Genomic DNA, 57671 nt, shown 5'->3' with positions numbered 1-57671 from the left:
CGATTGTTTATTTGAATGAACATCGTGATGCGGAAGAAACGAAGGACTATATTGAAAAGATGGGAGGCCGCGTCATTTTAATATCAGGTGACCTAGGGGATGAAGCTTTTTCAAACGAGGTCGTCAAACAAACAAAAGATGCTTTCGGTTCGATTGATATTTTGGTCAACAACGCAGGTGAACAGCATCCGCAAAAAAGCATTGAACAGATTACCTCTCACCAGCTTCTTCGGACATTTCAAACGAATATATTTGCCATGTTCTATTTAACAAAAGCGGTGCTCCCTCATTTAACGAAAGGAAGCAGTATTATTAATACAGCATCGGTCACTGCTTATAAAGGTCATGAAACCTTAATTGATTATTCATCGACAAAAGGGGCGGTTGTAACGTTTACAAGGTCATTATCTCTATCTCTTATCAAACAAGGGATTCGGGTAAATGGGGTAGCGCCTGGACCGATTTGGACACCGCTGATTCCATCCACATTTACGGAAAAGGAAGTGTCTGAATTTGGTGGAGATGTCCCAATGGAGCGGCCTGGTGAGCCAGTAGAGTTAGCGCCAAGTTATTTATTTTTAGCGAGCGAAGACTCTTCTTATATGAATGGACAAATGATTCATGTGAATGGCGGAACCATATTAAATGGATAAAAACAAAAAACTTGCGGTAAAGAGACAAGTTTCTGTCTCTCTGCCGCAAGTAAAATCATCATGATTGATGTAAGCAATGTTCTGCATATTGAGCTGACAGGTCATTAAAACGCTTTTCATCACGCTGATCTAGCGCCTTGTCAATCTCTTCTCTAAGGAAGGTTAAGCGCTGTTTATAAAGCGCCTCATCTAAAACCATTTGAATATAAATGTCTAAAATAGTAACGCCATTCTCTTCGGTTTTTTGGGTGTTGCGGGACTTCATGAGCTCAGCATACGTTTTTTTCTCTTTCATAAAGAATCCCCCCGATGCCTTTTTTATAGTATATGGATTGGCGGAGAAAAAATCAACAAGAATTTATAATTTTTAGACAATTTATTTTTGAGCCATATCGACACCCCTTGTCCAGTCGACAAGATGCGATATATCTTTAAAAATGGCTTTTAGATAGATCGAATGTACTAAAAAACATGATAAAAAGATAATTTTAAATAAATATTGAAAAAATCCTGTCGTTTCTTATACGTTGGTGATAGATTAATAGTATCTAAAATAACCAAAAATTAACACAGGAGGAAATGAAGTGTCAGGAATTAGTGAAACACCATTAGATTCATACGTCATTAATCAAACAACAATGGCGGTCCTTCCGGTTGAAGAAGGAAAACGAGTATATTCAAAAGTGATCGAAAGAGAGACAAGCTTTTACGTTGAATTAAAGCCGCTGCAAATTATAGAACGCAGTTGCAGGTTCTTTGGCTCAAGCTATGCAGGCAGAAAAGCGGGAACATATGAAGTAACAGGTATTTCCCACAAGCCTCCCATCGTGATTGACTCATCCAATCATCTGTATTTCTTCCCAACCTATTCATCCAACCGCCCTCAATGCGGATGGATCTCCCACAAATACATTCATAACTTTCAGGAATCATCCCTCGGAGACACGGTTGTTACTTTTACAAATGAGCAATCGGTCAAACTAGATGTCTCATATAAGTCATTTGAGAGTCAGGTACACCGAACAGCGTATCTCCGAACGAAATTTCAAGATCGACTTGATGGAGGTCTTCCTAAGAAACAAGAATTTATGCTGTATCCAAAGGAACAGCAGCTCAACCTTGTGTATGATTTTATCTTAAGAGAACTTCGTAATCGTTATTAGTGAGAGACCAGCGGCAGACAGCCGCTGGACTGCTTACTCATCGCCATCACTTTTTTGCAGAAAAAACCATTGATTATCGTATAAAAAAATATATAATTTATCTATATCGTATAATTTTTTATATAACGAAAGGGGTCATGGGGATGATGTATGAAGAACTGGATACGCCGGCACTACTCATTGATAAACGGGTGATGATGGAGAATGTAGCGGCGATGCAGCAATACGCAGACCGTCAGCATGTCAAATTGCGCCCTCATACGAAAACTCATAAAACGCCTGCACTTGCCAAGCTGCAGGAAGAGAAAGGTGCATCTGGCATTACGGTAGCGAAAGTAGGAGAGGCTGAAGTAATGGCAGCCCATGGGCTCAAGGATATTTTTATCGCCAATCAAATTGTAGGTGAGATTAAACTCAAGCGGATTCGTAAACTGGCAGAGTCGATACAGATTTCATTCGGTATAGATTGTGTTGAGCATGTGAAGCAGATTGAGCAAGTCTTTTGTGAATCAGAGAAAAAAGCGGAGGTTTTAATTGAGATAGAGGTTGGAGAGGGAAGGTCTGGTGTCATTGAAGAACATGATTTCTGCCACATATTAGAGGCGATTCAAACAAGTGATGCCGTTCATTTAAAGGGGATTTTTTCTCATGATGGTCATACGTATCAAGCGGAAAGTAAAGCACATTGCCGGACATTATACAAGGAGGCTGTAAATCGAACGCTCCGTTTTGCGCAGATTGCAGAAGAAGCTGGTATGCCGCTAGAGGTCGTCAGTATTGGATCAACACCGCCATTTTTATTTCAATTTGATATTCCAAAAGGAGTCACAGAAATACGGCCAGGCACATACATCTTGATGGATGCTTCCCAGTCCAATGTAATCGGCACATATTCACATTGTGCAGCATCTGTGCTGACGACGGTCATTAGTAAACCGACAGAGTGCCGGGTGATTACAGATGTAGGGGCCAAGGGGCTGACGGCACAAACACGTACAAAAGGGCTGACCAAAACAGAGGGCTTAGGCAAAGTGAAAGAATATGATGATGTATTTGTTTCAAGCGTATTTGACGAGCATGCCATTATCTATCATGAAGGCTTTCGTCAAAGTGTACAGATCGGTGAGAAGGTGCAAATGATTCCGAATCACATCTGTCCTGCTGTGAATCTTCATGAAAAAGCATATCTCATTCAAGATGGCAAGGTGGTAGAAGAGCTGGAGATTGCTTGTAAAGGAAAGCTGCAATAAATGGGTAGGATCATAGAGGGTGTTGCCGCTATGCAGAGCAGAATATAAGGCAGCTTCCATTCTAAGAAAGATCATCATTTGAAATCCATACATCTAAGGAAAAGGCGCCGAAAGGGGTCTTTTTTATTTGAGAAAAAATGACGAAGATGAAATAGATTGAAACCAAATGTGCCTTTCTCGTCGTCTATTGACTGTATCATCATGAAATGGCAGGGAAATGTGAACCATTAGAAGGATTTTCATTCATTTCCGCATAAATCACAGAAGTGATACATGCGGTCTGTTACAATAAAAATAAGTCATTTCTTACAAGGTGTTCGTATGAGGTAAAAGTTGATCATATTTGACCGATATGAACAAATGGGAAAGAGAAATGGGGGCCCTGTATGAAAAAACGATGGCATTTGATGCTGCTATTTACCGTGACAGTGACACTACTCACGGCCTGCAATCAAGCAGGTCAGCCGCCTTCAAAACAAAACACAAAAGAAGCTGCGTATGAACAATGGGTTCAGCGTTATATGGATGAGTTAAATGAAGCATATGAAAACATGACCGATCAATTTATTTCGGATGGACATGGAAAAATTCAAGTAAATGAAAAATTGACAAAAGCGACGAAAGCATTCGACCGTGTCATTCAAAAAGGGCTTACTCATCAAGAAGTGCCAGCTGTGTATCAAAAGGCAGACAAACAATTAAAGAAAGGTCTTGCTTCATTTGAAAAAGGAATTAGCAAGGTAGAGCAGCTGTTAAAGCGTCCTGATCAAGAAAAGCTGTTTATGTCAGCTACTCAACATTTTCAAGATGGATTGCAAGAGACAGCCTCTTTCATTGAAGAAGTGGGAAACGTTCAGCAATCACAATGAAAAGCCTGGAAGAGAGACTTCCAGGCTTTTTTAGATGTGCAGTGTTTGCTTTAATCGGCGTACACCTTCTTGAATCATGGCTTCATCCGTACACGCAAAACCAAGCAGCAACCCTTTCCTTTTGCTTTCATAACAATAGGGGCTTAATGGATAAATGCCGACACCTGCCGCTTTTGCGGCCTCAATCGTGCCTTGTTCATCAAAGTCTGATGTTCCTTCCAAAAAGACGTGAAGGCCTGTATCGGTTCCATATAAACGGAAGTGTTTGTCAAAGTGATGTGTCAAAAGAGCATCCATCATCGCTGCCTGCCGTTTTTTATACACCTGTCTCATCCGCCTGACATATCGCGTAAACTCTCCTTCTCTGAAAAAAGAGGCAAGAGTGATTTGCTCCATGATCGGCAGCTGTCTTTGAATAAGTGATTGCAGTGCAGCGATTTCTTTAATGACTGCTTTGGAGCCGATGATGGCAGCAAGGCGGATGCCTGGAGCAAGTACCTTGGAAAAACTGACAATATAGATCACATGATTGGGTGCTTCTGAAAATAAAGAAGGAAGCGGTCCGCCATGATAACGATAATCCCCATCAAAATCATCTTCTAATATGTAAGATTGAGCCTTCGCAGCAAACTGCAACAGCTCCCGTCTTCTATTGACGCTCATACAGACACCGGTTGGCCGCTGATGAGAGGGCGTTACAGCGATCAGCTTTGTACGTTCTGGCAATGTATTCACCATCATTCCTTCTTCATCGACTGGTGCGGGGTAAATAGTCATTTCGCGATGTAAAAAGGACAACCTTGCTCCAGGAAAACCAGGATCTTCAACAGCGACTGTATCTCCTTTTTTGAGCATGACTTGTGAAATCAAGTCAATGGCTTGCTGTGTGCCTCCTGTTAACACCATTTGGTCTTCTTCTATATCAATGCCGCGTTCAACCGATAAGTATTGGCGAATTTCTGAACGTACTTCCCATAATCCATGCGGAGAAGAATAGCCCCAATCTTTCATATTTAAGCGCTGTAATGCTTTTAGAAGCGAGCGTTTCCATATGTTTTGAAAATGGTCGTCGATGGCTGGTTCTTGATGGCGGAAATCAATCTCAAGTGTGTCATGAAATTGATTGGCCGAGAGCCAGTGATCCATTTGTTTTTCAGCCTCGTCAAAGTGAGGTCTTGTCGGAAGTGCAAAAGGCGGTTCGTTTTGATGTGGGGGAGAAGCAGCATTGTGATCACTTGAAATGACCTTTGTTCCGCCTCTTCTAGAGGTGCTGACATAGCCTCTTGCCAGCAGTTCATCATAGGCAAGCTGTACGGTGGATCGAGATACGTTGAGCTCTTGTGCTAATACTCTTGACGGAGTCAACTGATCATCAGGATTCAGTGTGTTTGTATGAATTTTTTGAATGATGCCATTGACGATTTGCTGCCAGAGCGGGGTAGGGCTGGAACGGTCTAAATGAATGTACACAGTGCACCTTCTTTCCTTTATCATGTCATCATGATGATGACATGGAATTATGGACTGGTCAATAGCTTCATTTTTGGATGTGGGAAGAAATCCAAATGATGTGTACACTGGTTCATATCATTTACACAGAGGAGAGAGTCCCATGATTCCTGCATCAAAAGAAGAAACAGCACAGTTATCTATGATTCCGTTTGTGTTCGTTTTATTTAGCCTTTTTATGATTACAACAGCAGTGAACCTGCAAGTCCCTCTTTATACGGAATATGCAGAGCAGGCAGGATACGGAAAGGCGTCAACAGCCCTTGTGTTTGCTGCGTATGTTTTCGGACTGATTCCAGTATTATTGTTACTTGGCGGCATGTCTGACCGGGCAGGACGAAAACCGATTTTATTGATCGCACTTTGCTTTTCATTATGTGCCACCCTGCTCATGATCGTGCATCCGACCATACAAATGCTCTTTGTCGCCCGGCTGCTGCAAGGAGTGGGACTTGGGTTAAGTGTTGGCACATGTACTGCCTACTTGATTGCTTTATATCCAGAGAAATCGGGCTGGATCCCAACGTTTATCGCATTATGCAGTTCAATTGGATTTGGGGGAGGTGCTTTTTTTACAGCGATTCTTTCTTTTGAGCAAGTGTCACTGACGCCTCTTAGCTATTGGATTGTGTTGGTCTTGATTATGTTGACGATTGTTGCTGTATTCTTTTTGGTGCCGCCTGTACAAGGGGAGGCAAGTAAACCGCTAATGAACATGCCGAGGTTTCCAAAAGGGACAATGCCTGCGAACATAGCCATTGCTATCGCATGGTCTGTGTGCGGTCTTGTCATTTCGATTTTGCCAGCACAGCTTAAATTAAATGGCTATGAATTGTGGGTAGGCCCAGCGCTGTTTTTTATTAATATGGCAGGTGTTCTGATGCAGCCTTTTGTCCGAAAGATGAATAGCAGTGCAGCGCTTCGTATCGGTTTTATTTGTCTTCCGTGTGGATATGGCCTGCTGTTATTCGGTGCTAATAGCGGGTCCATATTCCTTGTCCTTGCTGGAACTCTTTTAGCGGGCACAGCTTGCTATGGATTTACATACTTAGGAGGTCTCCAGCTGATTGTTGATAAAGGGAAGAAGGAAGCGGCTAGAGCCGTTGCTGGATATTACTTGTTTGCGTATCTAGGTCTTGGCATACCAAGTGTGTTCGTTGGTCTCTTTGCTGATATGTACGGTACTCAGACAGTGTTAACGCTCTTTTTCATGCTCGTGTTGTCTGCCTGTCTGATCTTGTTTAGTTTAAGTTTCAGAGAGAGGCAAAAGTGAAATGGATTCTTTCTCTTTCCTCTCCAATTCGTTTAAAATAAAGACAGAAGAGGGGGAGGGAAATGAAAAAAGTACAGCTAAATGGTGCGATGTGCAGATCACAAGAGGAGCTTCATGATCAACTAAAAACAGTGTTACAACTTCCTGATCATTACGGCAAAAATCTTGATGCCCTTTGGGACTGTTTAACAGGAGAAGTGAGCTTGCCTGTAGAGCTCACGTGGATTCATTATCAAGCAAGCAAAGACGAGCTTGGTGATTATGCAGAGAATTTGCGGCAGTTATTACAAGAAGCTGAAGAGGAACTGCAGGGGCAGTTTCAATTGAATATTGAAGCGTAAAAAGCAGCTGATTCCAAAAGCTGTTTTTTTTATGCGGTTTTCACCCTCATTCTACTATTGAATATTTCACTAAATATGATAATATATGAACTGTCGCTTAATTGATAATGATAATCATTTGTGGCAGAGAGCTTGATAGAAAGTGTGAACCCTGTATGAAGTTGTACCAATTAAGTTTGTTGTTTGTGTGTTTGGCATGTGCGTCGCTGTTTGTCGGAGTACAGGACCTGTCTCTTTTACAGTTGTTTCATCTATCAGATGAACAAATGAACACCTTATTTTCAAGTCGCATCCCGCGGCTGATGAGTATTGTGCTTGCTGGCATGAGCCTGAGCTTATGCGGTTTTATTATGCAAAGCATGACGAGAAATAAATTTGTCTCTCCAACGACTGCAGGAACAATGGATTGGGCCAAGCTGGGTATTTTAACCGCCATGCTTGTTTTTACACAGGCAAGCCCGCTGATGAAAATGGCGATTGCGTTTTTATTTACGTTAGCTGGCAATCTATTATTTTTAAAAATTTTACGCCATATTAAGGTGAACGATACGATCTACGTACCGTTAGTCGGCTTAATGTTTGGCGGAATTGTCAGTTCAATTTCCACGTTTATAGCTTATAAATATGATTTGATCCAAAACGTATCCGCATGGCTGCAAGGAGATTTTTCTCTTATTGTTCAGGGGCGTTATGAACTGCTCTATGTGAGTGTTCCTCTATTGATCATCGCGTATTTATATGCTGACCGCTTTACAGTTGCTGGTATGGGTGAGAGCTTTGCCGTCAATTTAGGTTTAACGTATAAACGTGACATGGCAGTTGGTTTGGTGATTGTTTCGATGATTACGTCTGTAACGATTTTGACTGTTGGCATGCTGCCATTCCTCGGCTTAATCATTCCGAATATTGTATCGATCTACCGAGGTGATCACTTGAAAAAAAGCCTGCCGCATACGGCTTTATTAGGGGCCATTTTTGTGCTCATATGTGACATGCTCGGAAGGGTGATCATTTATCCATATGAAATATCTGTTGGGCTTATGGTCGGCATCATTGGAAGTGCGATCTTCCTGTACATGTTATTAAGGAGGAAGCGCTATGCATAAGAAACGAACATTATTTCTCATTGCAGCCATTGCAGCCGTATTCGTTGTCATCTTCGTCACCTTTCAAATGGGGTACTGGGAGTACACAGTGCCGAGCCGTTTAAAAAAGGTGCTTGCCATGACTTTGACAGGAGGCGCAATTGCCTTTTCTTCTGTTGTGTTTCAAACATTGACCAATAACCGAATCTTAACGCCAAGCATTTTAGGGTTAGACGCGCTTTACTTGTTTTTGCAAACGGCGATTATTTATCTTTTTGGATCGACCAATATGATGATCGCGAATAAGAATCTGAATTTCTTTCTCTGCGTTGGATTAATGATTCTTTTTTCTGTGCTGCTCTATACGGTCATGTTCAAGCGCAAAAACAAGCATATTTTCTTACTCCTGCTTGTCGGGATTGTGTTTGGAACATTGTTCAAAAGTCTTTCTTCCTTTATGGAAATGCTCATTGACCCGAATGAATACCAAGTCGTACAGGACAAGTCCTTTGCCAGCTTTAATCACATGAACACAGATATTTTACTCTTCGCTTCTCTTTTATTTGCGGCACTTTGTCTTTATATATGGACCTTCCGCGCGAAATTAGATGTCATGTCGTTAGGAAAGGAACAGGCTGTGAATCTCGGGATTGACTATGACGGGATCACAAAAAAGATGCTGATCGTCATTGCCGTCCTTGTTTCTATTGCGACGGCCCTCGTCGGCCCGATTACGTTTCTTGGCTTACTCGTCGTAAATGTGGCAAGAGAGCTGTTTCGTACATATCGGCACACGTACTTGCTATTAGGCTCGTTTTTCATTAGTGTCATTGCGCTTGTAGGCGGGGAATTTCTTGTGGAAAAGGTATTTACGTTTCAAACACCGCTTAGTGTGCTGATTGATTTAGTCGGCGGACTGTATTTTATTTATCTACTTTTAAAGGAGAGTCGTTCATGGTCGTGATGAAGGGAGTCAGTAAGACATATAATGGAAAAACAGTGCTTCACGAAACAACTGTCAGTGTAAAAAAAGGACAGCTGACCTCTCTCATTGGTCCAAATGGCGCAGGCAAAAGTACGCTTTTGTCCATCATGAGCCGCCTGATTCAACCTGATACTGGGGAAGCTTATTTAGAGGACAAACCTTATCGTGCGTACTCTCCTCAGGAGCTTGCGAAAAAAATGAGCATCTTGAAGCAGTCGAACCACATGAGTGTGCGTCTGACCGTTCGTGAGCTTGTCAGCTTTGGCCGCTTTCCTTACTCTCAAGGCCGCTTGACAAAAGAAGATGAGAACATGATTGATGTGTCTCTTCAATACATGAGACTTGTCGAAATCCAGCATCAATATTTAGATGAACTAAGCGGCGGACAAAGGCAGAGAGCCTTTATTGCCATGGTGCTGGCTCAGGATACGGATTATATTTTCTTAGATGAGCCTTTAAATAATTTAGATATGAACCATTCAGTTGAAATGATGAAGCTGTTTCAGCAGCTCGTGAAAGATCTTGGAAAAACGATTGTTGTTGTTCTCCATGATATTAACTTTGCATCTGTCTATTCAGATCACATCGTTGCCTTAAAAGAGGGTCAGGTGATCAAAGAAGGAAGCGTTGATGAAGTGATTCAAACAGAAGCACTAGCACACATTTATGACATGCGCATACCGATCGAAATCATTCGTGGTGAGCGTATTTGCTTATATTTTTCTTGAAAAAATGAAGAGGTGATCAATCATGAAAAAATGGATTTGGATGATAACAGTACTAACAGCGATTGCTGTCCTTGCTGCCTGTGGTAACCAAGGGAAAACAGCGGGAACGAATGAGGAAACCGTAACAGTAAAGGATATGTTGAATAAAGACGGTGTGAAGATCAAGAAAAACCCGAAAAAAGTCGTCGTTTTTGATATGGGAAGTCTCGATACACTTGATAAGCTTGGTGTCAACGTGACAGCCTTACCAAAACAAGTGATTCCTCACTATTTATCTAAATATGAAAGTGACAAATATGAGAATGTCGGCGGGTTAAAAGAGCCAAACTTTGAGAAAATTGCAGAGATGAAGCCTGACTTGATCATTATTCAGCACCGTCAAGCAGATGCATTTGATGAATTTTCTAAAATTGCTCCGACGATTTATATGGATGTAGATAATGCAAACTATATGGATTCATTTAAAAAGAATGCTGAAACATTAGGGAAGATTTTCGATAAAGAAGACCAAGTGAAAAAAGAACTTTCTGCCATTGACCAAAAAGTGGCTGCATTAAAGAAACAAGCAAAAGAGTTAAAGAAAAATGGTCTCGTCATCATGGCGAACGACAGCAAAATGACGGCATTTGGTCCTAAGTCAAGATATGGTCTGATCCATGATGTATTTGGCATCACACCAGCAGATCAAAAGCTAGAGCCATCTGATAAACATGGACAAAGCATTTCGTATGAGTATATGGTCAAAACGAACCCAGATTACTTATTTGTCGTGGATCGAGGCGCGGCAATTGGAGAAGAAACGTCTGCGAAACAGCTTGTTGAAAATGATTATGTGAAATCAGTCAAAGCGGTTAAAAACAATCATGTGGTGTATTTAAACTCTGACATGTGGTATTTAGCAGGCGGCGGCCTTGAATCATTGAATGCGATGATTGATGAAGTGAAAAAAGGAATTGAACAAAAGTAATGGATGAAAAGCTGCTTATTTTGAGCAGCTTTTTTATTGTGGATACATAAAAATATGTTGCGTGCAGGAAACTTTCATCAAAATATGTTATAGTGGAACCTACATTGTGAGACTAAGATAGAGTGAGGGTTCGGAAAGGATGAAGGAGAAAACAAGATCAAAAAGAAGGCTAAGACCTTGGGTGAAAGTCGTGCTGTTTATCATGGCATTTGTCATGATCATGGCAGTATCTGTCACAGGATACGCATACTATAAAATTTCAAAAGCGTCGAATAAAGCGCAAGTATCTTTAGAAAGAGGAGAGACCTCGCAAAAGCGTGTGAAAGCTTTTGATCCAGGAAAGGATAGCTTTTCGGTGCTGCTCTTAGGGATTGACAGCCGTCCAGGTGAAACGGTAGACGAAGCAAGAAGTGATGCGGTCTTACTGGCGACGGTGAATCGAACAGACAAAACGATCAAGCTCCTAAGTATTCCTCGTGATTCTTATGTTGATATACCGGGGAGAGGATATGATAAAATTGCTCACGCCCATGCGTTTGGGAGTGCAGATTTATCAGTCAAAACGGTAGAGAATTTGTTAAACATCCCGGTAGACTATGTGATTGCAGGAAACTTTAAGGCGTTTCAAGACATTGTCGATGAGCTAAATGGAATTGACGTAACGATTGAAGATGAAGGCATTGCAAAACAAATGGAAAAGGATTCGAAAGGAAAAGTTCATGTGGAAACAGGCACGCATACGCTCAGTGGTGAAGAAGCATTAGCGTTTGTGAGAACGAGAAAGGCAGATAGTGATCTCATGCGCGGAAAGCGCCAAATGGAAGCACTTCAAGCCATCTTTGAAAAATCCAAATCCATTTCTTCCATACCGTCTTATGACAACATCATTGATACACTTGGGGATAACGTCTCCACCAATTTATCCATGAAGCAGTTGATCGGTCTATTCCCTTTACTGAGTTCATTAAAATCAGTGGATACCATTCAGTTAAAAGGGCACGATTACCAGCCTGGGAATGTGTATTACTTTGAGTTAGATGGACCAGGATTAGAAGAAGTGAGACAAGAGCTGAGAAAACAGCTCGAATTATCATAATTGAGAAAGAGCCTGCCGCTGTGGCAGGCTTCAGCGTGTAGACAAACCCTCGCATTCTTTGTCAGTCCTGCGTGCTGGTGCTCACGAATGTGAAATTCGCTCCGCGCCAGTACTCGTCCTTTCTAGACTGCAAAGGTTTTCTATCACGGTGAAAAGAAGACAAAGGGCTAAAATAAAGTTCATTTTAGCCTTTTGTCAACAATCTGGAGCCTGCCACTGTGGCAGGCTTTTTTTAATAATAGAGGGTTGCAGGCATCGTTGGGTACCACACACCATTTAAAGCAAGCGCCCAGCCATACACCTTTTGACCTGATTCAATCTTGTCCTTTACCGAAGTGAGCGCTTCGTATGAAAAGACTTGATAAGCCTGTCCGGTTTTTTTTGCGACAATGACCGATAGAATATTGTCATTGAATACACTTGGCTCTTCGTCCGTACTCGTCCAAGCAATTCGATTATAGTAATTCATGTTGAAAGGATTTTCGAGTGCTTTCACTTCAAACTTCACTCGTTTTCCAACGATAGAAACCGTTGTATAGGCTACACTTGTTATTTGTGCAGATGCTGCTGGGGCTTGTTTTCCTGTCTGCAGTGGTTCTAATGCTGACACTGTGCTTGGCACAAGTAATCCTGCTGCTAAGGTGAGTGCTGTTATTTTTTTGAACATGAGTCGGAACCTCCTAATTTTTGGTATAACAATCAATTCGCCAAAAACTGAAGAGTCCCTTCTATAAATGTAAAATATAACCATATTATTTTCCTGAATGGAGGAAATAATGGGTGAGCATTTCCTCTACACGATGACGTATACGGGGATTAAAATATTTATGCTTTTCTTCATAGCCATTTATCAGAAATAAATATGTCGTAAATCCTTCATCGTGTTCAATTTGCTGTACGTTCATTTTTTCTTTACGTAACTGTTGTTTCAGTTGATAAAGGGCTTTTTGTGCTTCTTTTAATGAAGAGGTGACTAGCTGAATATATGGTTCATTTAGTTTGAATGTTTGATGTTTTTTAAGGTACGTCAAATCACGATTGAGGATGGAGATGACCATTGGAAGAAAGATGGCCTGTTCCATCATCTGAAGCTGTACGCTTGATAATCTCGTCATGTCCATGCCTGCTTTCTTTATTTATAGAACATTTGTTCTTATTTATTATATCGGATGAGTTAAAAAATCTCAAGGGGGGCTGAGAGGGATTCATTTGTATATTTTTATGTTTTCCATGTAAAATGAAAGATAGACAAACCTTGAAGGAGTCAAACAAGTTGCCATTATTTCTTTCTATATTTACTCATGAAAATATCACATCATTTTTTGAAAGCTACAAGGCTTTTGGACCCATTGTGGCTATATTACTCCCTTTAATAGAAGCATTTCTACCGTTTTTACCTCTCGTGGCATTTGCGGTGGCCAATGCAAATGCTTTTGGGCTATGGGAAGGCTTTTTATTGACCTGGATTGGTGCAAGTGCAGGGTCTATCCTTGTCTTTTTACTGATCAGAAAATTTGGACAGATGAGGATGTTGAACTTTATTAGCAGACACCCTTCTATTCAAAAGCTAATGCTTTGGGTTGAAAAGCGGGGATTTGGTCCGTTGTTTATTTTACTCTGCTTTCCTTTTACACCTTCTGCTGCCGTCAATGTCGTAGCAGGTCTATCAAGAATCAGCGTCTGGCAGTTCTCATTAGCCGCTTTATCAGGGAAGTGTGTCATGCTCTTTATTATTAGTTTTATCGGCTATGACATTTCAGCTTTAGTAAAGAATCCGTTAAGAAGTGTTTTTGCGGTTCTAGTCATTGCTTTATTATGGTATGTTGGAAAGAGAGTAGAAAATAGGTTGAATATTCGGATGAGTCAGCGTGAGGACAAAGGAGGCTCTTAATGAAAAAGAAGCCATTGCTATGGTTCATGATTATTACATGCATCGTCTTGTTGTTCCAAGTAAAGAATTTCATGTTTGTCACGTACAAAGTAGAAGGGGTTAGTATGGACCCGACATTTACAGATGGAACAGAATTATTAATTAACAAGTTCTCGCCAAAACTCACGAAAATTAGCCGGTTTGACTATGTGTTATTTCATGGCCCTAAAAATCAAATCTTGATCAAACGGGTCATTGGGCTTCCAGGAGAAACAATCAAATATGAAGATGATCAACTGTTTGTTGATGGTGTAAAATGGAAAGAGCCGTATTTAAAAGAGCAGAAAAAACATAAAATGGGCAACGTCCTAACAGGTGATTTTCAGCTGAAAGCCATCACCGGTCGTCAGAACATACAAAACAATCATTACTTCGTGATCGGAGATAATCGAATACATAGCTTTGACAGCCGGCATTTTGGAACGATCTCAAAGGATCAAGTAGTCGGTGTAAAAAGGAATCATGATGAATAAAAAAGAGCCGCTCTGCTTATGCAAAGCGGCTCAGCGTGTAGACAAACCCTCGCATTCGTTGTCATGTCTGCGCTCCAGTGCTCACGAATGTCAAATTCGCTCCGCTCTGGTGCTCGACCTTCCTAGACTGCAAAGGTTTTCTATCACGCTGAAAAGAAGACAACGGGCTAAAATCAACATCATTTTAGCCCGTTGTCAGACAATCTGAAAGCCGCTCTGCCTATGCAAAGCGGCTCTTTTTATTTAGCGGCTTTATAATCAGTCTGTCTTTTTGCCCAGACATGATGTAAGAAACGAAAAAACGGTGGCAGCATGGCGATGACCAAAATAATTCTAACGACTTGTACAGCCACAACAAATGTGGAATCCTCATGAAGTGTAACAGCTGTTGTGGCCATTTCTGCAATACCGCCAGGCGAAAAAGCAAGAATGGCCGTAATGACAGAAATACCTGTTATTTCTGCGATGGCAATTGAACTGAGAACGGTCGCAGCAATCAATCCGGCTGAGCTGACGACGGCCACAATCAAGGTATTTTTTAGCCCGACAAACATTTGTTTATTCATTTTTGACCCGATGGTTGCCCCTAGAAATACCTGTGACGCAATGTTCGCTTGGGCTGGCCAGTAAGGAATCAAATCATGACCTGTCAAGGCGCCTGCCCCTACTTGGAGAGCTGCCACACCTAACATACTGCCGATCAGCCAAGGGGCGGGAAAGTGAAGACGCACGGCTAGGCGTGACATCAGCCATGCCCCTAAAATGAGTGCAGCAGTCCAAGAAATGTTTGATATTGTGAAAACGCCTGATGAGAAGGCGCTGCCTTGGGCGACTACCACATCTGATTGGCTTTTTGTATTTAAATAAAATACCGTAAATGGAATGGTCAGTACGACCATTAACACGCGTATCGTTTGTACAAGACTCACTACAGCTGTATTTGCTCCAACCTCTTGGGCGATGCCCGGCATAGCGGAAAGACCGCCGGGGGCAGTGCCTACAAAGCTGGTCAGCATATCTGTTTTACTCAGCTTCCATAAGACAAACCCGGAGAGCATGGCTAATAAAATAGAAAAGACGAGCATGAAACTCACGGGAAGCCAATTTTCAGCGAAAATGTGAAGGACTTTCATGTTCATTTTTTGCCCTAGTTCGATTCCGAGAATGAATTGACCAAGGAGTAGCCATCTGCTGTGAATACGTAAGGTATTCTTTCCTTTACGCTGAAACAGGGAGGGACGGCGCAGGGCAATAAATGCAGCTGTCATTAATGTGCCAATCATCCAGCCGATAGACATCCCTGTTAGAGATAAAAGGAATCCACCTAAACCGCTTACCGCAATCAAAATGAGATCGGTTCGAAGGCTGTTTCCTTGCTTCATCACGTATAAACCTTCTTCCTGTATATTTGTTCAGTAAGTGAAATGTTGTTATCTTCACTATAATACAAAAGTCTCTATAAATAAAATACGAATTTTTTTAGTAATTTCATAAGATTATCTTATGGTTAACTCTGTTAGAAAAAAGATTGTTTTTGATATAAATGACATATAATTTTTTCAAAAACAAATACAATACACAACGATTTTCCCCTATTTTTGTTATCTGTTGACTATCATTTTCAATTACACTACAATGCTTAGTGTGAGGTGATGACATGAAAATTCCTTCTTTTAAATATAACGAAAAGGGATTGAACCGCTTTTTCGGTCCTTTAGAAGGAAGGATTATGGAGATCCTTTATCAAGGTGAGGATATGCCGATTAAAGAGGTACAGCAGAAGCTGTCAGATGAGAAGCCAATTAATTTCAACACGGTCATGACGGTACTCAATCGATTAACCGAAAAAGGAATTGTGGAAAAGAAAACAAAAGGGCGTTCATCTATCTATAACCCTGTTTTAACAAAAGAAGAATTTCTAAATGAGCAAACGAAATGGATTACTCAAGGACTGATGGATGATTTCGGCCCCCTTGCAGTCAATCATATGGTGGACGCAATTGAAAGTGCTGATCCTGAATTACTGAAGGTACTCGAAGCAAGGCTTGCATCCAAAAAAGAGGAGAAACGACATGATTAAAATGAAGTCGAGTCTGCTGTTTTTAGGCGGTATATTGATTGGCTTAGTGATCTTTTACCAGATGGGCTATTATGTACTCTCAAGCTTTTTTGGCTGGAATCAAGCATATAACCTGATCCATGTATGTCAATCTGTTCTCGAATTTTATGGATTCACTCCTTTAAAGTATTTTCTGGATGCGTTCGTCTTGTATACGCTTGGTTTTGCCGTTTTCTATATGACAAAGCAGGTCAGAAAGTATCTTCATTTCAAAAGAAATATGATGATGGCAGTCGATCAACATGCAACGCAAAGTCTATCAGACAATTATAGAAATGAGATCATTGTGTTTCATTGCCATGAACCGCTTGCTTTCGCAATGGGGATGCTTCGGCCAAAAGTGTATCTCTCAACAGCGCTTATAGACATGCTGGATGAAGGGGAAATCGATGCTGTTGTCTATCACGAATTACATCACAAATACAGCTACGACCCTTTAAAGACTTTCACTTTCTCTATGCTCACAAAAGTGATTTGGTACATTCCTGTGTTAAAGCATATGAGACAAAGTTACTCCGTTTTTCGTGAAGTCATTGCAGATGACTATGCCATTCAGCAGACAGGGACTGAGCTTGGAGTAGGGCAAGCCCTTTTGAAACTCATTAAAAATAGAACCCAGTTTCAAAAACAAACGAAATTTGCCGTGTCCTTTGGAGATCGAGCATTGAATTTAAGAATCCAAAAAATCTTAAACCCAACATACAACATACCGTTCAATGTACCACTTATCCCAATTGTGACATCAACCATCCTCATGTTGGTCTTAATGATTATGCTCAACTTAAATTACTAATTTTTTTTACGAATGAACATTACATGATGTAGTGTAAAAATGGGAGGAAATCACTATATGAAAACAAATCAAGAAATAGGAACACTTTTTGTACGCGTCATCTTAGGCATTATTTTCTTTTTACATGGGCTTCAGGCATATCAAGGTGGACTAGGAGGCACTGCTGCATTTTTTGGTCAAATTGGTGTCCCAGAATTTATGGCCTATATTGTCAAAACAATTGAACTGGTTGGTGGAATTGCCCTGATTCTAGGTTTAGGCACACGTCTTTTCGCAGCTTTATTTGTGCCAATTATGGCTGTAGCCATTATCACAGTTGGTTTTGCAAGAGGATTTGTGGGCGGTTATGAATTTGAACTTTCTTTAATGGTCATGGCGCTTTACTTGACACTTAGTGGCAGCAAGATGCTATCGATTGATGGATTGTTAAAACAACAGCAGCAAAGTAATGAAGCAAAATTTCATTAAATAACAAAAAACTCCTTCTGCGATTTGTAGCAGAGGAGTTTTTTTATGGTCAAAAGGTCGTTTTATCATTAAAAAAGGAAAAGCGAAGAGGCGTTTTGATGATGACAGCCCTTTATTTCACATATTGAATGAGCAAAAAAGCAATTTCATTTTTTGACGGAACATACGATCTCCTATTAAAATAGGGGTAACTAAGAAACATGGTGCGTTAAAAGATATAGAAACCAGACGGCATGCTGCTGTTCATCTTGAGCAATACGCTTCATTAATTCCTTTGTTCCTTGATCACGGACATAGTCTGATACCGTTAAGTAAAAATCGACTGTTTTTTGTTCGTCTTTAAAGGCAAATAAGAGACCTTCCCTAAATTGGTCTGGACAAGGCTCTGTTATGCTTGGTTTGTGGTTTTTACCAGTCAAAGAATAGTATAGCTTTGTAAATAGCTGATAATGTCTGACTTCATCCTGACGTATTTCTTGAATGATTTTTTTCGCTTCAGGATTTTTTGCTTTTTGTGCAAGTTTTTCATAGCATTGGATCGCAGAATATTCGCCATTGATGGCCTTTTCAAGGTCTGCAATGATCCTTGTGTTTTGGCGCATGTCATATGGCGAGTAGTCATAATAACCGTAATACATGATATTGCCAGCCTCCTTTTAGATCATGATGGTTTATGATATGAAAAGAGTCGGGAAAGGTGCCTATTTTCTTTTCAATCGGAGGAGAAAGGGAAGGTGATAGGAAAATAGCTATTTACCTTTATTTTCGCTAGAATATGAGTACATAAGAAAGGTGTTGTGGAACGTGGAGATTCAGTTTTTAGCAGGCAGATCGGGGAGTGGAAAAACGACTGCAATTCTAGAAGAAATCAAAGAACAACTGCGGCTTGATCCGCTGGGTCCGCCAATCATTTTTTTAGTCCCGGATCAAATGACATTTTTAATGGAATATGAGCTTGCAAAAACGTCTGAAGCTGGTGGAATGATCAGGGCCAAAGTCTTTAGTTTTACTCGGCTTGCCTGGTCTATATTACAGCAGACTGGCGGTGCGAACCGTCAATTTGTCACAAGCACAGGGATTCAAATGCTCTTAAGAAAAGTAATAGAAGAACAGAAAGACAAGTTTAAGGTATTCAAAAAGGCGAGTGATAAACCGGGATTTGTTGAGCAAATAGAAAAGACGATGGCTGAATTCAAAAGGTACTGTATGATGCCGGAGGATATTGAAAAAATTTCGGCATCCAGCATGCATTCAGAGTATACAGAAGAAAGACGTGCGGCGGAAAAATTGCATGACCTTCATGTTCTTTATCAGCAGATGGAGCAGCATCTGCAAGATGAGTATGTGCACTCAGAGGATTACTTGACACTTCTGGCTCAGCAAATTCCTTTATCAGAAGAATTGAGAGGGGCACACATTTATATAGATGGTTTTTATCAGTTTACCCCCCAGCAGCTTCTTGTCATTGAACAGCTTTTGCTACATGCCGAAAAAATAACAGCTGCATTCACAGTGGATCGTTCCTATCATGACACGCAGCCAAATGAACTTGATTTATTTCGCATGACAGGTAAGACATATTCCCAGCTTTATCAGCTGGCCAAAGAGTGCGGAGCGGCTATTTCTGAGAACATTTTGGAGAGAAATAAGCGGCATCTTCATACCCCAGATCTAGCTTATTTAGAAAATCAATATGAACAGAGACCTTTGCAGCCGTATCAAGAAGAAACGCCTCACCTTACCGTATCGAAAAGTGCAAATAAACGAGCTGAAATTGAGGGAGTAGCGAGAGATATTCTTGATTTAGTAAGAGGGGAAGGTCTTAGGTTACGAGACATCTCAATTGTTGCAAGACATGTAGACGACTATAAAGATACGTTAAAAGAGGTGTTTCGAGATTACGATATTCCTTTCTTTATTGATGGAAATGAATCGATGCAGTATCATCCGCTCATTGAGTTCATTCGTTCGAGCCTCGATGTCATAAAAGGGAACTGGCGGTATGAGGCGGTGTTTCGCTGTGTGAAAACGGAGTTCTTATTTCCGCTTGAACTCGCTAAAAACAAGGCAAGAGAACAGGCCGATCAGCTTGAAAACTATTGTATTGCTTACGGTGTAAAAGGTGAACGCTGGACGAATGGTTCACGATTTCATTATCGCCGCTTCCAATCACTAGATGAAGATTTTGGACAAACCGATCAAGAAATAGAAATGGAGCAAATGCTGAATGATGTAAAAGAATGGATTGTTCCGCCTCTCTTTCAATTGCAAAAAAGATTGAAAAAAGCGCAAAAGCTAAGAGACATGGTAGAGGCAGTGTATGTCTTTCTAGAAGAAGCCCAAGTGCCAGAAAAGCTTGAAAAGGCAAGGCTTGAGGCAGAAGAAGCAGGCAGGTTAGCTGAAGCGATGCAGCATGGGCAAGTGTGGGATGCTGTCATTCAATTGATGGATGAATTTGTTGAAATGCTGGGCGAGGAGGAGCTCTCATTTCCATTATTTCAACAGATGATGGATACAGGACTGTCCTCTCTCAAGTTTGCTTTGATTCCCCCTTCACTTGATCAAGTGTTTATCGGAAGTATGGATTTATCCAGAATGTATCAAGTAAAGTGTACGTTTGTCATTGGAGTAAATGATGGAGTTATACCTGCACGGCCCTCTGATGAAAGTGTATTGTCTGAAGACGACCGGGAATGGTTAAAACGGGCAGGAGCAGAGCTGGCAGAGACAGGGAAGGAACGGCTGCTGGATGAACAATTTTTGATATATCAAGCGCTGTCCAGTCCATCGCACTACCTGTATTTATCCTATTCAGCTTCAGATACGGAAGGGCGGTCTCTTTTGCCTTCGACCCTCATCAAGTATTGTGAGGAACTGATGCCAAACCATCAGCAAGCCCTCTATGTGTTAGATCCAGAGCAGTTGGATGATCAGGAGCAATTAAAATTTGTAACAAACGAGCATGTCTCGTTATCCTATACCGTTTCGCAGCTGCAACAATGGCTCAATCAATATCCGATCAGCGGCGTATGGTGGAGTGTATATAATCATTTGATGACCTCGTCCAACCGCGACGTATCAAAAAAAATCATGTCCAGCTTGTTCTTTACAAATAGAGCGACACGTTTAAATCCGAATGTCACAAAAGAACTTTACGGTGACCATATTCAGGGCAGTGTTTCAAGAATGGAGAAATTCAATGCATGTGCATTTTCTCATTTTGCTTCCCACGGGCTAAAACTAAAAGAGCGACAATTTTACAAATTAGAAGCACCTGATATCGGCCAGCTCTTTCACTCGGCTTTAAAACTGATTTCAGATACGCTTATTGAACAAAAAAAGGATTGGAAAAACTTAACGAAGGAAGATTGTGTGACCTACTCAAGGCATGCAATTGAACAGCTGGCTCCACGTCTGCAAAAAGAAATTTTATTAAGCTCTAATCGGCATGCTTATATAAAAGAAAAGCTTCAAAAAATCCTCATCAGGGTGTCTTCTATATTAAGCGAACATGCAAAAGTGAGCGGATTCTCTCCGGTTGGACTTGAGTTAGGTTTTGGAGGTCAAGGACCTCTGCCGCCGTTTACTTTTCAATTAAAAAATGGCTGCACGATGGAGCTTGTTGGAAGGATTGACCGAGTGGATAAAGCAGAAGGGTCAAAAGGACTTCTATTAAGAATTGTCGACTATAAGTCCAGTGAGAAGGGGCTTGATCTAGCAGAAGTTTACTACGGTTTAGCCTTGCAAATGCTCACTTATTTAGACCTAACCATTACGTATTCTAAAGAATGGCTTGGCATGGAAGCGACACCGGCAGGAATTTTATACTTCCATATTCATGACCCGCTGATTCAAGCGCCTATTCCGCTTGGAGAAGATGCAATTGAGCAGGAAATATTGAAGAAATTTAAAATGAAGGGTCTATTGCTCGAAGATGTGGAAGCAGTGAAGTTGATGGATCAAACACTCGAATCAGGAAGATCACAAGTCATCCAAGCTGGTTTGAAAAAGGATGGTTCTTTCCGATCTGACTCTGCGGTATTAAGTGAAGATCATTTTCACATTCTCACAAAACACGTTCGGCGAACCTTTGAAGAGGCAGGAGAAAGAATTACAAGCGGTGAGGTAGAGATAAACCCATATAAATTAAAGGATCAAACCCCTTGCCGCTTTTGCTCCTTTAAGTCTATTTGCCAATTTGATGAATCAATAGAAGATAATGAATTTAGGGTGCTCACCTCTGAGAAGGATGATGTCATGTTAGACCGGATCAAAAAAGAAGGGGATCAGTATGCAAATACCAAAACCGAATAACAGTACTTGGACAGATGACCAATGGAACGCCATCGTTTCAGAAGGACAAGATATTCTTGTTGCTGCGGCGGCAGGGTCAGGGAAAACAGCGGTCTTGGTTGAACGGCTCATTCGAAAAATGACTCGGCCGGAGCAGCCAGTTGATGTGGACAGGCTGCTCGTAGTGACTTTTACCAATGCTTCAGCAGCAGAAATGAAGCACCGGATCACTGAAGCACTTGAAAAAGAACTATCTAAAAACCCTGGTTCCCTTCATATGCGGAGACAGCTGTCACTTATGAATCGTGCCAATATTTCTACCTTGCACTCCTTTTGTTTGCAAGTTCTCCGTACCTTTTATTATGAGATTGACCTTGATCCAGGTTTTCGTTTGGCTGATCAAACAGAAGGAGAATTATTAGGAGATGAAGTGTTAGATGAACTGTTTGAGGATGAGTATAAGGCTGGAAAGCCGTCATTCTTTGAACTCGTTGATCGTTACACATCTGATCGGCATGATTTAGATCTTCAATGGCTTGTTAAAAGAATTTATGAGTTTTCTAGATCACATCCAGCGCCCGAACAATGGATGCGGGCATTCCTTTCTCTTTATGATGTGGATACACAGACAAAGGTAGAAGAATTACCCTTTTATCCATATATCAAAGAGGACCTTTCTCTCGTTTTAAGAAGCTGTCAGGAACTGCTGGAACAAGCGCTCACTTTATCAAAGGAGCCGGGCGGTCCAGCACCGAGAGCAGAGAATTTTATAGATGATTTAGAGCAAGTAAATGAATTAATAAGGCATCAAGATGATTTTGGTACACTTTATAAGCTTTTGCCAAATATCAATTTTAAAAGGTTAAAGACTTGCAAAGGGGATGACTATGACCCAGCTCTGTTAGAAAAAGCAACAGATGCACGCAATCAAGCCAAAAAACAATTAGAAAAGCTAAAAGATGAATACTTTATGCGCAGTCCCGATCAGCATTTAAAAAGCTTGGCTGAAATGAAGCCAGTTGTAGAAACACTTGTAGAGCTTGTGATTCAATATGGAGAGCGTTTCGAAAGAGCAAAACAAGAAAAATCAATCGTGGACTTTTCGGATCTAGAACATTATTGTTTGCGCATTTTAGCGAAGCAGGACGCAGAAGGAAATCTCATTGAAACAGAAGCGGCTAAATACTATCAAAAGCAATTTGAAGAAGTACTCGTGGATGAATATCAGGATACAAATCTTGTCCAAGAAACGATTTTAAAGCTCGTGTCTAAAGGGAAACATCCTGCAGAAGGCAACCGCTTTATGGTTGGTGATGTGAAGCAGTCCATTTATCGCTTTAGACTTGCAGAGCCGATGCTCTTTTTAAATAAATATAAACAATTTAAAGCAGATAGCAAAGAAACAGGTAAAAGAATTGATCTAAATAAAAATTTCCGCAGCCGGGCTGATGTATTAGACAGTACCAACTTTCTGTTCAAACAGCTGATGGGAGAAACAGTTGGAGAAATTGAATATGACGAACAAGCTGAATTAAAGCTTGGAGCGAGTTATCCGCAAAGCGAAGACACGACGACAGAAATGCTTCTTGTTCATTTAGATCAGCACGACACAGAAAGCGATGAAGAACGAGAAGAGCTAGAGACGGTACAATTTGAGGCGAGAGTGATTGCAAAGAAAATAAAAGAATTGGTAGAACAGCCTTTTCAAGTGTACGATGCAAAACAGCAGCTGACCCGCAACTTGCAGTATCGAGACATTGTGATCTTGCTTCGCTCAATGCCGTGGGCTCCGCAAATGATGGAAGAGTTGAAGAAGCAGGGAATCCCTGTTTATGCGAATCTTTCCTCAGGCTATTTCGAAGCGACAGAGGTATCTGTCATTCTTTCTTTGTTAAAAGTGATTGATAATCCATATCAAGATATTCCGCTCGCTGCTGTTTTAAGGTCACCTCTTGTTCATTTAGACGAAAATGAGATGGCACTGATTAGAACCAGTGATAAAAAAGGCACTTATTATGACGCTGTGAAGGCATTTATGAGTGTGACACACTCTGATCATCCGACATGCAGAAAGCTGGAGCGATTCTTCCTTCAATTACGCAAATGGCGTGATTTTTCGATTCAGCATTCGGTAGCAGAACTGATTTGGGAAGTGTACCGAGATACACAATATCTAGATTATGTCGGCGGGATGCCAGGAGGTAAGCAAAGACAGGCAAACCTTCGGGCTTTATATGATCGAGCGAAACAGTATGAAAAGGCTGCATTTAGAGGGCTGTTTCGATTTCTTCGATTTATTGAAAGAATGCAAGAGCGTGGAGATGATCTTGGAGCGGCAAAAACGTTCAGTGAAACAGAGGATGTTGTCCGCATGATGACCATTCATAGCAGTAAAGGACTCGAATTCCCTGTTGTATTTACTGCAGGACTTGGCAAGAACTTTAACATGATGGATTTAAACCAGTCCTACTTGCTCGATAAAGAATTAGGTTTTGGCAGCAAATATATTCATCCTGAGCTGAGAATTAGTTATGCAACATTACCGCTGATCGCGATGAAAAAAAAGATGAGAAAAGAGTTATTATCTGAAGAACTGAGGGTTCTATATGTGGCGCTCACAAGGGCGAAGGAAAAATTATTTTTAGTCGGCTCTGTCAAAAATCAAGTGAAAGCTTTAAGCAAGTGGCAAAATGCCGCAAACGGAGACGACTGGCTCCTCCCTGATTTTGAACGATATCAAGCGAGAACATACTTAGATTTTATTGGCCCTGCTCTTATCCGTCATCAAGCGATGTCTTCTCTTTTAGAAGAATCGAGAGAAGTCGTTCTCTCTCATCCATCATCATTTTCTATCACCTTTCATCAAGCGTCCGATCTTCTACAAGAAGACATGTCACTTGAAAAACAAAAACAAGACGAAGTGGTACAAGCATTAATGGAAGGTGTACCTGTTCAAGGATATGGCGATTACGAGGAGGAAGTAAAAGAAAGACTTACATGGCGTTATCCATATTTAGCGGCCTCCCAAGTAGGGACAAAGCAGTCAGTTTCCGAGATCAAAAGAATGAAAGAAATACAGGATGAATACAGTGTGCCTGCTTCCATTCGAAAAGCTCATGCGACACTGTACGAACGACCGGCTTTTATGAAGAAAAAAACACTCACAGCCGCAGAACAAGGGACGGCCATGCATACAGTCATGCAGCATATCCCTCTTCCTTCAAATGAACCATATGATGAATCTCGTGTAGAAGAGCTGCTCCATTCTTTAAAAGAGAAAGACTTACTAACAGATGAACAAATCCAGTCCATCAATCGAGAAGGAATTGTGGCCTTCTTTTCTACTGCTATTGGTCAAAAACTGCAGAAAGCGGACTGGGTGAAACGAGAAGTATCGTTTAGTATGGTTTTACCGGTTAAAGAGGTATACAGTCATATTGATGCAGAAGGTGAACCTGTGCTCATTCAAGGAATGATTGATTGTTTATTTGAAGCAGGTGGCAAGCTCTATTTACTTGATTATAAAACAGATCGAGTGACTGGCAGATTCTCAGGTGGATTAGAGGAAGCTGAAGCGATGTTAAAAAAACGCTATGAAACGCAAATATCTTTATATACAGCAGCGGTAGAACGTTTAACAAACAGAACATTAGAGGAGAAAATCCTTTATTTCTTTGATGGAAATCTAGAAATTTCTTTATAGGTGGAATGAATGAGAGGTGAATCACATGAGGATTCTGCATACAGCGGATTGGCATCTAGGGAAAACCCTTGAAGGCCGAAGCCGGCTTGAGGAGCAAGCTGAGTTTTTAGATGAATTAAATCAAATCGTCAAGGATGAACACATTGATGTCGTTGTGATGGCAGGCGATGCCTTTGATACAGTAAACCCTCCTGCTCGCGCAGAACAGCTTTTTTATGAAAGTTTGTCTGCATTATCTGATAAAGGAAAGCGTCAGGTGGTTGTGATCTCTGGCAACCATGATAACCCAGACCGTTTATCAGCCGCATCTCCTTTAACGAATGAGCAGGGGATTCATTTAATTGGATATCCGACAAATGATTTAATTCATGTCGATGTTTCTTCTGCAAGTGAACGTCTATCTATTGCCGCACTCGCTTACCCGTCTGAAGCAAGACTAAACGAGGTGCTGGCTGAAACATTTGAAGAGAAACTGCTTCGTGATCAGTACAATTTAAAAATACAACAAATGTTTCAACATTTAAGCAACCAATTTCAGGCGGATACGGTCAATATCGCAACAAGTCATATTTATGTGGCAGGTGGCAGTCAAACGGATTCGGAAAGGCCGATTGAAGTGGGAGGCGCATATACCGTTGCGGCCGAAAGTCTGCCTGAGGCGGCTTGTTATGTCGCATTGGGGCACTTGCATCGCCCCCAAACCATTAAACGTGCCAAAACGATTGCCCGCTATTCTGGATCTCCACTTGCATACAGCTTTTCTGAAGCAGGCTACGCCAAATCAGTCACCATTGTGGATGCAAAACCGAACGAAACAGCAAGCTGGAAAGAAGTGTTTTTATCAAGCGGTAAACCACTTATGAAGTGGAAGGCGACTGAAGGGCTGAGCCAAGTACACAGTTGGCTGGATGAAAAGCGGGATCTTCAAGCCTGGATTGATTTAGAGATTCACTTAACAGATCAGCTGTCGATCGAACAAATTCATCAGCTTAGAAAACAGCATAGTGGATTTGTCCATATTAGGCCAAAGTTTAAAGAATTACAGCAAAAAGAAGAACAAAAACAAGTGGAAAAGCTCTCGATTGAAGAGCGGTTCGTGAAATTTTATGAGCGTCAGACAGGTGGAGGTCTACCTGATGAAAAGACCGTCAAGCTATTTTTAGAGCTTGCCAATGACATGCAAGAGGAGGAAGCGAATTGAAGCCGATCACGTTAACCATTAAAGGACTTCATAGCTTCAGAGAAGAACAAATCATTGACTTTAGCTCCTTATGTGATGCAGGTGTGTTTGGTATTTTTGGACCGACTGGAAGCGGAAAATCGTCCATATTAGATGCCATGACACTCGCACTCTATGGCAAGGTCGAACGTGCACTCAATAATACGCATGGTATTTTGAACCAAGCTGAAGAAAAGCTGTCTGTCTCCTTTACGTTCGCTTTGCAAAGAGAACACCATATTTCTTATAAAGTGGAACGTGCCTTTAAACGGGCAGATGAAATGAAGGTTAGAACGACGTTATGCCGATTGATTGAAATTGGTGATACGCAGACAGTTCTTGCAGATAAAGCAAGTGAGGTCAATCGTAAAATAGAAGAATTACTTGGTTTAACCATTGACGATTTTACGAGAGCGGTTGTTTTACCCCAAGGAAAGTTTGCGGAATTCCTTTCATTGAAAGGAGCCGACAGACGCCAAATGCTGCAGCGTTTGTTTAATTTGGAGAAATATGGTGATCAGCTCGTCAAACGTTTACGCGCAAAGGCTCAAAATCACTATGGACAGAAAAACGAACTGCTGGCTGAACTGACTGGATTAGGAGAAGCTGGTCCAGAGGCATTAGCGAAAGCTAAAGAAGCAGCTGCGCAGGCGCAAGCTATTTTTCATGAGAAAAAACAAACGCGGGACGAAGCGTTCACTGCTTTTACAAAAGCGCAAGCCATCTGGCAGTATCAAAAGGAACAAGAAGCGTACGAGAAGGAACAACACAACCTCAATCTGCTGGCATCCACGATGGAAGAGAAAAAGAATCAACTTCACATTGCAGAGCAGGCAGAGACATTAAAGCCTTATGCGGATGCATTAACAAAGGCTGAAAAGCAGCTCTCTCAAGTATCAAAAGAGAAGCAGGAAGCAGAAAAACATTTACTTCATCAACGAACGATCTATGATCAAATGACGCAGGAGTATGAGCAAACGCGGCAAAAGAAAATGGAAAATGAGCCAGGGCTTCTTCAAAAGAAAGAGCAGCTTATTCAATTAAAAGAAATTGAACGAAAAAAAGAAACAGCACTTCAGGAAAAGACCGTACTAGAGCAGCAAAACAATGAAAAAGCGCAGCAATTGACTCAAAAAAAAGCGGAAGCCGAAAACGTGCAATCTTTATTAGAGCGTGCGCTTGCGAAACAAACACAGTTGAAGCATGAGCTGGAACAATTACAAGTCTCTGTCAAAGAGCGGAAACTTGTACAAGACGCACTTCGTTTCAGTGAAAATGTTCAAAGAATGAATGTGAGCATTCAAAAGGAAGAACAAAAGATTGAGGAGCTAAGACAGCGTTCAGCACAGGCGACACAATCGTATGAAAAGCTTCAAAAACAGCAAAAAGATCATCATGAAAAAATAAATCAATCGTTTCAAGCGATAGAGCAATTGTATTTTTATGTATGTGAATTTGAACGAGGTCTTACAGAATGGAGTCATAAAGAGCAGGACAAAAAACAAGAAAAATTAAAACAGCGTGATGTTGTCAGATCTGCAGAATTAAGAAAAGAATTAGCGGCAGAGCTAGTAGACGGTGAACCATGTCCTGTTTGTGGATCGATTCATCATGATCCAAAGGCTGTGATAGACAATGACCATGAAGAAACGGTTGCCCAAATTGATGAATGGATTGTAAAAATGGATAAAGAGCTCAAGCTGGCAGAGGAATATGCTAGAGACATGTTTGCTGCAAAGCAGCTGCTTGAAACGCATGCCAATCAATTAGTCAAACAGTTCTCCTTTTTATCTCAAAAAGCCCCCGATTCGGAAGTAGCTGCAGCAGTAGAAGCAGTACAGAATCCGCAGTCTTTGCACCAGCTGATTCAAGAATGGAAAGGCGTAAAACAAGATATTCAAGCAATCGAAAGCAAACGAGCTCGTTTAATGGACGTCACTTATGATCAAGCGGCAGAAATGAGCAAAGTAAAAGATCAACTGACATTTGAGCAGCAGCGCATGCAGGAATTAGACATGCTGATCAAGGAGCTTCGATCTGAGCTTTCCGAACAACTGACGCAATTTGAACAGACCTTTCCTCACCTGACAATCAACCAAGTGCAGGAAATGCAGCAACAAATTGACGAAAAGGATCAACAAGCGGAAGGTTATCAAGAGCGTATTGAGAAGAGTATTTCTTTTCTAGAGGAAAAACAGCAGGCAAAAGAGCATCTGCAAACAGCCATATACGATCTAGAGAAGGAACTCGATAAGCTGGCGCATCAGCTGGGAAGCCAGCAGCACCTGATCGATCAATATGAAACAGATTTACAGCGATATCCTTTAAAAGCCGCTTCTCTTTCTGATGAACTGGACGAAGTTCAACAATCTCTTGCTCATCTAAATGAAAAAGAACAGCATTCGTACGAGCAATTTAAGCATGCACAGCAATTATTTAGTGAGGCGCAAAGCCATTTCTCAAGCAGTGAACGTCAGCTCCAAGAGGCGAAGCGGCGAAAACAAGAAGCTGAGAAAGCGTGGCAAAAAGAAACAGCATCTACTCCTTTTGCTCAACCTCAGGAGATAGCACCTGCTTTAATGGATCGATCTGTACGTCTTACAGTCAAACAGGAAATTGAGGAATTTGAGGATAAAAGAAAGCAATGTGCAGCAAACTTAAAGCGAATTTCTGAACTGTTAAAAGGTGAGTCGCTGGATGAAGACGAGTGGACAGATATTCAACTAAAAAAAGAAGCGGCGGAAAAAGCGCTTGAAGAAGCGACAGCGCTGAGTGGATCTGCACAGGAGCATCTGCGAGTGATTGAAGCAAACCATCAGCGCTTTGCAAGCATTCATGAACGCCTTGAAGAACTGCAGCAAGAAATTGACCGGCTGGATAAGCTTCAAACTGTGTTTAAAGGGAATACATTTGTTGAGTTCCTAGCAGAAGAACAGCTAGAAAGTGTCAGTCGTGATGCTTCTCATCGTCTTGGGATTTTGACAAGACAAAGGTATGCCATTGAAGTCGATTCAGAGGGCGGTTTTGTGATGCGGGATGATGCCAATGGAGGTGTCAGACGTCCGGTATCCAGCTTGTCTGGGGGAGAAACTTTCCTGACGTCTTTAGCACTTGCCCTTGCTCTGTCTGCACAAATTCAGCTGAGAGGTGAGTTCCCGCTGCAATTCTTCTTCTTAGATGAAGGATTTGGTACACTCGATCAAGACTTGTTAGATACGGTGATTACAGCATTAGAGAAGCTACAATCTCAAAATTTAGCTGTTGGTGTGATCAGCCATGTGGAAGAATTAAAGATGAGACTGCCAAAGAAACTGATTGTCCACCCAGCAGATCCAAGCGGGAAAGGAACAACAGTCTCGATGGAATTAATGTAAAGTGAGGTGATCTCAGGATGGCAAAGCAAACGATTGGATTATGTGAGCTGTGCGGAAGACAAGAGGTCGTCCTTACAGAACATCACTTAACGCCAAGAGAAGAAGGAGGGGCCTTTCTACCGACTGCCTTCCTGTGTATCCCTTGCCATAAACAAGTACATGCTCTTTATACAAACCAGGAGCTTGCCGCACGTTTGAATACGCTGGATGCCCTAAGACAAGATGAAAAGCTTGTTCCGTACATCAAATGGATTCGAAAGCAGCCGGCAAGCAAGCTGGTCAAAACAAAGAAATCAAGACAACGCAGAAAGAAATAAGCATAAAAAAGCGCTCCTCTAAATGAAATGAGTGTAGAGGAGCCGCTTTATGCATTGCCTACCATATTCTGATCATTTAAGTCAGGATCCACATAGTTGGTGGCGCTAATGCCATTATTTAAAATCAAGAAATCTCCGGTATTCCCCGCTCCAGAGCCTAAAGCAGATTTTGAAGAACTTTTAGGCGAAAGATAAAATGAGTCACCGACGTTTACGACGCCCCCAGAAATCGAGTTAATGTAAATGGGTCCGACAATTGCTGGCATAATCGACATCCTTTATTCGAAGTCATATCACCATCATATGCGCAGGTAGGTCCAATTGTGAGTTTGGCGGATGTTCGTCATTGTTGCTAAATAACTCTCGAATATGCTTCACTCGCGCAACGGCATTTATTCCGCACGTAGAGCCAATTTGATAGATAGAGGAGGAAGAGACCCCTTCTACATGAATGGACGACACTTTAATGAGAGGCTTTTCATGAAAAAAGGCCGTTCTAACCGCTCGTTCTGGCAGCATCAATGGGATCGGCTCATAATACACTTCAAATTCTTTTGCATCTAGGTTTTCAGCTTCATTTCCATAAAATAAACTAATGGTTCTCTGAACAGCTAACACCTTTACGTTCGGACATAGCTCTTGTGTATCACCAATTTGAACAACACTTGCAATCCCGACAGAATTCACCTTCGAGAACTTCACTTGAGATGTGCGCTTAATCATTATCGAGGGGCTAGAGGAACAAACGGGCCAATAATTAATGATTCTGGCGGTGTATCGAAAATCGATGACAGTTGTACATGGTCCGTGTCCCCGATAATAAATAGGGAAGAGGACGATACCCCAACTACTTTAATGCTTCCAGTTTCGATGTTGCGGTTGACGACTGTGAAATTCATCCGTTTTCCTCTCCTTTCGTTTCATTTGGAATATGGGCTAAAAAGTGCTCGATTGCCCGTTTGACATCATGTTTCACGTATTCAGCAATTTGCTCGGAACGTTGAAGCGGGGTCATATCTTCCCTTTGTGGCAGCTGCCCCGCATAATATTTGATTCTGCTGTCTATTTGTTTTCGAATGTCCTCAATGATATGGTGTTTGTTGCTTTCATCAAGCGAGCCTTCGTATCGCTGCTCTAGTTCTTCAAGAAGCTGCGGTGCTTCTTCATTTAAGAATGCATCGACAAGCTGGCGTGTTTGATTGAAAAATTGATCAGCCATTTCTTGCTGCATCATTCCAATTCCCGGGGTTGTTGTTTGGCCCACTTCAAAATTTTGAACACTATTTGGATCAGATGGATTGAGGCCGATATTTAATGTGCCTTCCAGCCGCTCGATTTTCAGTTGATCAAATTGATAATCAATCCGTTCAATCGTTGTTGTCGGTTTATCTTTGATCATTTGCATTTCCTGCTGAAGCTCGTTAAGCCTTTTTTCAAGCATCATGATTTGCTGTGTTTGCTTTTGAATGATGCCATACATTTGTGAAGCGCTGTTTTGATAGTCATACATATGCATACACCTCCGGGGATTGCAGATGAACTTATGTTGTTGGTGACTGAAGCGGTACAAAAGGTGCCGTGCTTGCGCCTTGAGACTCTTCAATTCCTTGTGTGCCTGCTGCGGCAGGTGCTGACTCTACATAGCTTCCAGTGTTATACAGATTGGAGAGTGCCTTGATTGATCCAGCACTGCCGATTTGCAGAACGGATGAGTTACTCACAGACTCCACACGTAAGTAATTAATTTGTATCGCTTGATTAATATAGAAGTTCAATGGATTCTCACTCCTTACAAGTTACCAACAAGCGGTTGATCAATGACATCACTATCATACGTATTTGTCACACTTTTATAGTTGCTAATGCGTAATTGATCACCAGTGTTAAAACTGCCTGCGCCGGCAAACGTTTTAACCTGACTATTTGGAGAAATGGTGATGCAGTCTCCTACATGAACGACTCCGCTCGTTCCGACGGCATTTACTTTAAAGGCTCCAACAATAGCCGGCATAGCGGTGCACATCCTTTAGAAAAATAGGGCACTTCGTTTTTGGGCGTTTCACCATAGCTTATGATGGGTCTTTTAATATGTGATTGTCTTTTTGAAGAACTTTGATGAGAGGAATGAAGTGTATGGTTTACCCTTTATTCGAGCATTCTTTAGAGGTGGTTTTGATGCCTTTATTTAAGAGTGTGTCAAGCTCTTGACTGCACCTGATGGTTTCTTCGGCATTCATTCCGAATTTTTTTGCGGTCTCAATCAAATGTAATCTTTTTTGTTCAATTTCATAATTGATCATAACGGACGCCAACTCTCACATTTTTTATCAAATAGAAGGATATGGTTAGTATACCCTATTTTTCTATAAAAAAAGCTCTTTCGTCAATATGAGAACTAAAGTGACAAAATTCGAAAGTGTCTTTACAGGCGCGATGTCTCTTTTTTAATCTCAGTTTGTAAATAACGTCGTCTTTTGTTGATATACTGTCGGATTAATTCTCGCTCTGAACGCAGCATGTCTTGTCGGTTTTTCGTATATGGATCATCTCCAATTCGCTGCTCAATCGAAGCATGCCATGTCTCAATGATGGGGAGAAGCCGTTTTTCTAAAAAATGTGTATCTAGTACGTGCTGGAAAAGGGCATAATAGTCTCTTTTAAATGCAGGGATGTCTAGTAATCTAGCGGTTAATGTATTGAAACCGCTGACTGGAATATAATCAAACGCCATTTCTTCTCCGTGAATATCACGACCCCAAGTCGCATCATAATCCCAAGGCATTACTTGAAACCTTCCTTGATCATTCACATAAAGCGCATAGTTATGAACAAAGCCATCAAAATTTTGGGTACACACGACACCAATGAGCCAGCGGAAATATTGTGTTACATCAAGGTACTGCTCAATCTTATTTGCAAACGTGTCGTCCCTTGCGGTGTTCAAAAAGTAAATAAATTCACTCAGCTGCTTGTCGTGTTCAGGAGTTCCCGTTTTTTTCTCATAACCGAGAAGAAGATGTTTTTTTGGCTTTTTATCAAATGAACTTAAAAGAGAGAAATTGGCGTCATCATCTACAGCATAATAAATGCCGCCTCCATGCAGCTGTCGTTTTTGGAGGAACAGCTCATCTACAGATTCTATTTTTAAATAAATGCCTTCTTTTCTTCCATTAATAGTAAGAAACACATGAGAAGCGGTCGGGCTGAACACACCCATTTGTTCAAAGAAATAAAAAGACAGCCTGTTGCGAATGAAAGAAGGATCATTGTACTCTGCATTTAAGTGAAAAAGGGATTCGCCCTGTCTTTGCTTTGGTTTTCGATATTCAATTTGATAGGATTTTTTCTTGAGCTTTCGGATGTGTGATCCTCGGTATGAGGCATAAATATGTGACTTGGTTTGGCCGGTTTTCAGAATGGCCTCGACGGGTTCATCGTTCCATATGTCCTTTTTTAATTCCATGAGATCTTTTGGATGAATCCAGATATCCAGTTGTTTTAAAGGTTCTGTGTCCATGCGTTCATCACCCTCCTATATCTCTTCCACTATATGAAAATGAAGGAATGTCCTGTACCTGCTGGTAGGTATTCATGGAGTTTTCTAAGAAAGAGGCATTCGCCAAGAACACTTGTCTACCGAGTCTCGTAACATAAAGCAGAGAAGATAAACAGCTTTGTCTGTTTGTTTTGTCAGAGCACAGTTTGGGAGGGGAATTGTTCGTGAGCACATTTGATCATTCGCATATTGAACATGCAGTTGATTCACTTCGAAGTGAGGGGCGTGATCAACACTTAGATCGTGAACCAGAATCGGGACATTCGCACAAATCATCTCGTTCTCGTCATTCAAATCGCCGTCACTGGTTCTTTGGTGGAGGAGGTTGCCGTAAGTCACATCGCAGCAAAAAAAGCCATAAAAGCTATCGTTCTAAAAAAAGCTATCGCTCTAAAAAAAGTCGCTGCTCAAAGAAAAGTGTAAAGAGCGAGAAACCATGCAAAAGCAAAAAGTCGTATAGAAGCAAGAAATCATGCAAAAGCAAAAAGTCGTATAAAAGCAAAAAGTCATACCGCAGTAAAAAGAGTAAACCCAAAAAATCATGCCGCAGCAAACACAGATTACATCATAAGAAAAGCTGCCGCAAATCACACCGCAGCTATCGATCTAAACGTTCTCATCACCACAAACGGAGTCACTCTTGCCGAAGATGCGGAAAGAAAAAACATCATTCCCGCCATCAAGGAAATGTTGATCGTAAATGGGATCAAGGGAATATGTGGGAGTATCGACGCTACCGCTAAATGTCAGGTCTTCATTTTTGAAACCCTTTTTAAAAGAGAGTATGATAAAAAAGGGTTTTTTTTATTTCGTAGAGAAATAAAAATGAGACATCATAATGTAGTGAAATGAAGATTGTGAGGGGAAGACATGAAGTTTTTTACAGGTGAGATACATAACAGATTGTTTATCGGGGTCGTCATTGATGATGAATGGGTGATGGACGTCAAAAAGGCAGAAGCAAAACTATTTGAGCTAGAAACATTGCCAAACTCTTTATTTGAATGCATCAACATGGGGGACAAGTTTGTCGAACACGTCAAACAGCTTCTTGATTGGGCGGAGAAAAAAGAAGAAGACCGCGGCTCTTATGTCTATCCGCTTTCGGACGTGACACTCCATGCACCGATTCCAAAACCAACGAAAAACATCATGTGTGTTGGGAAAAACTATCAAGATCACGTCATGGAAATGGGAAGTGCGGCAGATATTCCTAAAGACGTGATGATCTTTACAAAGGCGCCTACCTCTGTTGTAGGGCATGAAGCGGACATTCTTCTCCATGAAGATGTGACAAGTGAATTGGATTACGAAGGGGAGCTTGCCATTGTCATTGGCAAAACAGGAAAGAATATTGCTCCTGAAGAGGTCCACGATTACATTTTCGGTTACACCATTTTAAATGATATAACGGCAAGAGATTTGCAGAAAAAACACAAACAATTTTTCATCGGAAAAAGCTTAGATACAACTTGTCCAATGGGACCTTATATCGTTCACAAGTCAGTGATTGAGAATCATGGAGCACTCCATGTGGAAACAAAGGTAAACGGAGAGGTTCGTCAGTCTGCCAGTACGGAATTAATGATCTTCCCAATTGAAGACATTGTGTCAACTCTTTCAAAAGGGATGACGCTGGAAGCGGGAGACATCATTGCAACAGGTACACCTTCTGGAGTCGGCAAAGGTTTTGAACCGCCAAAATTTTTAGCCTCAGGCGATCAGGTTGAAGTAACAATTGAACCAATTGGGACGTTATCAAATCACGTCAAATAAAGGCGTGTTGACACAGGATTGTCGCTTTGTGTTCGACTTATTTCGTGGTACGATGAGAAGGTAATTGTTCTGATAAAGGGGGAAATCACAAATGGGAACACATTTACATATTACAGCGTGGGTGCTAGGTATTATTTTATTTTTCGTTGCCTTTGCATTAGCAGGTAAAAACGATAAAGGCGCTAAAATTGTGCATATGATCGTACGCCTATTTTACTTGATTATTATTGCAACGGGTGTAGAGCTGTATGTTCGCACAGGAATGAAAATCCCGGGTTACGGGGGCGAGTATGTTGGAAAAATGATACTTGGTATTCTTGTGATTGGTTTCATGGAAATGGTCCTTGTACGCAAGAAAAAAGGAAAATCGGTGACGGGTGTATTCATTGGTTTTATCGTGGTTGCTATTGTGACCATTCTTCTCGGCTTACGTCTGCCGATCGGTTTCCATATCTTTTAAGATAAAAAGGGCATTGCTTATCAAAAGCAGTGCCCTTTTTATGTGAGATCAAACTGAGACATCAGCCGGTGACCGTCAGACGTCGTCCATTCCAATTGAACTTGATTTGTACCCGAATGATGGTGGCATTGAAGGGCAAGTGATTGCATGTCTCCTGAAAACTGAAAAAAAGACACGCGATGAGAAGGGTGGAAGGAAGAGAAGACACAATCATAGACGGAAAAGCCAAGCTGTTCTACATAGTCAATGATCTGATAAAAGACGCTTTCCGGTACGAACATGAGCAAATCAAGCCACCCTTTAGAAAGAGACGCTGGATATTGAATGCGTTCACCGCCTTTTACCTCCATCAACTTCCCATTCTCACAAAGAACGACAGACCCGAGCAATTCTCCTTTTGTCCATCGATCCTTTTCTTTCAAACAGATCATAGAACTTTGAAGGCTTTCAGGCAGCATGATGTCTCCTTCTTCGTCTTCAATCAGACAATGACCGTTTTCCATCAGTAAGTACCCGTTACACCATTTTGGGTGGTTTTGCTGAAGATATGTCATTCGGTTCTCCATTCGCAAAACCTCCTTTCCTCTTTCTTTTCTTACCAAATGAAGCTTGTCCTATACACAGGGGAAAAAAGGACAAATCAACTATCAAGGAGCCGATGCATAAACTAAGAAAGGCTAAATGAGAACACTTGATGAAAAACGGATGGGAGCTGATGATGATGTGTGGAATAACAGGCTGGGCAGACTTTAAAAAGCAGCTCATCCAACAGGATCATGTAATCAATCAAATGACAGATACATTATCTAAACGAGGGCCGGATGATACAAATACGTGGAAAAGTGAGCACGTTCTTTTCGGCCATAAACGGTTAGCCGTTGTCGATGTTGAAGGCGGAAAGCAGCCGATGACATATACCCATCAACACCATGATTATACGGTGGTATACAATGGAGAACTCTATAACACGGAGGATATACGAAAAGAATTATTCAAAAGGGGGCACCGCTTTCTTGGGCATTCTGATACAGAGGTTCTTCTTCACGCCTATACAGAATGGAAGGAAGAGTGTGTGACCCATTTTAATGGAATTTTTGCATTTGTCATTTGGGATAGTGAGCGTGAATTATTATTTGCAGCGAGAGACCGGCTCGGTGTCAAGCCATTTTTCTATACAGAACGTCATCATTCCTTTTTGTTTGGCTCAGAAATCAAAGCACTTCTAGCTCATCCTGAAATGAAAGCCAAAGTGGATCATGAAGGGTTATCAGAAATCTTTGGTTTAGGGCCGTCTAGAACACCAGGGCAAGGCGTATTTAAAGGGGTGAAAGAGCTGAGACCTGCTCATGCCTTAACCTTCTCAAAAGATGGTTTACGTGTGTGGAGGTACTGGAATGTCAAAAGCAAGCAGCATACAGATTCGCTTGATGACACCGCTCAGCACGTGAAGGAACTCTTTACGGATGCTGTTACAAGACAACTCGTCTCAGATGTGCCTGTATGTACGTTTTTATCGGGCGGAGTGGATTCTAGTGCCATTACGGCCATTGCCGCCAAGCACTTTGAGAAAATAGGGAAAGCCCCGCTGCATACGTATTCCGTTGATTACGACGGAAATGATCAATTCTTTGAAGCAAGTCAATTTCAGCCGAATGCTGACGGTCCGTGGATTGATCGAATGACCAAAGCGTTTCAAACGAATCATCACAGCTGTATCATCGGGCAAAAAGAGCTGGCTTCTTATTTGAAAGAAGCGGTTGAAGTGCGAGATTTGCCGGGGATGGCAGATATTGATTCTTCCTTACTATGGTTCTGCCGAGAAATTAAAAAGGATTTTGTTGTTGGTTTATCAGGTGAATGTGCAGATGAAATTTTTGGAGGTTACCCATGGTTTCACATGGCAAGCGAAACCAATGGATTTCCGTGGATGAGATCAACGGAAGCACGCATTCAGCTTCTTCAAGACTCATGGCAAAAGAAATTATCACTGAAGGAATATGCGCAAAGCAAATATGAAGAAACCGTGGCAGAAACCCCTCTTTTAGATGGGGAAACTGGAGTAGATAAAGCCCGAAGAGAACTTTTTTACTTAAATATGATTTGGTTTATGACAACACTGCTGGATCGAAAAGATCGTATGAGCATGGGGGCGAGCCTTGAGGTACGTGTACCATTCGCAGATCATCGTCTTGTTGAGTATGTATGGAATATTCCTTGGGAAATGAAAATGTATGGAAATCGGGAAAAAGGGGTTTTGAGAAAAGCATTAGAGGGAATTTTACCGAATGAAGTGCTTTATCGCAAGAAGAGCCCTTATCCGAAAACACATCATCCTGCTTATACTCAGGCGGTAAAAGAGATGTTAACAGATTGTCTCGCGCAAAAGGATTCTGTGCTTCATGAATTTTTAGATCCACATCAATTAAAACAGTTGATTGAAACAGAAGGGGCTTCTTTCCAGGTTCCTTGGTATGGTCAGTTAATGAAAGGCCCACAGCTCATTGCCCATTTGGCACAGATTCATCATTGGTTTGAAACATATCGAATTGATATAGAAGCATAACAAAGGGTCGGCTTTCTTGCACTTGTTGAAAGGAAGTCGGCTTTTTTGATACATAACATGAGACTTTTAGAGCACATCAAAAGTTGATCTAACCGCTTCAATTTGTATAATTAACTTAAAGTGAATTAATTTGGAGGAAAAAGGATAATGAAAATCATTGTGATCGGAGCAGGACCAGGGGGACTTGCAGCAGCTATGATGTTGCAAAGCAAAGGACATGATGTTCATATATATGAAAAACAGTCCTTTGTTGGCGGACGTAACTCTAAGTTTCAACTTGGTGATTTCACGTTTGATACAGGTCCTACTTTTCTCAGTATGATTCATATTGCAGAGGAACTGTTCACCTTTGCTGGTAAAAATCTCTATGATTATATAGATGTGATTGAATTAAAAGAAATGTATAGATTAATCTTTCAAGATGAGAAGCTTGATATGGTTCGAGATCGAGACGAAATGTACAAACGACTAGAAGCCTTTGCACCTGGTGAGGGCGAGGGGTATGTACGTTTTATGAATGATACAAAACGAAAAATGGACCGCCTAACGCCGATTCTACAAAGTAAAATGGATCGTTTCCATCATTATTTGCGTCCAAAAGTCATCAAAGCACTTCCTCAGCTCTCATTAAATAAAAGCTTATATGATGTGCTGTCGGATTATTTCTCAAATGAATCAGTGAAATATGCCTTTACATTCCAATCAAAATATTTAGGGATGTCACCTTGGGAATGCCCAGGAGCGTTCTCAATTCTTTCCTTTATGGAGCATGACACAGGCGTTTATCATCCGAAAGGCGGAGTGAATCAGCTGTCAGAAGCGATGGCAAAGGCAGCTGTTGAATCTGGCGCTACCCTTCATCTATCAACTGGAGTTGACAAGTTACTGACGGAAGGCAGGAAAGTGAAGGGCATTCGCTTAGAAACTGGTGAAGAAATACAAGCAGATGAGGTCGTCGTAAATGGTGATTTTGCACACGTGATGACAAAGCTTGTAGAGCCGGGTCTTTTAAAGAAATATAGCGAGAAGAAACTGAAAAAGAAAAAATTCTCATGTTCCACCTTTATGCTGTACCTAGGTTTAGATACGATATATGATGAGCCACACCATACCATCGTTTTTTCCGATGACTATGCGAAGTTCGTCAAAGAGATTACGAAAACCTTTGAGCTGCCGGATGATCCGTCCATTTATATTCAAAATGCAAGTGTGACAGATGATTCGCTTGCGCCAAAAGGCAAGTCCGCTCTTTATGTGTTAGCACCCGTTGCCAATAATCAAAGCGGTATTGACTGGGAAGCGCATCAAGAAGAATTTAGAGAGCTTGTGCTGGATACGCTGGAGCGGAAAACAGCCTTTAAGAATATCAGGCAACATATCGAAGTCGAGCGGATGATCACGCCGAAGCACTGGGAAGAAGAGCTGTACGTATATGAAGGAGCTACATTTAATCTGGGTCACCAGTTGACGCAGATGATGGTACTCAGGCCGCATAATGAATTTGATGAGTTGAAACACTGCTGGCTCGTCGGTGGAGGAACCCACCCGGGCAGCGGATTGCCAACCATTTTAGAATCAGCGCGTATTACGACAAATGCGATTCTGTCAAAAGAGAAACATACGCACAAAAGAGTGCCACATCAAGAAAAGGGGAGCGCCTCATGAAAAAACATATATTGATTGCTGGCGGCGGTATTGGCGGAATGATCTCAGCCCTCTATTTAAAAAAAGCTGGACATGATGTCACCCTTGTTGAAAAAAATGAACGGCTCGGCGGGAGACTTGCTTTTGTACGTGAGAAAGGATATAAAGTAGATGAAGGTCCGACCATTGTCCTACTTCCTGATATGTTAAAAGGCATTTTACATGACGTAGGCATTGATGAAACATCTCTTGATCTCTTGCAGCTCGATCCGCTGTATACGATCCACTATCAAGATGGAACCTCCTATACGAAATACTCTGATACACTGCGACAACTAGAAGAAATCAAACGTGTATTTCCAAAGGAAGAACAGGGATATTTAACATTTATGCAAGAAATGACGGATCGGTTTCAAGAAGGGCAGGAAGCTTTTCTAGAAAAATCATTTCATGAAAAACGAACCTTTTTTACAAAAGCGAACATGAAGATTTTAATGAAATTAAAAGCATATCGAACCGTTCAAAGTTCTCTCAAAAAATATTTTTCAGATGAGCGCCTCCGAGATGCATATGCACTTCAAACCCTCTATGTCGGAGGAAATCCGTATGAAGCATCTGCCATTTATTCGCTTGTTTCATATAGTGAGCACGCACACGGAATTTACTATTTAAAAGGCGGATATGCGAGTTTAGTAGATATATTGGAGAGACAGCTCTTAAAGACGGGTGTACACATAAGAAAAAGTGAAGAAGTCGCACAATTTGAGTTTGAGGGGAAACGTGTGGTCAAGGCAACAATAAATGATGAGCACATAGCAGCTGATGCATTTGTGATGAACGGAGATTATCCAGCGGCGTTAAAACAGCTTGGTTTGGGTGAACAAGACCGGCGTAAATACGTTCCATCCTCCGGCTGCGTGATGGTGTATCTAGGGTTAAACAAAGTATACGATGAAGCACCTGTTCATCAATTTTTCATGGGAGAACACTTTGATCAGCATATGAGAGAGGTGTTCCAAACGAAAACGATACCTCAAGATCCATCATTTTATACGTTTAATCCATCGACCATCGATCCATCCCTTGCCCCAGAAGGCAGCAGTGTCCTATATATGCTCATTCCTGTTCCATCAGGAGATCACATCAACTGGGAACAAGAGACAGACTTTGTGGATAAAATGGTGGAACGTCTTGAGAAAAGAGGCTTTCCACAGCTGCGAGAGGCGGTTGTCTGGCAAAAGGTGAGAACACCGAATGATTCAATGCGAGAAGGGTTGTTTGAAGGCGGCAGCTTTGGACTCGCTCCTAATTTGTTTCAATCAGGTGTGTTTCGCCCGCAAGTAAAGGTTGCAGATGTAGACAATCTATATGCGGTAGGTGCTTCCATCCATCCCGGCGGCGGGGTACCGATCGTGATGCAAAGTGCAAAGCTCATGGCTTCTGTACTGCTTAAAGAGCTGAACAACAGAAAGGAAGTGAAGCTAAGTGGTTGATGTGCAAACAGCATTGAAAATATGTGAAGAGACCATTCAAACCCATTCAAAAACGTTTTATCGTGCCTTTTCCATGCTGCCTAAAAAGAAAAGACAGGCTGTTTGGGCCGTATATTCTTTTTGTAGGAGAGCGGATGACATTGTAGATGAGTCTCCTTCACCAAAGGAAGAACTGGCGTCTTTTCAGGAGGCATTTGATCGTTTCTTGCAAGGAGAAGTAGATCGTAATGATCCAATGTGGGTGGCGCTGGAGTATACTTTTCAACAGTTTCGTATGGATGAATCCCCATTCCGTGACCTGCTGCGAGGACAGGAGATGGATTTAGAGCAGCACCGGTATGAAACGTTAGATGAACTGCTCATCTATTCCTATCATGTCGCAAGTACAGTTGGATTAATGCTGCTTCCGATCATTGCACCGCGTAAAAAAGAACAGCTAAAAGAAGCAGCGATTTCCCTTGGGATTGGCATGCAGTTGACCAATATTCTTCGAGACATTGGTGAGGATAAGGCGGAAAGGAACCGCATTTATTTGCCAAAACAAGTCATGGATCAATTTGGGTATACAGAGCAAGAATTACAAGAAGGGATCGTCAATCAAGCCTTCCAGCATGTATGGGAATATATTGCTTTTGAGGCAGAGGCGTACTATGAGGAATTTTTTGACCATCTCCATGAATTCCCACTTTATTCAAGGATACCAGTGAAAGCAGCTGCTCACTTTTATAAGGCTATTTTAGATAAAACTAGAGAAAACGAATACCGCGTCTTTACGAAGCGGTCATATATTTCAACACAAGAAAAAGCACTTATTTTAGAAGATATTACGTAATGAAAAGAAGACAAAGGGGTAAAATAGAGTTCGTTCGTTTTAGCCCTTTGTCAACAATCTGAAAGGACTGCACTCGCAGTCCTTTTTATGTGGAAGTAAACCGATACTCCGTCCACACCCTTGAACGCCACCGCCTATACATGAAGATACCTCTTACCCATTCATCCACGATAAAAGAAATCCAAACCCCGATAAGGCCCATTTCAAGTTGAATGCCTAATAAATAAGCGATCGGAAGGCCGATGCCCCACATTGAAATCATCGCCATATAGACTGGAAACTTCGCGTCACCAGCTGCCCGCAAGGAGTTGATGATGACCATATTAAAAGAACGTCCAGGCTCTAAAATAATTGTCAATATGAGGAGGAGACTCGCTATTTGAATGATCTCACTGTTGCTAGTGAAAAAAGTAAGTAAATGCGTCGATGATAAAGATAAAGCAGTAGAAGAAAGAAGCGAGATGGCAATGGCCCAGTATAAGCTTTTCATGCATCTTCGATAGGCCGCATCAAATTCTTTCGCCCCAATCAGGCGCCCAATTAAGATTTGCGTTCCTTGGCTAATGGCGGCACCAAATAACATAATGAACATCATCAAATTCTGGGTATAGACTTTTGCTGCCAGTGCTTGCGTGCCCATAAATGTGATAAACAGTGTAATAATCATTTGAGAGCCATTATAAGAAAGTTGTTCTCCAGCAGAAGGAATGCCGATTTTTAGCAGTTTTTTTAAATGCGTTCGCTGGATGTAAAATATTCGCTTGAATGAAAACTGCAATCCAATGCGGTGTCGAACAATGAGGATCATGGCTGTAAGACCGATCAACCGTGCAAATGATGTGGAAAGAGCAACACCCATGACACCTAATACAGGGAAGCCAAATGGTCCGAAGATGACCAAATAATTACCAGCAACATTTAACAGGTTCATACCGATGGTGACATACATCGTATCTCTCGTGAATCCATAGCTTTTTAAAATAGCACTATAGGTCATAATGAGCGCCTGAATAAAAGAAAGCAGGCCGACAATCTGTAAAAAGACGGTTGCATCTGGCATGAGCTCGCTTGATAATCCCATCATATGCAGGATGGGCACAGCTAACACAAACATAAGAAGACTGATCACAAAGCTAATGAGGAAGTTGGTGCCTAGTGATACATAGGCAACTTGGGTCGCTTCCTGCTTGCGGCTCGCTCCTAAAAGCTGCGCAATGACAATCGTCGTCCCAGTCGTAATGAAGCTGAACATCACAATCAATAGATTTAATAGCTGATTGCTTACCCCTACTGCGGCAACACTATTGTCAGAATACTGGCTGAGCATCAGTGTATCTGCGCTCCCCATCAGCATATATAAAGAGATTTCGATAAAAATAGGCCAAGTTAATGCAAATAATGAAGGGTGGGATTTTTCACTTTTGGCTTGAACCTTTTGTATTGTCAGTGCTTGTGGTTTCATCACATCACCTTCTTTCGTATAAATCCGATTTATAGTGTACCTTGCATCGACTATAATAAGAAGAGATGAAACCGAAACTTATTGGAGAAATCCGACTTCATAAGGGGATGAATATGGGTCCGTTTATTACATTTACTGTACCGCCATTTCCAGTCTATATTGCTTCAGGCAAAGGTGTATTCCATCGAGGAGAACGACATATCTCCAGAATTTTCACCGTATTTGATCTTCTTTATGTCACGAAAGGTGAACTGTGGATCACAGAAGACGAGGTGCCTCATCACGTAAAAGAGGGAGAATATATCATCTTATCACCGGGACTTGTCCATGGTGGACACCTGCCATGCAAAGAAGAAACACTTTATGAGTGGCTGCATTTTTCAATTGATTCATTTGAGTTTACAGATCGGCCGAGAGAACACTGGTTTGACATGAAGCAAAATCAAGCCACTTTTGAAAAAGCAGCAAGCTATGAATTTCGTCTGCCCCGAAAAGGAAAAGTGAAAGGGGGAAGCGTGCTACAGAAGCATCTTTCAGCGATGCGCGCTTTAAATGATGATGCGTCTGAACTTCAGCTCAAAAAGCAGCTTCAATTTGAGGAAATGCTCATTCATTTACAAAAAGAAGCATTTCATATTCCAAGTGCAAAGGAGACTGTCGCTTCAGAAGTGGTTCACTATCTTGAACGTCATTTTACACAAAAATTACAGATGGAGAAGCTGGCAAAGATTCTTCATTATCATCCTGATTACATGACAAGGTGCATGCAGACCGTGTACGGACTGACGCCGAGTCAGTACATCAATCGACTCAAAATTGAAAAAGCCAAAAGCCTGCTTGCTTCAACGAATGAAAAAATAGCTCTCATTGCAGAACATGTAGGCATTGATGACCCTACTTATTTTTCAAAGCTGTTTCGGCAAAATGAAGGCATGACGCCTATCGAGTATCGTCATCTTGCTAAAAGAACGACAAAGTAAAGGAACGTGAACAGATGAAAGGAAAAAAAGAAGAGATTGTGAGCATACGTCCATTAGACGAAACCGATTTAGAAGTGGTATGGCATTTAAGGTTTAAAGCACCAGACCAGGCTTATCGAAAGTGGAATGCACCGTATTTTATTGAACATGACATATCGCTTGCTGCATTTAAAAAACGCTATTTACAGGATGATTCTGTCCTGCCAAAACTATTTGGCATTGATGTCGGAGGTGAATTAAAGGGCACAGTTTCTTATTATTGGGAGAATGAACGCACACGCTGGCTGGAGTGTGGGATTCTTATTTATGACTCACGTTTTTGGAATGGGGGCGTTGGAACAAAGGCATTGCGTCTATGGATCGATGAACTCTTTTCACACATTGATATCCCACGCATCGGTCTGACCACCTGGTCTGGAAATGAACGCATGATGCGTTGCGCAGAGAAATGCGGGTTTATCCTTGAGGGAAGACTGCGTAAGGTTCGTTACTATCAAGGGGAGTATTATGATTCGATGCGGTATGGGATGCTGAGAGAAGAATGGCAAAGCCTTCCGAATCATTCATTTGAATAGTTGTTTTTAAGATTAGGAAAAAAGTATAGTAAGATTAAATAAATTGAAAAAGAAGGGTGGCGGATGAATGTGAAATGGATTACAGGTTGGTTTGTATCCATCTTAGTCGCAATCTACCTATTCGTTGATGCACCAAAACACGGGAAAAATAAATGGTTATGGGCCATCTTAGGTCTTTTACTCGGGCTCTTCACACTTGGAATATATCTCATTCAAACAGGAAGAAAAGGGTTGGGCTGGACAGTACTGATTGTGTCCATTCTCATCTATGCGATTGCCATCCTCGTCTTTGTCTTGTACTTTCTCATGCTGGTCTTCGGGTACTCCAACGCAAATTATAGAGTAAGGCTGTGGTGATTTGTTTCACTTCAAGTTGCTACCGATTGATGGTTTGATTGCGCCAAAGCATCATAGGATAAATGGTGATGGGCTCGGGCAGGATGATCCTCATGTTTATCCATCTTATTTTATCTCATGTGGCTCACTGCTTTGGTCAAGTAAGTCCTTCATAAAGAAGGGCTTTTTTCTTTTATTTTTTGAGCTGGGACACCTGCAATGACAATCCGCTCTTCATGAAAGGAGCGATTCACTACTGCATTTGCTCCGATGGAAATATGATTCGCAATATAAATGTTTCCAAACAGTTTAGCGCCAGGGCCGATCCATACATGATCTCCAATGACGGGCACATCTTTTTCATGATGGTTTTGACCGATATTTACGCCTTGATGAATATCACAAAACGCGCCGATTTTGGCATGCTTGTTCACAATCAACAGCCCAGTATGGTTGATTCTGAGCCTAGGTCCAAATACACCAATTGGGATATCAAAGCCAAGCTGCATGCCTTTCTTTTTATGTAAGTAACGATAAAACCATTTGCGTAACGTAGCACCGCTATTCGTATAGTACTCATATTTTCGTAAATATCTTTGATATTTCCAAATATCATCCCCAAGCCACTTTGGTCTTTTTCGATTGATGGCAAGTGCTTTCTGATCTTGTGCCAAGTAGTGGTGAAGGTCATGCTTCGTTAAAATCATCAGATCTCCCTCGATTCCCTTTCGTTTCAGAGAAATTATACCATCATAACCATTTATATCAAGGTAAAATAACGTTCATTTTTTGTTTTACTGCATTCATTTCATTCGGCCGTCCCGTATCAAACAAGGGAGCTACAACGCATAGAGCAAAAGAACCAGGAGAATTGTTTTGTAATTTTTTTCAATATTTTTCATACTCAAACGTTACATCGCCCTTATGGCTGTAGATGTTGTAAAAAATACACGAAATTACTCGTTAAAAAGAGAAAATAGCATTCATATGCTTTTAGAATCATCTTTTTGAATACAATTGACTTTCGTATCTTACATCCTCTAGGCTAGTAAATGAAAATGATAATCTTTATCAATTGGAGGAGTGTTTTATTATGTCCATCAAAACCGTTTCTAAAAATCAGCAATTTTTAGAGCAACAAAGTCAAAGAGAATCTAATGCAAGGTCTTACCCGAGACGGTTCCCATTAGCCATGCAAAAAGCCGAAGGTATGATCGTGACAGATGCAGATGGTAGAGAATTTTATGACTGCCTAGCAGGTGCAGGAACCCTTGCCCTTGGTCACAATCACCCGGTTGTTATAGATGCTATTGAACGTATGCTTCATGAAAAAAGACCGTTGCATACGCTGGACATCACTTCAGAGATTAAAGAAGAATTTGTGAATGAGATTTTTTCTCACTTGCCAGAAGAGTTTGCAAAAAGAGCAAAAATTCAATTTTGTGGACCAACTGGTGGTGATGCTATAGAAGCAGCAATTAAATTAGTCAAGACAGCGACGGGAAATCGTTCCATTCTATCATTCCACGGAGCATATCATGGTGCTACACATGGCACGATGTCATTAAGCGGCAACTTATCGCCAAAGGAAAAAGTACAAGGATTAATGCCAGATGTTCACTTCCTGCCTTATCCATACGAATACCGCTGCCCATTTGGAATTGGCGGTAAAGACTCACATCGCATTTCCAGCTCTTATATTGAGCGTGTATTAAATGACCCTGAGAGTGGAATTCTCCCGCCAGCAGGCATGATCTTTGAAGCGGTACAAGGGGAGGGCGGCTCCATCCCGGCATCAATTGAATGGATACAAGAAATGAGACGAATCACAAAAGAAAAAGGAATTCCACTTATTATTGATGAGGTTCAATCAGGCATCGGCCGAACTGGTAAGATGTTTGCCTTTGAACATGCTGGTATTGTGCCAGATGTCATTGTGTTATCAAAAGCAATTGGGGGAAGCCTTCCGCTATCCGTTGTGATTTATGACAAAGACTTAGATCAATGGAATCCAGGTGCACACATTGGCACGTTCAGAGGAAATCAAATGGCGATGGCAGCTGGAACTGCTACGCTTAAATATATAAAAGAAACCAATCTGCTTGATCATGTAGAAGCACTTGGTCAGCGTATGCAGGCCAATCTAAAAGACATTCAAAAACAAGTGCCTGCTCTCGGTGATGTGCGAGGAAGAGGATTAATGATTGGTGTTGAAGTTGTGAATCCAGATGAGAAACAGGATGTGGACGGCAGTTATCCAGCAAATCCAGAGCTAGCCAGTCTCATTCAAAAGAATTGTTTTGATAAAGGCTTAATTGTGGAGACAGGAGGCCGTTTTGGAAGTGTGATTCGATTCTTACCGCCTTTGATCATGACAGAAGAACAGCTTGAAAAAGTCATCACGATTTTTAAAGAGGCAGTTTACGATGCAGTCAACTAAACCATCTGTCGATTCATTATTTATTCAACAAAGCCAGCTTGGGAGGGAGTCCTTCCGAGCGGCTCTCTACACATCCATCGACAGCTTACTGGCAGAGTGGCAAACAAGCAGAGGACCGTATAGCGGAATATTGCCTGGGAAATTAGCGGCTCATGTCGAATCGTTATTCCAGATTCAACCGGCTGGTGAATCCATTGAGTCTGTTTTTCAAGATATAAAAAATCACCTTTTACCGCATTTAGTTGATGTGTCACATCCTAAATGCCTGGCACATTTGCATTGCCCACCTCTTATTCCTGCTCTGGCAGCAGAGGTGATCGTAAGTTCCTTTAACCAATCAATGGATTCCTTTGATCAAAGCGGCATTGCATCTTTGGTTGAGGAGGAAATCCTCAAGTGGTTATGTGAAAAATTTTCTTATGGAGAACGAGCAGATGGGACCTTTACGAGCGGTGGAACCCAATCTAACTACATGGGACTGCTTTTAGCAAGAGATGCATTTTGTGAAAACACTTGGCAATGGAATGTACAGCAGAAAGGGTTGCCGAGCGAGGCAAACCGTATGCGGATTCTTTGCTCCAAGAATGCCCACTTCACTGTGAAAAAATCAGCATCTCAGCTAGGTTTAGGTGAACAGGCTGTTGTGTTAGTTGAGACGGACGAACATCACCGAATGGACCTGCATGATTTGCAGAAGAAGCTTATGGAGCTTAAAGAGCAGGATTTGCTTCCATTTGCAGTCGTGGCGACTTGCGGGACAACTGATTTTGGCAGTATTGATCCTGTACGTGACATATATGACATGGTGAAGCCTTTCGGTTTGTGGATTCATGCAGATGCTGCCTATGGAGGAGCGCTTGTATTAAGTAAAACCTTCCAAGGAAAATTAGATGGCATCGAGCTGGCTGATTCGATCACGATTGACTTTCATAAGCAATTTTATCAGCCGATCTCCTGCGGGGCATTTTTACTAAAGGATAAAAGACATTTTGGTTTGATTGATTACCACGCAGATTATCTCAATCCAAAGGAAGATGAACTGGAAGGCATTCTGCATCTCGTGAATAAATCTGTTCAGACGACGCGCCGGTTTGATGCGCTAAAACTCCTTCTCTCTCTGCGTATGATTGGAGAAGAAGGGTTTGCAAGTATCATTGACCATACCATCCATTTTGCGAAAGATGTGGCTACGTTGATTGAGAAAAATGAGCATCTTGAGGTGATCAATCCTGATCCAGAAATCAATGCAGTCGTGTTTCGTTTTATAGATGATCAACAAGCAGAGGACATCAATAAAATCATTCATCGCACACTTTTCCAAACAGGAACGGCTGTCGTAGCAAAAACAGTAGCCGATGGTCAAACTTGCTTAAAATTCACTTTGTTAAATCCGAGAACGACTATTACACATATTGAGGAAATCCTTTCTGACATTGTTGATATCGGGATCGCTCATATTCAATCCGGGAGGGTACTACGTTGAGTCAATATAAACAAATGGCTGAAAATGCAACTATGCAAAGCTTTTTAAACTGTTTTTTACGTGAAACAGGAATTGATCGATCTGCAAAGAAAAAGACAAAAGCAGACGGCTCACTTGTATTTGTAGCAGCATTAGCAAAACAAAATCTTGAGCTTGTCATTCCGATTCGATATTTTTCGCCTGTAGGCCGTCATCTCTTTGATTTTCCCGTTCGCTTTCGCCCGAAAGGCAGTGAGCAACAGGGAACGATCATCGATTACACCACACTTGTTGCTTTATGTTCAAAGGAACTTCTCATTGAATATGGCCGCACAGATGCAGAGGATGAGTTCATGCTTCGCATCATTTTAAGCTGCCGGAATATTGAACGATTCATCAGAGAGAGAGAAAGTGATCGAGCGGCTCTTTCTTCAGCTGATTTTGAATATATTGAAGCGGAGCAGTCACTTCTTCTTGGGCATTTAACGCATCCTACACCAAAAAGCAGACAAGGAATGACAGAAGAGGAGGAAGCTATTTATTCTCCTGAGCTTAAAGGCTCTTTCCAGCTTCATTACTTTAAAGCACATCCGTCAATTGTGCTTCAGGATTCTTCTCTTTCACAATCTGCGGCAAGTCTCATGTTTGAGGAGATCATGCGCCAGATGCCAGAAGAAAAAGAGAGACTGACGACGTTAACAGAAGGCGGTGAATATGTCCTGATTCCGATTCATCCGCTACAAGTCCAAGTGGTCATGGAGAAAGCGTTCGTCAAGCGTTATATAGAGGACGGGATGCTGACGTATTTAGGGCCGCTAGGATCTGAATACACAGCGACATCTTCCTTTAGAACGGTCTATCAAAAAGACTCTGCGTACATGCTTAAATTCTCTGTCCCTGTAAAGATCACAAACTCTTTACGCGTTAACAAACAAAAGGAACTTGATCGTGGAGTTGAGATGTCTCGTATCTTAAAAACAGAATTAGGCGTTTCTTTATATGACAAATTCTCTGGATTCCGTGTGATTGAAGATCCTGCGTATCTATCTATTCAAGGGGATGAGGCGGAATCTGGCTTTGAAGTCGTCATTCGTCAAAATCCATTTTTGCATCATGAAAAAGGGGCAAGCTTAATTGCAGGGCTATGTCAGGATCATGCATATGGAGAAAAATCACGCCTTTCAGGCATTATCCATGAATTAGCAGATGCTGAAGGCAGATCAACAGAAGATGTCAGCCGTGATTGGTTCACACAATATTTATCGATTGCGTTAGAGCCGATGCTTTGGCTGTTTGAAACGTATGGACTTGCTCTTGAAGCCCATCAGCAAAATGCTGTCGTACAGCTAAAGAATGGATATCCGCACACATTCTATTATCGTGACAACCAAGGCTACTATTATAGCGAATCGAAAAAGGATCAGCTTGCGAAGCTTGTTCAAAACTTAAGCGTCAGAAGTGAAACCATTTGTGCAGACGATGTAGCGGTTGAGAGACTGCGTTACTATTTCTTCTTTAATCATTTGTTTGGTCTTGTGAATGGTTTTGGTACAGAGGGGCTTGCAAAAGAAGAAGATTTATTAGCCCTGATTAGAGACACACTGCTTGCGCATGAAGAGACATATGGTGCATCTGAGCTGACGAACAGTCTTCTCCGGTCACAGGAGCTGCCTTCAAAAGCGAACTTACTCACGCGGTTTGAAGATATGGATGAGCTGACCGGTTCTTTAGAAACTCAATCCAGGTACACGTCTGTGTTGAATCCGCTCTTTTTACATAAGGAGGCGCTGATTGGATGAGGCATCGAATTGGGTTCATTCGCGCTGAATATGAACGGGACGTCCAGCTTGTCCACAAGTGGATGCAAGAAGAGTATGTCCACCCATTTTGGCATTTGAATATTCCATTTCCTGCTTTTGAAAAGCACTTTTATCAGGCCATTCATGATCCGCATCAAACCCTTTATTTAGGAACCATTGATGGCACGCCGATGAGCTATTTTGAAGCATACAATGTGAAAGGGGATATCATTGAATCGTACTATGAGCCTTCTCCGCATGATCAAGGCATTCACCTGTTAATTGGAAAGCCAGATTATGTAGGGAAAGGATTTGCGGCTCCGCTGCTTCAAGCCATGACAGCATTTCAGTTTGAGCAGAACAAACGAACAGAAAAAATCGTGGCTGAGCCAGATATTCGGAACGAAAAAATGATTCATGTCTTTGAAAAGTGTGGATTCGAACGTGTGAAACCAGTCACTTTACCAGATAAAACAGGTCTTTTGATGTTTTGTCATCGAGATCGATTTGAAAGGAAGTATAACCATGACGCGGTTCAACAAGCAAAATAATGTAGTGGATGTCATTGGGATTGGCATTGGACCATTTAACCTAGGGCTTGCTGCATTATCTGAAGAAGTAGACGAAATTGACGCTTTGTTTTTTGAAAGAAGTGAAGCGTTCCACTGGCATCCAGGTATGCTCATTGAAGGGACAACACTTCAAGTCCCCTTTTTAGCGGATCTTGTCAGTATGGCGGATGTGAAAAGCAAATATAGCTTTCTCAACTATTTGCAGGAGCAAAACCGTTTGTATTCATTTTACTTTCTAGAAGACTTCCATATCCCACGCAAGGAATATAGCCATTATTGCCGCTGGGTCGCGGATCAATTAGATTCTTGCCGATTTGGCATGAATGTCGAATCTGTCTCCATCGTTGAAAAAGCTGGAGAAAAACGATATGAAGTGCATGTCCGTCATGTGAAAGATCAAACGATAGAGGTGTTTGAAAGTAAGCATCTTGTTTTAGGTATCGGTACACAGCCTGCGGTACCAGCATCTCTTCAGCCAGCTTTAGGGGATCGGGTGTTTCATTCTGCTGATTACTTGAAACGAAAGAAAGAAGGCTGTTTTAAAGGAAAATCCGTGACGGTCATCGGTTCTGGTCAAAGTGCGGCAGAAGTATTCTATGACATTTTATCAGACGATGAGGCGAAGGATATTCATTGGTTTACACGCTCTAAAGGGTTTTTCCCAATGGAATATTCAAATTTGGGTCTTGAGTATTTCTCTCCAGACTATATTGATTTCTTTTATGAGCTTCCGCAGCCTAAAAAAGATGCGCTATTAAAGCAGCAAGATTTGCTGTATAAAGGCATCAGCTCAGCGATGATCCGAGATATTTATCACTTGCTTTATGAACGTTCTGCTTGCGGAGAGCAGCTGAACACCGTGCTGCAGGCGATGACGGAAGTCAATTTGATTGAGGAAACGAGGGACGGCTTATCGCTTTCATGCAATCAATGGGTAAAAGAGGAATCCTTTACGCATGAGACAGACATTGTCGTCTTGGCAACGGGCTATCAATCTGTATTACCGCCATTTATTGATCCGATTTCCCATCATATTCAGTGGGATCATCAAGGACGCTTCCAGGTTGAACGTGAATATCGATTGAAAACAAACACATTAGGTGAGAATGATATTTTTGTACAAAATGCAGAGCTTCATACACATGGAGTAGGCGCACCAGATTTAGGGCTAGGGGCGTACCGAAACAGTGTCATTATCAATGAACTGGCTCGTCGACCTGTGTATCCACTTTATCAAAAGCATGTTTTCCAGACATTCGGTACACATAAACACGCAAATACATTTGAAGAAATCAAAGGGTAAGGAGGATGAACCGATGAGTGTACAAGATGAATTGAAAAAAGCGGTCAATCCTGCTGCTTGGAAAAAAGCAAACCAGCGAATGGTGGCAAAAATGCTGTCCGAATATATGTATGAGGATATGCTTCATCCCGTTCAGCTAAACCATCAGGATGGCATCGCCCAATATGAATTAATCATTCACGAACAGAAGAAATATCGTTATCTCGCAAAACCTCGTTTGTTTGATAGTTTTGATACGATTGCTGAATCGATCGAGTGCTGTCAAGACGGAACATGGACAAAGGATGTTAGTGCCATTGTGTTTTTACTAGACATTCAGCCAATCATCCCAATGTCTTCTGAAACAACTGGTCATCTGATCAAAGAGCTTCACCATACCTTGTTAGCGGATGTTCATTTGCTGTCGAAAAAAGCACTTCGTGCAGATGAGCTAACAGATACAGATTATGCATGGATTGAAGGCGAGATGACTGGTCATCCGTGGATCGTCTATAACAAAGGGCGTATTGGGTTCAGCTACGATGATTACTTAGCCTATGCACCTGAAAGGCAGGAATGTGTGCAGCTGTCTTGGATTGCTGTTCACCGAGAACTTGCGACTTTCCATGCGGTCGATCATGAGAACTATGAGCACATCATTGCCAAGGAATTAGACGAAGTCACGATTCGTCAATTCCAACGTGTGTTAAAGGATGAAGGGCTGAATGCGGCTGATTATTATATGATGCCTGTTCATAAATGGCAGTGGACGCATATGATCATCCAGCATTTCCCTGAAGATTTAGCCATGCGCCGTATTGTGTATTTAGGAGAAGGGCTGGATCAATATATTCCACAGCAATCGATCAGAACCTTTACAAACATCTCAAATAAAGGCAAGCATCATATTAAACTGCCAATGAGTATTTTAAATACGCTAGTGTACCGGGGGCTCCCATCAGAACGTACGGTGATTGCTCCTCGTATTACAGCACATATTAAAGGAATCGCCGATCAAGACGCCTTTTTATCCGATGTATGCCGCGTGATTTTACCAGGTGAGAATGCGAGTATCAATGTTGATCATCCTTATTACAGCAAGCTACCTGGTGCGCCATATCAATACCTTGAAATGCTTGGGGTCATTTTTAGAGAAAGCATTTATACGTATTTAGATGAAGGGGAGAGCCCTGTTACGTTGGCAGCACTGACGTATGAAGATCATGAAGGCGAGCCTTATCTGAAGCAGCTCATTGAAAAATCGGGTCTGTCAGCAAAAGAATGGATGGCGTCATTCTTCCATGTTGTCATGCCGCCGCTTCTGCACTTTATGTATCAATATGGCACGGTGTTTTCACCTCACGGACAAAATACAATTCTTGTATTAAAAGATCATAAGCCGCATCGTTTGGCGATCAAAGATTTTGTTGATGATGTGAACATTAGTGATCAACCGCTGCCTGAATTGGCTTCATTAGAAGAAGATCTAAAGGAAGTGCTGCGTAGTGAGCCGCCAGAGGGTCTTGTACAATTTATTTTTACGGGCCTGTTTATTTGCAATCTTCGTTACGTGTCAAATGTGTTAGACAATCACAATCTGTTAGATGAAACGACGCTTTGGCGCTTGCTTGCAGAAGAAATTCAGCAGTATCAAAAGCAATTTCCACAGCTAAAAGATCGTTTTGCTTTATTTGATCTATTCCAGCCTCAGCTGACAAAGCTTTGCTTAAACCGTAATCGCATGATTGATTACGGCTATGGAGACGGAGATGACCGGCCGCATGCATCAGAGCATGGCAAGGTCACAAATGCACTCGCTCAAGTTCTCTCATCCGTAGGCGAAAAATAAAAAAGAAAAGCTGCAGACAACATCTGTCTACAGCTTTTTGATTTTTTAAGAAAATGCTTGTGAGGCCAGGAAATAGAGAAACGCCGGATCATTCTGCTTTTCGTTCCCGCGAATCATCATAAAATGTGCGACGTTTGTTTTCGTAAATCCTGCTTCTACAAGTGATGTATGCAGGCGTTCAGCTGTTTCTTCCTGCATATCTAAACGAAAGGCGCCAGAATAAGACGTGAGAAGTGATTGAATGAGTGATAGCGCCGTTTGTTCATCGTTTGCTGCAAGCGGGCCAATCATCAGATTAGCTGGTGTTTCCACACCAAATGCGAAGCCGGTGATTTCGTGGTGTTCATCCTTTGCGATCAGTTTAAATGCTGCTCGCTCCATTCGCTTTATTAAGAAGTTTGATCGATTGGTTCCTGCGCCTTTTTCATCCAGCCTTTCAATAGACGGGAGGTGCGTTTCATCAGCGGGAAAAAGATGAATCTGATGTGACGGGTGAAGCGCACTAGGATTTGTTTTTTGTGCTTTGTATGTATGAATATAACCGGCTGTCTGAAAGCCGATTTTTTCATAAACTGGCTGTCCTTGTACAGTAGCTGTTAAAACGACAGGGACACTTGGATCACTATGACGAAGCAGTGTGTCAATCATTTGACGGGCAAGACCGAGGCCTCGATGTGTCTCAGATACAATGACCGCCCCAATTGATGCCACACTGTCATACTGAAAAAGTCCAGCGCATGAAATGACTTGTCCGTCAGTTGTTGTAAAACCGGTAAAATGTCCATTTGTTAAAAGAGATGTGAGCTCTTCCGCATTGTAATCAGGCCAGTCGACCTCTTTTGACAATGCGACAAGGTCTGGTATGTCATCAAGGGTTAAAGTTCGTTGTATAACGTTTGCCAATACACGCAACTCCTTCTTAGCTGATTTCTCTATATGTATCGTACCATAAGAACGCATAAGAAAAAGGAAAAGGGGATACCTTTTCCTTCAGCGTATAGACAAACCCTCGCATTTGGTGTCAGTCCTGCGCTTCGGTGCTCCCTTTTCCTTTTGTATGGTTTAATAATTGAGATCGCGATTGTATTCATATTCAAAGGTGAGCTGTAAGTTTTTAATTGAGACAACGCCTACTTTGATTAACCGTCCACCGATCAATTGAGGAACCTCGGTTGCATTAAAAGAAACAAAAAAGCGGTCTTTTGCTGGTACTTGACTGGTTTTATAAGAAGAGATATCTACTTTTTGACCGTTCCAAGGTACGTTCACTGTTCCGCCTTTTAAGGAAGAGACAGTGAATACATAATTATATGCATTTGTACTGCCTTTTTCAGCTTCTAATGACAGGCCAGTGACAACGGCATCCTGCGGCAAGCTGCTTAAATCAAAAGAAGAATTGGGAGATCCAGCTTCATTGAAACTATTCAATGTGGCAGGTGATCCATATCGTTTGGTTGTGCCTTTTTCAATACTTTTATCAAAGACAATACGATACATGTTGTCCTCTTCATTTAATAATTGCTTTGGTTTGACGGCTAAATAGTAGTCAGTGCTTGCGGCAATTTTCGGCATATGGATGATTTCATTTTGGTTGTTTGTCCGCACAGAGGAAGACACGAGTGACCCGCTCTGATTGTAAAGATAAAGATCAAAATCATTTCCAGCTTTCACATTGACGAGTTTGATAGAAAAGCGGCCATCTGCTCCATCAAATTTAGAGCTGGTGAATCGGTAAAAATCAATGTCATTCATAGAAGAGATACTACCTTCGTGATATAAATAGGTCTTGTTTAGATGAAGAGAGTGCTGTAAGAATTGAGCTTTTTCCATCGTATCATTGTTTGCATAATCACTGTCTGGATACAGATGCTCCAATTCTTCTGTATAATATGTTGTTTGTTTCGTAGAAGGTTCACTTGCTTGAGCAGGTGATTGGAAAAGAGGGCTAGCGATAAAGAGGCCTGTAAGCAATAAAACCCCGA

At 41.5% G+C, this 57671-nt stretch carries 56 protein-coding genes (2 of these 56 only partly in view); 37 read left to right on the top strand and 19 right to left on the bottom strand.

The window, feature by feature from the left end; translation table 11 throughout:
- Positions 1–653 carry the 3' portion of an SDR family oxidoreductase gene (locus tag M2369_RS15130; protein WP_041507499.1) on the top strand. It extends 208 nt beyond the left edge of the window, so 653 of the gene's 861 nt are visible here — the last part of the coding sequence; its start codon lies off the left edge, out of view; it ends in the stop codon at positions 651–653.
- A 58-nt stretch (positions 654–711) separates the two neighbouring features.
- Here the strand turns inward: M2369_RS15130 and M2369_RS15125 are convergent, their stop codons facing one another.
- The gene (locus M2369_RS15125; protein ID WP_008348804.1) at positions 712–948 is read right to left on the bottom strand and encodes an IDEAL domain-containing protein; all 237 of its coding nucleotides are present in this window, start codon (positions 946–948) and stop codon (positions 712–714) included.
- Between the two features lie 289 nt (positions 949–1237).
- On the opposite strand from M2369_RS15125, the gene M2369_RS15120 reads away from it, so the two are divergent.
- The 3 genes from M2369_RS15120 (at position 1238) to M2369_RS15110 (ending at position 3935) form a co-directional block, all read left to right on the top strand.
- Positions 1238–1816: a competence protein ComK gene (locus M2369_RS15120; RefSeq protein ID WP_041507498.1), complete on the top strand. Its 579-nt coding sequence runs from the start codon at positions 1238–1240 to the stop codon at positions 1814–1816.
- A 143-nt stretch (positions 1817–1959) separates the two neighbouring features.
- The gene (locus M2369_RS15115; RefSeq protein ID WP_041507497.1) at positions 1960–3066 is read left to right on the top strand and encodes a D-TA family PLP-dependent enzyme; all 1107 of its coding nucleotides are present in this window, start codon (positions 1960–1962) and stop codon (positions 3064–3066) included.
- 386 nt (positions 3067–3452) lie between these two features.
- Positions 3453–3935, top strand: coding sequence for a hypothetical protein (locus tag M2369_RS15110; RefSeq protein WP_259254795.1), 483 nt, complete (start codon positions 3453–3455; stop codon positions 3933–3935).
- 30 nt (positions 3936–3965) lie between these two features.
- On the opposite strand, the gene pdxR is transcribed toward M2369_RS15110, so the two are convergent.
- Complete coding sequence (gene pdxR, locus M2369_RS15105) at positions 3966–5405, bottom strand: MocR-like pyridoxine biosynthesis transcription factor PdxR (protein ID WP_061418607.1); 1440 nt, start codon at positions 5403–5405, stop codon at positions 3966–3968.
- 142 nt (positions 5406–5547) lie between these two features.
- On the opposite strand from pdxR, the gene M2369_RS15100 reads away from it, so the two are divergent.
- From M2369_RS15100 to M2369_RS15070, 7 genes are all read left to right on the top strand, one after another.
- Entirely contained in the window at positions 5548–6717 is a 1170-nt protein-coding gene (locus M2369_RS15100) for an MFS transporter (protein WP_061418610.1), read from the top strand.
- Positions 6718–6779: 62 nt separating this feature from the next.
- A complete protein-coding gene (locus M2369_RS15095) occupies positions 6780–7058 on the top strand; it encodes a barstar family protein (protein WP_045034719.1) in 279 nt (92 codons plus the stop codon).
- 155 nt (positions 7059–7213) lie between these two features.
- Positions 7214–8164, top strand: a complete 951-nt coding sequence (locus tag M2369_RS15090) for an ABC transporter permease (protein ID WP_259254794.1) — start codon at positions 7214–7216, stop codon at positions 8162–8164.
- Positions 8157–9107 (top strand): iron chelate uptake ABC transporter family permease subunit, encoded by a 951-nt coding sequence (locus tag M2369_RS15085; RefSeq protein WP_045034717.1) that lies wholly within the window; start codon positions 8157–8159, stop codon positions 9105–9107. Before M2369_RS15090 ends, M2369_RS15085 begins: the two co-directional genes overlap by 8 nt.
- Complete coding sequence (locus tag M2369_RS15080) at positions 9098–9856, top strand: iron ABC transporter ATP-binding protein (protein WP_100325414.1); 759 nt, start codon at positions 9098–9100, stop codon at positions 9854–9856. Before M2369_RS15085 ends, M2369_RS15080 begins: the two co-directional genes overlap by 10 nt.
- Before the next feature lie 22 nt (positions 9857–9878).
- On the top strand, positions 9879–10823 hold the full coding sequence (locus M2369_RS15075) for a siderophore ABC transporter substrate-binding protein (RefSeq protein WP_061418612.1): 945 nt from the start codon (positions 9879–9881) through the stop codon (positions 10821–10823).
- 139 nt (positions 10824–10962) lie between these two features.
- Positions 10963–11919 (top strand): LCP family protein, encoded by a 957-nt coding sequence (locus tag M2369_RS15070; RefSeq protein WP_007499147.1) that lies wholly within the window; start codon positions 10963–10965, stop codon positions 11917–11919.
- A 232-nt stretch (positions 11920–12151) separates the two neighbouring features.
- Here M2369_RS15070 and M2369_RS15065 read toward each other — a convergent pair whose 3' ends face one another.
- Entirely contained in the window at positions 12152–12586 is a 435-nt protein-coding gene (locus M2369_RS15065) for a hypothetical protein (RefSeq protein ID WP_039167431.1), read from the bottom strand.
- Between the two features lie 85 nt (positions 12587–12671).
- Entirely contained in the window at positions 12672–13034 is a 363-nt protein-coding gene (locus tag M2369_RS15060) for a YhjD family protein (protein WP_017360224.1), read from the bottom strand.
- Positions 13035–13192: 158 nt separating this feature from the next.
- Here M2369_RS15060 and M2369_RS15055 point away from each other — a divergent pair, with 158 nt between their 5' ends.
- A complete protein-coding gene (locus M2369_RS15055; RefSeq protein WP_017366969.1) occupies positions 13193–13810 on the top strand; it encodes a TVP38/TMEM64 family protein in 618 nt (205 codons plus the stop codon).
- Positions 13810–14322 carry a signal peptidase I gene (lepB, locus tag M2369_RS15050; protein WP_007499139.1) on the top strand — a complete coding sequence of 171 codons (513 nt, stop codon included), beginning with the start codon at positions 13810–13812 and terminating at the stop codon, positions 14320–14322. Before M2369_RS15055 ends, lepB begins: the two co-directional genes overlap by 1 nt.
- Before the next feature lie 239 nt (positions 14323–14561).
- Here the strand turns inward: lepB and M2369_RS15045 are convergent, their stop codons facing one another.
- Entirely contained in the window at positions 14562–15704 is a 1143-nt protein-coding gene (locus M2369_RS15045) for an AbrB family transcriptional regulator (RefSeq protein ID WP_100325804.1), read from the bottom strand.
- Positions 15705–15979: 275 nt separating this feature from the next.
- On the opposite strand from M2369_RS15045, the gene M2369_RS15040 reads away from it, so the two are divergent.
- From M2369_RS15040 to M2369_RS15030, 3 genes are read left to right on the top strand one after another with little or no spacing between them, the layout of a single operon-like run.
- A complete protein-coding gene (locus M2369_RS15040; RefSeq protein WP_007499135.1) occupies positions 15980–16402 on the top strand; it encodes a BlaI/MecI/CopY family transcriptional regulator in 423 nt (140 codons plus the stop codon).
- Positions 16395–17234: a M56 family metallopeptidase gene (locus tag M2369_RS15035; RefSeq protein ID WP_159145576.1), complete on the top strand. Its 840-nt coding sequence runs from the start codon at positions 16395–16397 to the stop codon at positions 17232–17234. Before M2369_RS15040 ends, M2369_RS15035 begins: the two co-directional genes overlap by 8 nt.
- 57 nt (positions 17235–17291) lie before the next feature.
- On the top strand, positions 17292–17702 hold the full coding sequence (locus M2369_RS15030; RefSeq protein WP_008348626.1) for a DoxX family protein: 411 nt from the start codon (positions 17292–17294) through the stop codon (positions 17700–17702).
- Between the two features lie 191 nt (positions 17703–17893).
- On the opposite strand, the gene M2369_RS15025 is transcribed toward M2369_RS15030, so the two are convergent.
- On the bottom strand, positions 17894–18340 hold the full coding sequence (locus tag M2369_RS15025) for a ferritin-like domain-containing protein (protein ID WP_007499129.1): 447 nt from the start codon (positions 18338–18340) through the stop codon (positions 17894–17896).
- Positions 18341–18506: 166 nt separating this feature from the next.
- Between M2369_RS15025 and addB the strand changes: the two genes are divergently transcribed.
- The 5 genes from addB to M2369_RS15000 are packed head-to-tail and all read left to right on the top strand — an operon-like array spanning position 18507 to position 30608.
- Positions 18507–22016, top strand: coding sequence for a helicase-exonuclease AddAB subunit AddB (gene addB / locus M2369_RS15020; protein WP_061418615.1), 3510 nt, complete (start codon positions 18507–18509; stop codon positions 22014–22016).
- A complete protein-coding gene (gene addA / locus M2369_RS15015; protein WP_061418618.1) occupies positions 21994–25698 on the top strand; it encodes a helicase-exonuclease AddAB subunit AddA in 3705 nt (1234 codons plus the stop codon). The genes addB and addA overlap by 23 nt, the downstream gene beginning before the upstream one ends.
- A gap of 25 nt (positions 25699–25723) precedes the next feature.
- On the top strand, positions 25724–26899 hold the full coding sequence (sbcD, locus tag M2369_RS15010) for an exonuclease subunit SbcD (RefSeq protein ID WP_041507491.1): 1176 nt from the start codon (positions 25724–25726) through the stop codon (positions 26897–26899).
- Entirely contained in the window at positions 26896–30291 is a 3396-nt protein-coding gene (gene sbcC, locus M2369_RS15005; protein ID WP_243173209.1) for an exonuclease subunit SbcC, read from the top strand. Before sbcD ends, sbcC begins: the two co-directional genes overlap by 4 nt.
- A gap of 17 nt (positions 30292–30308) precedes the next feature.
- Positions 30309–30608 carry a hypothetical protein gene (locus M2369_RS15000; protein WP_017360217.1) on the top strand — a complete coding sequence of 100 codons (300 nt, stop codon included), beginning with the start codon at positions 30309–30311 and terminating at the stop codon, positions 30606–30608.
- 47 nt (positions 30609–30655) lie between these two features.
- On the opposite strand, the gene M2369_RS14995 is transcribed toward M2369_RS15000, so the two are convergent.
- The 8 genes from M2369_RS14995 to M2369_RS14960 all read right to left on the bottom strand — a co-directional run bounded on the left by M2369_RS14995 (position 30656) and on the right by M2369_RS14960 (position 34125).
- The gene (locus M2369_RS14995) at positions 30656–30874 is read right to left on the bottom strand and encodes a spore germination protein (RefSeq protein ID WP_003211468.1); all 219 of its coding nucleotides are present in this window, start codon (positions 30872–30874) and stop codon (positions 30656–30658) included.
- Between the two features lie 22 nt (positions 30875–30896).
- On the bottom strand, positions 30897–31331 hold the full coding sequence (locus M2369_RS14990) for a spore germination protein GerPE (RefSeq protein ID WP_061418625.1): 435 nt from the start codon (positions 31329–31331) through the stop codon (positions 30897–30899).
- Positions 31331–31507 (bottom strand): germination protein GerPD, encoded by a 177-nt coding sequence (locus tag M2369_RS14985; RefSeq protein WP_003210893.1) that lies wholly within the window; start codon positions 31505–31507, stop codon positions 31331–31333. Before M2369_RS14985 ends, M2369_RS14990 begins: the two co-directional genes overlap by 1 nt.
- Complete coding sequence (locus tag M2369_RS14980) at positions 31504–32118, bottom strand: spore germination protein GerPC (protein WP_008348607.1); 615 nt, start codon at positions 32116–32118, stop codon at positions 31504–31506. Before M2369_RS14980 ends, M2369_RS14985 begins: the two co-directional genes overlap by 4 nt.
- A gap of 31 nt (positions 32119–32149) precedes the next feature.
- Positions 32150–32383 (bottom strand): spore germination protein GerPB, encoded by a 234-nt coding sequence (locus M2369_RS14975; RefSeq protein WP_035392485.1) that lies wholly within the window; start codon positions 32381–32383, stop codon positions 32150–32152.
- A gap of 14 nt (positions 32384–32397) precedes the next feature.
- Positions 32398–32619 carry a spore germination protein gene (locus tag M2369_RS14970; RefSeq protein ID WP_003211745.1) on the bottom strand — a complete coding sequence of 74 codons (222 nt, stop codon included), beginning with the start codon at positions 32617–32619 and terminating at the stop codon, positions 32398–32400.
- A gap of 127 nt (positions 32620–32746) precedes the next feature.
- A complete protein-coding gene (locus M2369_RS14965; RefSeq protein ID WP_008348605.1) occupies positions 32747–32908 on the bottom strand; it encodes an aspartyl-phosphate phosphatase Spo0E family protein in 162 nt (53 codons plus the stop codon).
- Between the two features lie 122 nt (positions 32909–33030).
- Positions 33031–34125, bottom strand: a complete 1095-nt coding sequence (locus M2369_RS14960) for a CotH kinase family protein (protein WP_061418628.1) — start codon at positions 34123–34125, stop codon at positions 33031–33033.
- Between the two features lie 203 nt (positions 34126–34328).
- Between M2369_RS14960 and M2369_RS19455 the strand changes: the two genes are divergently transcribed.
- The 3 genes from M2369_RS19455 to M2369_RS14950 all read left to right on the top strand — a co-directional run bounded on the left by M2369_RS19455 (position 34329) and on the right by M2369_RS14950 (position 36400).
- The gene (locus tag M2369_RS19455) at positions 34329–34907 is read left to right on the top strand and encodes a CotG/ExsB N-terminal domain-containing protein (protein WP_396126116.1); all 579 of its coding nucleotides are present in this window, start codon (positions 34329–34331) and stop codon (positions 34905–34907) included.
- A gap of 127 nt (positions 34908–35034) precedes the next feature.
- The gene (locus tag M2369_RS14955; RefSeq protein WP_061418631.1) at positions 35035–35940 is read left to right on the top strand and encodes a fumarylacetoacetate hydrolase family protein; all 906 of its coding nucleotides are present in this window, start codon (positions 35035–35037) and stop codon (positions 35938–35940) included.
- 91 nt (positions 35941–36031) lie between these two features.
- A complete protein-coding gene (locus M2369_RS14950) occupies positions 36032–36400 on the top strand; it encodes a YisL family protein (RefSeq protein ID WP_007499115.1) in 369 nt (122 codons plus the stop codon).
- Between the two features lie 38 nt (positions 36401–36438).
- Here the strand turns inward: M2369_RS14950 and M2369_RS14945 are convergent, their stop codons facing one another.
- Positions 36439–36966: a DUF2777 family protein gene (locus tag M2369_RS14945; RefSeq protein ID WP_061418634.1), complete on the bottom strand. Its 528-nt coding sequence runs from the start codon at positions 36964–36966 to the stop codon at positions 36439–36441.
- Between the two features lie 155 nt (positions 36967–37121).
- Here M2369_RS14945 and asnB point away from each other — a divergent pair, with 155 nt between their 5' ends.
- From asnB to M2369_RS14925, 4 genes are all read left to right on the top strand, one after another.
- The gene (gene asnB, locus M2369_RS14940; protein WP_024720029.1) at positions 37122–38963 is read left to right on the top strand and encodes an asparagine synthase (glutamine-hydrolyzing); all 1842 of its coding nucleotides are present in this window, start codon (positions 37122–37124) and stop codon (positions 38961–38963) included.
- A 147-nt stretch (positions 38964–39110) separates the two neighbouring features.
- Positions 39111–40628 carry a phytoene desaturase family protein gene (locus M2369_RS14935; RefSeq protein WP_061418637.1) on the top strand — a complete coding sequence of 506 codons (1518 nt, stop codon included), beginning with the start codon at positions 39111–39113 and terminating at the stop codon, positions 40626–40628.
- Positions 40625–42100, top strand: coding sequence for a phytoene desaturase family protein (locus M2369_RS14930; protein ID WP_061418640.1), 1476 nt, complete (start codon positions 40625–40627; stop codon positions 42098–42100). Before M2369_RS14935 ends, M2369_RS14930 begins: the two co-directional genes overlap by 4 nt.
- On the top strand, positions 42093–42932 hold the full coding sequence (locus M2369_RS14925) for a phytoene/squalene synthase family protein (protein ID WP_096881219.1): 840 nt from the start codon (positions 42093–42095) through the stop codon (positions 42930–42932). The genes M2369_RS14930 and M2369_RS14925 overlap by 8 nt, the downstream gene beginning before the upstream one ends.
- 85 nt (positions 42933–43017) lie before the next feature.
- Here M2369_RS14925 and M2369_RS14920 read toward each other — a convergent pair whose 3' ends face one another.
- Positions 43018–44394: an MATE family efflux transporter gene (locus M2369_RS14920; protein ID WP_259254778.1), complete on the bottom strand. Its 1377-nt coding sequence runs from the start codon at positions 44392–44394 to the stop codon at positions 43018–43020.
- A gap of 113 nt (positions 44395–44507) precedes the next feature.
- Here M2369_RS14920 and M2369_RS14915 point away from each other — a divergent pair, with 113 nt between their 5' ends.
- The 3 genes from M2369_RS14915 (at position 44508) to M2369_RS14905 (ending at position 46306) form a co-directional block, all read left to right on the top strand.
- A complete protein-coding gene (locus tag M2369_RS14915; RefSeq protein ID WP_259254777.1) occupies positions 44508–45374 on the top strand; it encodes an AraC family transcriptional regulator in 867 nt (288 codons plus the stop codon).
- 14 nt (positions 45375–45388) lie between these two features.
- The gene (locus M2369_RS14910; protein ID WP_035392472.1) at positions 45389–45949 is read left to right on the top strand and encodes a GNAT family N-acetyltransferase; all 561 of its coding nucleotides are present in this window, start codon (positions 45389–45391) and stop codon (positions 45947–45949) included.
- A gap of 63 nt (positions 45950–46012) precedes the next feature.
- Entirely contained in the window at positions 46013–46306 is a 294-nt protein-coding gene (locus tag M2369_RS14905; RefSeq protein WP_259254776.1) for a hypothetical protein, read from the top strand.
- Positions 46307–46455: 149 nt separating this feature from the next.
- On the opposite strand, the gene M2369_RS14900 is transcribed toward M2369_RS14905, so the two are convergent.
- Complete coding sequence (locus M2369_RS14900; protein ID WP_259254775.1) at positions 46456–46992, bottom strand: serine O-acetyltransferase; 537 nt, start codon at positions 46990–46992, stop codon at positions 46456–46458.
- 386 nt (positions 46993–47378) lie between these two features.
- Here M2369_RS14900 and M2369_RS14895 point away from each other — a divergent pair, with 386 nt between their 5' ends.
- From M2369_RS14895 to M2369_RS14870, 6 genes are read left to right on the top strand one after another with little or no spacing between them, the layout of a single operon-like run.
- On the top strand, positions 47379–48725 hold the full coding sequence (locus M2369_RS14895; protein WP_017360200.1) for an aspartate aminotransferase family protein: 1347 nt from the start codon (positions 47379–47381) through the stop codon (positions 48723–48725).
- Positions 48712–50208, top strand: coding sequence for a pyridoxal phosphate-dependent decarboxylase family protein (locus M2369_RS14890; protein ID WP_259254774.1), 1497 nt, complete (start codon positions 48712–48714; stop codon positions 50206–50208). Before M2369_RS14895 ends, M2369_RS14890 begins: the two co-directional genes overlap by 14 nt.
- Positions 50205–51986 (top strand): IucA/IucC family protein, encoded by a 1782-nt coding sequence (locus tag M2369_RS14885; RefSeq protein ID WP_259254773.1) that lies wholly within the window; start codon positions 50205–50207, stop codon positions 51984–51986. The genes M2369_RS14890 and M2369_RS14885 overlap by 4 nt, the downstream gene beginning before the upstream one ends.
- Positions 51983–52537 carry a GNAT family N-acetyltransferase gene (locus M2369_RS14880; RefSeq protein ID WP_259254772.1) on the top strand — a complete coding sequence of 185 codons (555 nt, stop codon included), beginning with the start codon at positions 51983–51985 and terminating at the stop codon, positions 52535–52537. Before M2369_RS14885 ends, M2369_RS14880 begins: the two co-directional genes overlap by 4 nt.
- A complete protein-coding gene (locus tag M2369_RS14875; protein WP_100324871.1) occupies positions 52512–53861 on the top strand; it encodes a lysine N(6)-hydroxylase/L-ornithine N(5)-oxygenase family protein in 1350 nt (449 codons plus the stop codon). The genes M2369_RS14880 and M2369_RS14875 overlap by 26 nt, the downstream gene beginning before the upstream one ends.
- A gap of 13 nt (positions 53862–53874) precedes the next feature.
- Positions 53875–55689, top strand: a complete 1815-nt coding sequence (locus tag M2369_RS14870) for an IucA/IucC family protein (protein WP_035700240.1) — start codon at positions 53875–53877, stop codon at positions 55687–55689.
- Positions 55690–55734: 45 nt separating this feature from the next.
- On the opposite strand, the gene M2369_RS14865 is transcribed toward M2369_RS14870, so the two are convergent.
- The gene (locus tag M2369_RS14865; RefSeq protein WP_041507477.1) at positions 55735–56592 is read right to left on the bottom strand and encodes a GNAT family N-acetyltransferase; all 858 of its coding nucleotides are present in this window, start codon (positions 56590–56592) and stop codon (positions 55735–55737) included.
- Positions 56593–56751: 159 nt separating this feature from the next.
- Positions 56752–57671, bottom strand: the 3' portion of a protein-coding gene (locus M2369_RS14860) for an anti protein (RefSeq protein ID WP_259254771.1). Its footprint extends 16 nt past the window's final position; the window shows 920 of its 936 coding nt (coding positions 17–936); its start codon lies off the right edge, out of view — the gene reads right to left on this strand; its stop codon occupies positions 56752–56754.

Origin of the sequence: Bacillus sp. JUb11, assembly GCF_024807925.1 — a bacterium.
GTDB lineage: Bacteria > Bacillota > Bacilli > Bacillales > Bacillaceae > Bacillus > Bacillus altitudinis.
The sequence above is the reverse complement of the archived record's forward strand: the minus strand, read 5'-3'. Positions and strand labels throughout refer to the sequence as shown.

What these genes read in the sequence shown, in the direction of transcription:
- M2369_RS15125 (WP_008348804.1), bottom strand. Translation starts at nt 948, where the DNA reads ATGAAAGAGAAAAAAACGTATGCTGAGCTCATGAAGTCCCGCAACACC.
- M2369_RS15115 (WP_041507497.1), top strand. Translation starts at nt 1,960, where the DNA reads ATGATGTATGAAGAACTGGATACGCCGGCACTACTCATTGATAAACGG.
- M2369_RS15110 (WP_259254795.1), top strand. Translation starts at nt 3,453, where the DNA reads ATGAAAAAACGATGGCATTTGATGCTGCTATTTACCGTGACAGTGACA.
- M2369_RS15100 (WP_061418610.1), top strand. Translation starts at nt 5,548, where the DNA reads ATGATTCCTGCATCAAAAGAAGAAACAGCACAGTTATCTATGATTCCG.
- M2369_RS15095 (WP_045034719.1), top strand. Translation starts at nt 6,780, where the DNA reads ATGAAAAAAGTACAGCTAAATGGTGCGATGTGCAGATCACAAGAGGAG.
- M2369_RS15090 (WP_259254794.1), top strand. Translation starts at nt 7,214, where the DNA reads ATGAAGTTGTACCAATTAAGTTTGTTGTTTGTGTGTTTGGCATGTGCG.
- M2369_RS15085 (WP_045034717.1), top strand. Translation starts at nt 8,157, where the DNA reads ATGCATAAGAAACGAACATTATTTCTCATTGCAGCCATTGCAGCCGTA.
- M2369_RS15080 (WP_100325414.1), top strand. Translation starts at nt 9,098, where the DNA reads ATGGTCGTGATGAAGGGAGTCAGTAAGACATATAATGGAAAAACAGTG.
- M2369_RS15075 (WP_061418612.1), top strand. Translation starts at nt 9,879, where the DNA reads ATGAAAAAATGGATTTGGATGATAACAGTACTAACAGCGATTGCTGTC.
- M2369_RS15070 (WP_007499147.1), top strand. Translation starts at nt 10,963, where the DNA reads ATGAAGGAGAAAACAAGATCAAAAAGAAGGCTAAGACCTTGGGTGAAA.
- M2369_RS15065 (WP_039167431.1), bottom strand. Translation starts at nt 12,586, where the DNA reads ATGTTCAAAAAAATAACAGCACTCACCTTAGCAGCAGGATTACTTGTG.
- M2369_RS15060 (WP_017360224.1), bottom strand. Translation starts at nt 13,034, where the DNA reads ATGACGAGATTATCAAGCGTACAGCTTCAGATGATGGAACAGGCCATC.
- lepB (WP_007499139.1), top strand. Translation starts at nt 13,810, where the DNA reads ATGAAAAAGAAGCCATTGCTATGGTTCATGATTATTACATGCATCGTC.
- M2369_RS15045 (WP_100325804.1), bottom strand. Translation starts at nt 15,704, where the DNA reads ATGAAGCAAGGAAACAGCCTTCGAACCGATCTCATTTTGATTGCGGTA.
- M2369_RS15040 (WP_007499135.1), top strand. Translation starts at nt 15,980, where the DNA reads ATGAAAATTCCTTCTTTTAAATATAACGAAAAGGGATTGAACCGCTTT.
- M2369_RS15035 (WP_159145576.1), top strand. Translation starts at nt 16,395, where the DNA reads ATGATTAAAATGAAGTCGAGTCTGCTGTTTTTAGGCGGTATATTGATT.
- M2369_RS15030 (WP_008348626.1), top strand. Translation starts at nt 17,292, where the DNA reads ATGAAAACAAATCAAGAAATAGGAACACTTTTTGTACGCGTCATCTTA.
- M2369_RS15025 (WP_007499129.1), bottom strand. Translation starts at nt 18,340, where the DNA reads ATGTATTACGGTTATTATGACTACTCGCCATATGACATGCGCCAAAAC.
- addA (WP_061418618.1), top strand. Translation starts at nt 21,994, where the DNA reads ATGCAAATACCAAAACCGAATAACAGTACTTGGACAGATGACCAATGG.
- sbcD (WP_041507491.1), top strand. Translation starts at nt 25,724, where the DNA reads ATGAGGATTCTGCATACAGCGGATTGGCATCTAGGGAAAACCCTTGAA.
- M2369_RS15000 (WP_017360217.1), top strand. Translation starts at nt 30,309, where the DNA reads ATGGCAAAGCAAACGATTGGATTATGTGAGCTGTGCGGAAGACAAGAG.
- M2369_RS14995 (WP_003211468.1), bottom strand. Translation starts at nt 30,874, where the DNA reads ATGCCAGCAATTGTCGGACCCATTTACATTAACTCGATTTCTGGGGGC.
- M2369_RS14990 (WP_061418625.1), bottom strand. Translation starts at nt 31,331, where the DNA reads ATGATTAAGCGCACATCTCAAGTGAAGTTCTCGAAGGTGAATTCTGTC.
- M2369_RS14985 (WP_003210893.1), bottom strand. Translation starts at nt 31,507, where the DNA reads ATGAATTTCACAGTCGTCAACCGCAACATCGAAACTGGAAGCATTAAA.
- M2369_RS14980 (WP_008348607.1), bottom strand. Translation starts at nt 32,118, where the DNA reads ATGTATGACTATCAAAACAGCGCTTCACAAATGTATGGCATCATTCAA.
- M2369_RS14970 (WP_003211745.1), bottom strand. Translation starts at nt 32,619, where the DNA reads ATGCCGGCTATTGTTGGAGCCTTTAAAGTAAATGCCGTCGGAACGAGC.
- M2369_RS14965 (WP_008348605.1), bottom strand. Translation starts at nt 32,908, where the DNA reads ATGATCAATTATGAAATTGAACAAAAAAGATTACATTTGATTGAGACC.
- M2369_RS14960 (WP_061418628.1), bottom strand. Translation starts at nt 34,125, where the DNA reads ATGGACACAGAACCTTTAAAACAACTGGATATCTGGATTCATCCAAAA.
- M2369_RS14955 (WP_061418631.1), top strand. Translation starts at nt 35,035, where the DNA reads ATGAAGTTTTTTACAGGTGAGATACATAACAGATTGTTTATCGGGGTC.
- M2369_RS14950 (WP_007499115.1), top strand. Translation starts at nt 36,032, where the DNA reads ATGGGAACACATTTACATATTACAGCGTGGGTGCTAGGTATTATTTTA.
- M2369_RS14945 (WP_061418634.1), bottom strand. Translation starts at nt 36,966, where the DNA reads ATGGAGAACCGAATGACATATCTTCAGCAAAACCACCCAAAATGGTGT.
- asnB (WP_024720029.1), top strand. Translation starts at nt 37,122, where the DNA reads ATGTGTGGAATAACAGGCTGGGCAGACTTTAAAAAGCAGCTCATCCAA.
- M2369_RS14935 (WP_061418637.1), top strand. Translation starts at nt 39,111, where the DNA reads ATGAAAATCATTGTGATCGGAGCAGGACCAGGGGGACTTGCAGCAGCT.
- M2369_RS14930 (WP_061418640.1), top strand. Translation starts at nt 40,625, where the DNA reads ATGAAAAAACATATATTGATTGCTGGCGGCGGTATTGGCGGAATGATC.
- M2369_RS14920 (WP_259254778.1), bottom strand. Translation starts at nt 44,394, where the DNA reads ATGAAACCACAAGCACTGACAATACAAAAGGTTCAAGCCAAAAGTGAA.
- M2369_RS14915 (WP_259254777.1), top strand. Translation starts at nt 44,508, where the DNA reads ATGGGTCCGTTTATTACATTTACTGTACCGCCATTTCCAGTCTATATT.
- M2369_RS14910 (WP_035392472.1), top strand. Translation starts at nt 45,389, where the DNA reads ATGAAAGGAAAAAAAGAAGAGATTGTGAGCATACGTCCATTAGACGAA.
- M2369_RS14905 (WP_259254776.1), top strand. Translation starts at nt 46,013, where the DNA reads ATGAATGTGAAATGGATTACAGGTTGGTTTGTATCCATCTTAGTCGCA.
- M2369_RS14900 (WP_259254775.1), bottom strand. Translation starts at nt 46,992, where the DNA reads ATGATTTTAACGAAGCATGACCTTCACCACTACTTGGCACAAGATCAG.
- M2369_RS14895 (WP_017360200.1), top strand. Translation starts at nt 47,379, where the DNA reads ATGTCCATCAAAACCGTTTCTAAAAATCAGCAATTTTTAGAGCAACAA.
- M2369_RS14890 (WP_259254774.1), top strand. Translation starts at nt 48,712, where the DNA reads ATGCAGTCAACTAAACCATCTGTCGATTCATTATTTATTCAACAAAGC.
- M2369_RS14880 (WP_259254772.1), top strand. Translation starts at nt 51,983, where the DNA reads ATGAGGCATCGAATTGGGTTCATTCGCGCTGAATATGAACGGGACGTC.
- M2369_RS14875 (WP_100324871.1), top strand. Translation starts at nt 52,512, where the DNA reads ATGACGCGGTTCAACAAGCAAAATAATGTAGTGGATGTCATTGGGATT.
- M2369_RS14870 (WP_035700240.1), top strand. Translation starts at nt 53,875, where the DNA reads ATGAGTGTACAAGATGAATTGAAAAAAGCGGTCAATCCTGCTGCTTGG.